52 protein-coding genes and 1 pseudogene (1 of these 53 running past the window's edge) are annotated in these 57,671 nt (G+C 48.1%); 37 read left to right on the plus strand and 16 right to left on the minus strand.

Annotated features, from left to right (window positions below; translation table 11 throughout):
- Positions 1-24 precede the first annotated feature (24 nt).
- The 3 genes from LKD70_RS12625 to LKD70_RS12635 all read right to left on the minus strand — a co-directional run bounded on the left by LKD70_RS12625 (position 25) and on the right by LKD70_RS12635 (position 2,484).
- Positions 25-357 (minus strand): hypothetical protein, encoded by a 333-nt coding sequence (locus tag LKD70_RS12625; protein ID WP_227708333.1) that lies wholly within the window; start codon positions 355-357, stop codon positions 25-27.
- A 24-nt stretch (positions 358-381) separates the two neighbouring features.
- Positions 382-1,356, minus strand: coding sequence for an ORF6N domain-containing protein (locus LKD70_RS12630; RefSeq protein WP_227708334.1), 975 nt, complete (start codon positions 1,354-1,356; stop codon positions 382-384).
- 222 nt (positions 1,357-1,578) lie between these two features.
- Positions 1,579-2,484, minus strand: coding sequence for a site-specific integrase (locus tag LKD70_RS12635; protein WP_456115016.1), 906 nt, complete (start codon positions 2,482-2,484; stop codon positions 1,579-1,581).
- A 182-nt stretch (positions 2,485-2,666) separates the two neighbouring features.
- Here LKD70_RS12635 and LKD70_RS12640 point away from each other — a divergent pair, with 182 nt between their 5' ends.
- The 11 genes and pseudogenes from LKD70_RS12640 to LKD70_RS12690 all read left to right on the plus strand — a co-directional run bounded on the left by LKD70_RS12640 (position 2,667) and on the right by LKD70_RS12690 (position 12,013).
- Entirely contained in the window at positions 2,667-3,062 is a 396-nt protein-coding gene (locus LKD70_RS12640; RefSeq protein WP_204713337.1) for an ATP-binding cassette domain-containing protein, read from the plus strand.
- A complete protein-coding gene (locus tag LKD70_RS12645; RefSeq protein ID WP_392391215.1) occupies positions 3,056-3,949 on the plus strand; it encodes an MSCRAMM family protein in 894 nt (297 codons plus the stop codon). Before LKD70_RS12640 ends, LKD70_RS12645 begins: the two co-directional genes overlap by 7 nt.
- Positions 3,940-4,641, plus strand: a pseudogene (locus LKD70_RS12650) (type IV secretory system conjugative DNA transfer family protein); the annotation flags it as partial. The gene LKD70_RS12645 and the pseudogene LKD70_RS12650, both read left to right, overlap by 10 nt.
- Positions 4,628-4,840, plus strand: coding sequence for a helix-turn-helix domain-containing protein (locus tag LKD70_RS12655; protein WP_227708335.1), 213 nt, complete (start codon positions 4,628-4,630; stop codon positions 4,838-4,840). The pseudogene LKD70_RS12650 and the gene LKD70_RS12655, both read left to right, overlap by 14 nt.
- A gap of 178 nt (positions 4,841-5,018) precedes the next feature.
- Positions 5,019-5,246 carry a helix-turn-helix domain-containing protein gene (locus LKD70_RS12660; RefSeq protein ID WP_176792557.1) on the plus strand — a complete coding sequence of 76 codons (228 nt, stop codon included), beginning with the start codon at positions 5,019-5,021 and terminating at the stop codon, positions 5,244-5,246.
- The gene (locus LKD70_RS12665; protein WP_227708336.1) at positions 5,243-6,658 is read left to right on the plus strand and encodes a helix-turn-helix domain-containing protein; all 1,416 of its coding nucleotides are present in this window, start codon (positions 5,243-5,245) and stop codon (positions 6,656-6,658) included. Before LKD70_RS12660 ends, LKD70_RS12665 begins: the two co-directional genes overlap by 4 nt.
- Positions 6,659-6,698: 40 nt before the next feature.
- A complete protein-coding gene (locus LKD70_RS12670) occupies positions 6,699-7,250 on the plus strand; it encodes a hypothetical protein (protein ID WP_227708337.1) in 552 nt (183 codons plus the stop codon).
- 80 nt (positions 7,251-7,330) lie between these two features.
- Positions 7,331-7,675: a hypothetical protein gene (locus tag LKD70_RS12675; RefSeq protein WP_089705390.1), complete on the plus strand. Its 345-nt coding sequence runs from the start codon at positions 7,331-7,333 to the stop codon at positions 7,673-7,675.
- On the plus strand, positions 7,665-7,850 hold the full coding sequence (locus tag LKD70_RS12680) for a hypothetical protein (RefSeq protein WP_087163023.1): 186 nt from the start codon (positions 7,665-7,667) through the stop codon (positions 7,848-7,850). The genes LKD70_RS12675 and LKD70_RS12680 overlap by 11 nt, the downstream gene beginning before the upstream one ends.
- A gap of 162 nt (positions 7,851-8,012) precedes the next feature.
- Positions 8,013-9,995, plus strand: a complete 1,983-nt coding sequence (locus LKD70_RS12685; RefSeq protein ID WP_227708338.1) for an InlB B-repeat-containing protein — start codon at positions 8,013-8,015, stop codon at positions 9,993-9,995.
- A gap of 158 nt (positions 9,996-10,153) precedes the next feature.
- On the plus strand, positions 10,154-12,013 hold the full coding sequence (locus tag LKD70_RS12690; RefSeq protein WP_227708339.1) for an LPXTG cell wall anchor domain-containing protein: 1,860 nt from the start codon (positions 10,154-10,156) through the stop codon (positions 12,011-12,013).
- 514 nt (positions 12,014-12,527) lie between these two features.
- On the opposite strand, the gene LKD70_RS12695 is transcribed toward LKD70_RS12690, so the two are convergent.
- Both LKD70_RS12695 and LKD70_RS12700 read right to left on the minus strand, forming a co-directional pair.
- On the minus strand, positions 12,528-12,827 hold the full coding sequence (locus LKD70_RS12695) for a DUF6262 family protein (protein ID WP_311136023.1): 300 nt from the start codon (positions 12,825-12,827) through the stop codon (positions 12,528-12,530).
- On the minus strand, positions 12,790-13,944 hold the full coding sequence (locus LKD70_RS12700; protein ID WP_227708340.1) for a tyrosine-type recombinase/integrase: 1,155 nt from the start codon (positions 13,942-13,944) through the stop codon (positions 12,790-12,792). Before LKD70_RS12700 ends, LKD70_RS12695 begins: the two co-directional genes overlap by 38 nt.
- 16 nt (positions 13,945-13,960) lie before the next feature.
- On the opposite strand from LKD70_RS12700, the gene LKD70_RS12705 reads away from it, so the two are divergent.
- On the plus strand, positions 13,961-14,275 hold the full coding sequence (locus LKD70_RS12705) for a biosynthetic peptidoglycan transglycosylase (protein ID WP_407690968.1): 315 nt from the start codon (positions 13,961-13,963) through the stop codon (positions 14,273-14,275).
- A gap of 151 nt (positions 14,276-14,426) precedes the next feature.
- Here LKD70_RS12705 and LKD70_RS12710 read toward each other — a convergent pair whose 3' ends face one another.
- The 4 genes from LKD70_RS12710 to LKD70_RS12725 form a co-directional block, all read right to left on the minus strand.
- A complete protein-coding gene (locus LKD70_RS12710) occupies positions 14,427-15,941 on the minus strand; it encodes a PucR family transcriptional regulator (protein ID WP_227708341.1) in 1,515 nt (504 codons plus the stop codon).
- Positions 15,942-15,996: 55 nt separating this feature from the next.
- Positions 15,997-17,958: an NAD(P)/FAD-dependent oxidoreductase gene (locus LKD70_RS12715; RefSeq protein ID WP_227708342.1), complete on the minus strand. Its 1,962-nt coding sequence runs from the start codon at positions 17,956-17,958 to the stop codon at positions 15,997-15,999.
- 482 nt (positions 17,959-18,440) lie between these two features.
- Positions 18,441-19,355, minus strand: coding sequence for an SDR family NAD(P)-dependent oxidoreductase (locus LKD70_RS12720; RefSeq protein WP_227708343.1), 915 nt, complete (start codon positions 19,353-19,355; stop codon positions 18,441-18,443).
- A 29-nt stretch (positions 19,356-19,384) separates the two neighbouring features.
- Complete coding sequence (locus tag LKD70_RS12725) at positions 19,385-20,209, minus strand: aminomethyltransferase family protein (protein ID WP_265104842.1); 825 nt, start codon at positions 20,207-20,209, stop codon at positions 19,385-19,387.
- 37 nt (positions 20,210-20,246) lie between these two features.
- On the opposite strand from LKD70_RS12725, the gene LKD70_RS12730 reads away from it, so the two are divergent.
- Positions 20,247-20,432, plus strand: a complete 186-nt coding sequence (locus tag LKD70_RS12730; RefSeq protein ID WP_407690969.1) for a hypothetical protein — start codon at positions 20,247-20,249, stop codon at positions 20,430-20,432.
- A gap of 304 nt (positions 20,433-20,736) precedes the next feature.
- Here the strand turns inward: LKD70_RS12730 and LKD70_RS12735 are convergent, their stop codons facing one another.
- Positions 20,737-22,464, minus strand: coding sequence for an IS1634 family transposase (locus LKD70_RS12735; RefSeq protein ID WP_227708344.1), 1,728 nt, complete (start codon positions 22,462-22,464; stop codon positions 20,737-20,739).
- A 240-nt stretch (positions 22,465-22,704) separates the two neighbouring features.
- Here LKD70_RS12735 and LKD70_RS12740 point away from each other — a divergent pair, with 240 nt between their 5' ends.
- From LKD70_RS12740 to LKD70_RS12800, 13 genes are all read left to right on the plus strand, one after another.
- Positions 22,705-23,535 (plus strand): TrmH family RNA methyltransferase, encoded by an 831-nt coding sequence (locus LKD70_RS12740; RefSeq protein ID WP_227708345.1) that lies wholly within the window; start codon positions 22,705-22,707, stop codon positions 23,533-23,535.
- A gap of 341 nt (positions 23,536-23,876) precedes the next feature.
- Complete coding sequence (locus LKD70_RS12745; protein WP_227708346.1) at positions 23,877-24,590, plus strand: sce7726 family protein; 714 nt, start codon at positions 23,877-23,879, stop codon at positions 24,588-24,590.
- A 1-nt stretch (position 24,591) separates the two neighbouring features.
- On the plus strand, positions 24,592-25,608 hold the full coding sequence (locus tag LKD70_RS12750) for a helix-turn-helix transcriptional regulator (RefSeq protein ID WP_227708347.1): 1,017 nt from the start codon (positions 24,592-24,594) through the stop codon (positions 25,606-25,608).
- 80 nt (positions 25,609-25,688) lie between these two features.
- Complete coding sequence (locus tag LKD70_RS12755) at positions 25,689-26,105, plus strand: cupin domain-containing protein (protein ID WP_227708348.1); 417 nt, start codon at positions 25,689-25,691, stop codon at positions 26,103-26,105.
- 443 nt (positions 26,106-26,548) lie between these two features.
- Positions 26,549-27,034, plus strand: coding sequence for an RNA 2',3'-cyclic phosphodiesterase (gene thpR / locus LKD70_RS12760; RefSeq protein ID WP_227708349.1), 486 nt, complete (start codon positions 26,549-26,551; stop codon positions 27,032-27,034).
- A gap of 105 nt (positions 27,035-27,139) precedes the next feature.
- Entirely contained in the window at positions 27,140-28,822 is a 1,683-nt protein-coding gene (locus LKD70_RS12765; RefSeq protein ID WP_227708350.1) for a phospho-sugar mutase, read from the plus strand.
- Between the two features lie 150 nt (positions 28,823-28,972).
- Positions 28,973-29,656, plus strand: coding sequence for a D-lyxose/D-mannose family sugar isomerase (locus tag LKD70_RS12770; protein ID WP_227708351.1), 684 nt, complete (start codon positions 28,973-28,975; stop codon positions 29,654-29,656).
- Between the two features lie 73 nt (positions 29,657-29,729).
- Positions 29,730-31,118: a glutamate synthase-related protein gene (locus LKD70_RS12775; RefSeq protein WP_227708352.1), complete on the plus strand. Its 1,389-nt coding sequence runs from the start codon at positions 29,730-29,732 to the stop codon at positions 31,116-31,118.
- A gap of 86 nt (positions 31,119-31,204) precedes the next feature.
- The gene (locus LKD70_RS12780) at positions 31,205-32,272 is read left to right on the plus strand and encodes a LacI family DNA-binding transcriptional regulator (protein ID WP_227708353.1); all 1,068 of its coding nucleotides are present in this window, start codon (positions 31,205-31,207) and stop codon (positions 32,270-32,272) included.
- Positions 32,273-32,357: 85 nt separating this feature from the next.
- Complete coding sequence (locus tag LKD70_RS12785; protein ID WP_227708386.1) at positions 32,358-32,930, plus strand: FAD-dependent oxidoreductase; 573 nt, start codon at positions 32,358-32,360, stop codon at positions 32,928-32,930.
- 147 nt (positions 32,931-33,077) lie between these two features.
- Complete coding sequence (locus LKD70_RS12790) at positions 33,078-35,000, plus strand: PTS beta-glucoside transporter subunit IIBCA (protein ID WP_227708354.1); 1,923 nt, start codon at positions 33,078-33,080, stop codon at positions 34,998-35,000.
- 74 nt (positions 35,001-35,074) lie between these two features.
- Positions 35,075-36,499, plus strand: a complete 1,425-nt coding sequence (locus tag LKD70_RS12795) for a glycoside hydrolase family 32 protein (protein WP_227708355.1) — start codon at positions 35,075-35,077, stop codon at positions 36,497-36,499.
- 143 nt (positions 36,500-36,642) lie between these two features.
- Positions 36,643-38,163 (plus strand): D-alanyl-D-alanine carboxypeptidase family protein, encoded by a 1,521-nt coding sequence (locus tag LKD70_RS12800; RefSeq protein WP_227708356.1) that lies wholly within the window; start codon positions 36,643-36,645, stop codon positions 38,161-38,163.
- 3 nt (positions 38,164-38,166) lie between these two features.
- On the opposite strand, the gene LKD70_RS12805 is transcribed toward LKD70_RS12800, so the two are convergent.
- Together LKD70_RS12805 and LKD70_RS12810 are read right to left on the minus strand one after the other, a co-directional pair.
- Positions 38,167-39,174 (minus strand): helix-turn-helix domain-containing protein, encoded by a 1,008-nt coding sequence (locus LKD70_RS12805; protein WP_227708357.1) that lies wholly within the window; start codon positions 39,172-39,174, stop codon positions 38,167-38,169.
- 26 nt (positions 39,175-39,200) lie between these two features.
- Entirely contained in the window at positions 39,201-39,578 is a 378-nt protein-coding gene (locus LKD70_RS12810; RefSeq protein WP_227708358.1) for an ArsR/SmtB family transcription factor, read from the minus strand.
- Positions 39,579-39,725: 147 nt separating this feature from the next.
- On the opposite strand from LKD70_RS12810, the gene LKD70_RS12815 reads away from it, so the two are divergent.
- From LKD70_RS12815 to LKD70_RS12855, 9 genes are all read left to right on the plus strand, one after another.
- The gene (locus tag LKD70_RS12815) at positions 39,726-39,944 is read left to right on the plus strand and encodes a cation transporter (RefSeq protein ID WP_227708359.1); all 219 of its coding nucleotides are present in this window, start codon (positions 39,726-39,728) and stop codon (positions 39,942-39,944) included.
- A 210-nt stretch (positions 39,945-40,154) separates the two neighbouring features.
- Entirely contained in the window at positions 40,155-42,038 is a 1,884-nt protein-coding gene (locus LKD70_RS12820) for a heavy metal translocating P-type ATPase (protein WP_227708360.1), read from the plus strand.
- A gap of 403 nt (positions 42,039-42,441) precedes the next feature.
- The gene (locus LKD70_RS12825) at positions 42,442-43,293 is read left to right on the plus strand and encodes a 3-isopropylmalate dehydrogenase (RefSeq protein WP_227708361.1); all 852 of its coding nucleotides are present in this window, start codon (positions 42,442-42,444) and stop codon (positions 43,291-43,293) included.
- Between the two features lie 844 nt (positions 43,294-44,137).
- Complete coding sequence (ileS, locus tag LKD70_RS12830; protein ID WP_227708362.1) at positions 44,138-47,293, plus strand: isoleucine--tRNA ligase; 3,156 nt, start codon at positions 44,138-44,140, stop codon at positions 47,291-47,293.
- A 3-nt stretch (positions 47,294-47,296) separates the two neighbouring features.
- Entirely contained in the window at positions 47,297-49,771 is a 2,475-nt protein-coding gene (locus LKD70_RS12835; protein ID WP_227708363.1) for a glycogen/starch/alpha-glucan phosphorylase, read from the plus strand.
- A gap of 13 nt (positions 49,772-49,784) precedes the next feature.
- Positions 49,785-50,591, plus strand: coding sequence for a hypothetical protein (locus LKD70_RS12840; RefSeq protein WP_227708364.1), 807 nt, complete (start codon positions 49,785-49,787; stop codon positions 50,589-50,591).
- A gap of 62 nt (positions 50,592-50,653) precedes the next feature.
- Entirely contained in the window at positions 50,654-51,652 is a 999-nt protein-coding gene (locus tag LKD70_RS12845; RefSeq protein WP_227708365.1) for a SpoIID/LytB domain-containing protein, read from the plus strand.
- Between the two features lie 69 nt (positions 51,653-51,721).
- Positions 51,722-52,525, plus strand: coding sequence for a M23 family metallopeptidase (locus LKD70_RS12850; RefSeq protein ID WP_227708366.1), 804 nt, complete (start codon positions 51,722-51,724; stop codon positions 52,523-52,525).
- A 193-nt stretch (positions 52,526-52,718) separates the two neighbouring features.
- Positions 52,719-52,997: a GIY-YIG nuclease family protein gene (locus LKD70_RS12855; RefSeq protein ID WP_227708367.1), complete on the plus strand. Its 279-nt coding sequence runs from the start codon at positions 52,719-52,721 to the stop codon at positions 52,995-52,997.
- 82 nt (positions 52,998-53,079) lie between these two features.
- Here the strand turns inward: LKD70_RS12855 and rbr are convergent, their stop codons facing one another.
- From rbr to LKD70_RS12870, 3 genes are all read right to left on the minus strand, one after another.
- Positions 53,080-53,616 (minus strand): rubrerythrin, encoded by a 537-nt coding sequence (rbr, locus tag LKD70_RS12860; RefSeq protein WP_227708368.1) that lies wholly within the window; start codon positions 53,614-53,616, stop codon positions 53,080-53,082.
- Between the two features lie 117 nt (positions 53,617-53,733).
- Positions 53,734-54,276 carry an NADH peroxidase gene (locus LKD70_RS12865; RefSeq protein ID WP_227708369.1) on the minus strand — a complete coding sequence of 181 codons (543 nt, stop codon included), beginning with the start codon at positions 54,274-54,276 and terminating at the stop codon, positions 53,734-53,736.
- 31 nt (positions 54,277-54,307) lie between these two features.
- Positions 54,308-54,703 (minus strand): Fur family transcriptional regulator, encoded by a 396-nt coding sequence (locus tag LKD70_RS12870; RefSeq protein ID WP_227708370.1) that lies wholly within the window; start codon positions 54,701-54,703, stop codon positions 54,308-54,310.
- A 368-nt stretch (positions 54,704-55,071) separates the two neighbouring features.
- Here LKD70_RS12870 and LKD70_RS12875 point away from each other — a divergent pair, with 368 nt between their 5' ends.
- Together LKD70_RS12875 and LKD70_RS12880 are read left to right on the plus strand one after the other, a co-directional pair.
- Positions 55,072-56,190 (plus strand): C40 family peptidase, encoded by a 1,119-nt coding sequence (locus LKD70_RS12875; RefSeq protein ID WP_227708371.1) that lies wholly within the window; start codon positions 55,072-55,074, stop codon positions 56,188-56,190.
- A gap of 507 nt (positions 56,191-56,697) precedes the next feature.
- A complete protein-coding gene (locus tag LKD70_RS12880; protein ID WP_227708372.1) occupies positions 56,698-56,907 on the plus strand; it encodes a DUF1858 domain-containing protein in 210 nt (69 codons plus the stop codon).
- Positions 56,908-56,992: 85 nt separating this feature from the next.
- Here LKD70_RS12880 and LKD70_RS12885 read toward each other — a convergent pair whose 3' ends face one another.
- Positions 56,993-57,671, minus strand: the 3' portion of a protein-coding gene (locus tag LKD70_RS12885; RefSeq protein WP_227708373.1) for an adaptor protein MecA. 38 nt of this gene lie beyond the right edge of the window; the window shows 679 of its 717 coding nt (coding positions 39-717); its start codon lies off the right edge, out of view; it ends in the stop codon at positions 56,993-56,995.

The following is a 57,671-nucleotide window of genomic DNA, read 5'->3' on the forward strand; positions in this document are numbered from 1 at the left end:
AGCGAGTAAACTCGCAAGTAGTAGTCACTTAAGTGCGGTATCCCTGCTCCGGACTCGCAGTATCATAGTCCCGGACTTACGGTATCCGTTCCTCCGGAACAGGGGTACATTTTCATCGTAATATACAGTCATTAAACATGGAATACTCGAAAAGAATTCCAAGAAATCTTCAAAAATATCTTCATAAGGCATTAGTTCAAGTGCATTATAAATAGAAAAACATGGTGCGTACTTATCTTTGCCACTAAAAAATTTTTGTAAAAATCCTTTTCCCGCTAAATTAGTATTTCTTACTATTTCCCTTAATACGTTTGTATCTAAAAGTATCAGTTTATATGTGTTTTGTCCAATCTCCATTTTACTACCATCCAATTCTAAACATTATTCCTCTGTTTCCAACTCTAAGCGCTGCAATATATCCTTAATTATCCCCGCATCTTGAATAAGGTTAATACCAAAACATTTTTTGCCTGCGTCTTTCAAGGATGCCCCCACATGATAGGCTGTTTCTCGGTCAAGAATTAAGAAACGGTCATGGAATACCTTCGTATATTTCACTTCTAAGGTCGGATACTGTGCATTGAAATTTTCTGTATCCGTTTTCGTGAGCCTTGTCCGTTTCTGCGTGTAGATTGTCACAGACACATTTTCATTTTTCTTGGAAAGTAAATTCAATGTTCCCACATCCACATATCCGTCTATCAGTGTGATTTCCTTTTCTGCCTTTTGTATCAGGCTGACAATCAGGCTAAATGCATCATAAATCTGACCGTCAAAAAATACCTTTTGACTTGCTTCTTCATGCTCGGATATGTACTCAAATATTTGCTCCAGTTTCTCATCGGTCTGTTTCTGGTATTCCAACTGCTTCAACTCCACATTGCTGATACGCTCAAAGAGCAGAGCATTATTGGCGATAAAACGCCGCATCTCTACAAAGGCTCTCATAATACCGATACTTACATTTACGGCAACTTCACTGTGGAGGACACTTGCAAGCATGGATATTCCCTGTTCGGTAAAAACATAAGGTAAAGTACGTCGTCCACCACGCCCATCTGTTCTTTCCGCATCTAATATTTTTGAAGTACCAATCTGGCACTTCAAAATTTTATCTTCCTCTTTTGTAAGCTGAAAGCAAAAATCTTCTGGAAAGCGGTTTATATTTCTTTTTACAGCACGGTTTAACGCCTTTGTTTCAACCTGATATAGCATAGCCAAATCACTATCTATCATAACTTGCTGATTACGCACGACATAAATCATGCCTTTTAGATCATATCCTGTACTCTCAATATTCGATACAGATAAATCATTTTTTGCATCTGCCAAATCTGTCTTTTCTACTTCTGCCATAGTCATTCTCCTTTATTTTTTGAGGTGCCAATTTGGCACCTCAAAATAATGACAAACTTGAAATCATCAACTGCGATACTAAGTTCTATGTACTATCTGCTTTGAGGTAACAACCTTTGACCTCAAACGCCTTTTCCCGATAGATCCATTATACCATGTAGCAGGGTTTTTACCACACAAATCCGTAAGGAAGAAGGGCAATCTTTTGACTGCCCTTCTCAATTATAAATTCTTTGCTAGTGATTTTAATAACGCCGCCATCTCTGGATTGGCAAGCAGCTTTAAAAGCATCTCTTTGTCGGATTGTGACGCTTCGGGTACGGTTTCCGCCTGCACTTTCTCTGTCGGCGTCTGACCTTTGCCCTGATAAAACTGTTCCTCAAAACGCTGTGCATTGAGTCGTCTGTCATCGTCTATGATATGCGAATATACATCTGCCACCATCTTGACCTGTGCATGTCCAGAGTCGCCCTGCACAGATTTCATATCACCGCCATTCAATTTCAACTTATAGGTAATACTGGAATGGCGGAAGCTGTGGAACACAACGGGCGGCAGGTCATTATCGTCAATCAGTTTTTTTAATGCCCGATTGATAACCTGTCCTTCTATCGGTCTGCCGCAGGAAGAAGCAAATACCAGATTATAGTCTGTATATTCCTCTCCAAACAGTTCTTTGAGATTTTCAATTTCCTCAAATCGTTTCTGAAGCATCTCTGCAACCGTTTTCGGCAGGAACACCTTCCTCACGCTCGTCTTGGTTTTCGGTTCTTTCAGTACCAATGCGGTGTGGGTGCTTGATAAAGCAGGCGGAAATTTGAACACTACGCCTTTCCCGTTCAGTTTTTCCAAAGCGTCACGGTTTACTCTCTGGAGTTCTTTATTAACGAAAATATTAGCTTTTCCATTCTTAATGCTGTTCTCCGATATATCAATACAATCCCAAGTCAAGCCAAGCATTTCTCCCATACGAAGTGAGCAGGAGAATGCAAGGTTTAACGCCAACGCAAGCATATCATCATCGCATAGCTCCAACGCCTTAAAAAGCGTTTCAACCGTCCAAATATCACGTTGCTTGTGTTCCTCTTTAGGAAGTGTCGCATGGTTGTTTTTAACATCATCAATCACTCGCATACTGCCGCAATTATTACAGCTGTTCAAATTATCAGGAGAAGTTGTTCAAGATGGTTCTTTAACTCCTTATTGGCCTAGCAGAATATTGTATGCTGTGGTTGCTATTGGACTTTTGTTTCTGAACTTATATCTGGTAAATAAGCAGCCAGATTACAACAAGAAAGGATGGTGTAAACATGGGAATAAAGGTAAGTAATTTAGTAATGGAATATAAGAAAGGTGTAAAAAGCCTGGATCATGTAAATTTGAATATTGATCACGGGATATATGGTCTTTTAGGAGAAAATGGGGCCGGAAAAACTACATTGATGAAAATTTTAGTAACACTGCTTACTCCCACTTCTGGAACAGCAGAAATAAACGGACTTACTGTTGAACCGAAAAACTTTGAAACCATCAAAAAACAAATTGGATATTTACCGCAAGAGTTTGGTCTGTACCCGAACCTTACAGTCCGTGAGTCTTTGGAATATGTCGGAATTATGTCCGGCGTGCAGTTTATGAAATCACTGCAATCGAAGATGTTTATACTTTGGACGGAACGCTCCGCTACTCTGCCGGAGAGGTGGTAGCGACAATCACCACAGGTACAGACGGCACTGCTACAGGCGAACCGTTGTACCTCGGCAAATTTGAAATCAAAGAAACCAAAGCGCCGCACGGCATGGCGCTCAATCCCGAACCGCAGACCGTGGAACTTGTCTACGCCGGACAGGAAGTGGAAATCACATCCGTCTCCTCCGCATTCTATAACGAGCGCCAGCGTGTGCAGATTGACCTTTCCAAAGTATTGGAACAGGACGAGAAGTTCGGTATCGGACAGAACGGCGAAATCCTCTCGGTACAGTTCGGCTTGTATGCAGCCGAGGATATCACAGCGGCAGACGGCATGGCTATCCCGAAGGACGGTCTCATTGAAATTGCTTCCTGCGATGAAAACGGAAAAGCTGTTTTTGCAACAGATCTCCCGGTGGGTGCAAAGCTCTATGTGAAGGAATACAGCACAGACGAGCATTACCTCATCAGCGATGAAATCTATCCTGTGGAATTTGCCTATGCAGGACAGGAAACGGCAGTCGTGAATATCTCCGTAAATGACGGTCAGCCGATGGAGAACAAGCTTATCAGAGGCTCAGTCATCGGCAAGAAGATTGACGAGGACGGCTTTGCCATCTGCGGCGCCATCTTCGGATTGTTTAAGGCAGACGAAACGGAATTTACTGAGGATACCGCTATTCTTACCGCCGAGTCCAATGAAATCGGCGTGTTCGGATTTGAAAATGTACCGTTTGGAAATTGGATAATCCGTGAACTAAAAGCTGCCCCGGCATTTGTATTGAACGAAACGACCTACCCGGTGACCATCTCTGAAAACGAAGAAATCGTAGAGATTGAGATTGAAAACCGCTTTATTGTGGGCAGCGTACAGACCACAAAGGTGGATGCCCAGCAGAAATGATGTTCTCCGCCTCCCGTTCAAGGCGATTGCAGATCGTGCCGATCATCCAGTCCTTTTCTCAGCTTGAAAAGAACTACGGCAAGGAAGGTGCGGAAATTATCATAGACAATACCCAGCTCACCATCTTCGGCGGCTTTGCTCCTCAAAGCACTTCTGCGGAAACCCTGTCCAAAGCCTTGGGCAGCCGAACTGTCATGTCCGGTTCGGTATCAAGAAGCAAGAACGATCCGTCCGAATCGCTGCAGATGATAGAACGGCCGCTGATGACGCCGGATGAATTAAAGAGTATGCCCAAAGGGCAGTTTGTGGTGATGAAAACAGGCTTCTACCCGATGAAGGTAAAGCTGAAACTGTTCTTCAAATGGGGCATTCAGTTTGATGAGAAGAATCCCTACGCCGTTGCCGATCAGGGAAACCGCAAGGTGGAGTATGCCTCGAAGAAGGACATTATGGACGGCATCGTGAAGAAATACCGTCTTGACCTGTTAGCGCCGCCCGAACCTGCAGACGAAGGCAATGCATCCGGCGGTCAGGATCAGGCGAAGGACGAAAGCAGCCAACCACAGACGAAAAAACAGCAGACAAGGGATAAGAAGAAAACAGGCGGATCAAATCTGCAGACTTCCCCAAGAGCTCGCAGGACTCCGCCTCAAGAACCAAAGCCGGAGGTGAGTGCCAATGGGCAGACTTGATAAGCTATACAAAACCGATGTGCCGCATCGGGCAAAGCTCGTGTATATCTATCTCCATGACCGCATGGATAAGGAGCGAAAGGCGTGGCCGGGGCTAAACACTATCGCCTCCCACCTCTCACTCTCCCGTTCCACTGTTAAACGAGCCGTCAAGGGAGAACTATGCCTAAACAGTGGACTGAGGGGCGGTTCATTTTGACCCGCCTTGAAGTACCCACTTTAAGAGAGAATACAGCAGAAAGAGAAAACACAGACTATTTGCTGTTACTCCTCTGTTAATGTTTTTCTCATAAAATATTTTGACAAGTCAAATTAAAGCTCGACTTATCAAATTGTTTCTGCTATAATAAATATATTCTGTTTATGAGGTGAACAAAATGGCGGTTCAGTACAATAAGCTTTGGAAGCTGCTGATAGATAAAAAGATAAAGCCTTCTGCTTTGTCGAAAATGACAGGGATTGCCCCCTCTACTATGGCGAAGATGGACAGGGGTGAATATGTGGCTCTTTCCGTACTGGAACGGATCTGCCTGACTCTGGATTGCGACATCGGCGATGTGGTTGAGATCGTAAAAGAACCCGAGGACGGGGGTGAAAACATATGAAACATCATTTTGTTTTTAACAAGCCGGCGATTCACTTTATCCTTTTGGTCGGCATTTTCACTTTTGTCTTTTTAGGTGCGGAATATCTGTTTGTCAATATGATCTCCCTGTCGGTGACGGAAGGGAAAACCGTCATTGCCCAGAACTATGCGCTGGGCGCCAGCGCCGTCGGCTTTTTCCTGTATCCGGCCATGGAACGCTGGGTTGGAAGGCGCTATAAAAGCGGACTGACCTTTATCCTGGCGCTGGGTGCGATTATCTGTACCTTCATTGTCCAGCAGCATATCTCCTATGCGGCGACTATGACAGCAGGGATGGTGCTGTTTCTGCTGCTGGGCGTTTTCGGCAGCGCCGTCCACTATCTGGCTTCCGTCACCATAGACGGCGACAATGCATTGGCACGGCTGGCGGGGATCGCCTACGCTCTGGGAATTCTGCTCCAGTATGCAAACAACAACCTTGTCAACCTGGAGGTTGCGGAGGCGGCGTTTCTTTCGGTATTCCTGGCGGCTCTGAGCCTGCTGGTCATCCGAACGAGACAGGCCGGCCAAAGCCGCATCGAAATGACGGAGACTGCGGCTTTGTCCTCAAAATCAGAAACAGACATTTCCCTCACCCGGAAAAAACGGACGGCGGGCATTATGCTGGCGCTGCTGGTAGTGCTGATGGCCTGCGTGTTCAGCACACTGGACAATGCCGTGACCCTCCGCCATGCGGGCGGGACGGATATCGGGCAGTGGCCCCGCCTGCTGCTGGCATTCAGCGGCCTCGCCGCAGGCTTTGTCTTCGATATCCGTAAGCGGAAGTATATGGGGCTTATTATGTACTGCGTGATGATGATGTCGGTTCTGTCCATTGTGGTACTGAACCTGGGCGCTCCGTTCCTGATTGGACTGGTGGTCTTTTACCTGTCCTCGGGCTTTTTCGTTGTCTTTTTCACAGCGGGCTTTATGGAGCTTTCCCGGCATATGCGCCTGCCGTCGCTGTGGGCGGGCATGGGCCGCGCCATGAATAACGTGAGCGCCGCCCTGATCGCCAGCGGATCGGTGGCGCTGCTGTCCACCGGCAACAGCCTGGCCGCCATTGCCATCGCCCTGGTGCTGTTCGTGGCGGTCAGCGTTGTTATGGCTGTGTATACCGCCCGCATGAACGCCGTCAAAGAACCCAAGGAGCCGCCTGCTTCCCAAAAGTCGGACGAAGAGCGCAGGGAGGCGTTCATCGCAAAATACGGGCTGACCGAACGGGAATGGGATGTATTTTCCCAGATGATTTCCTCGGACAGCAGCGCCCAGGAGATAGCCGACTGCCTGTTCCTTTCCAAGCGGACGGTGGAACGGCATATCTCCGCCCTGTACGAAAAGACAGGCGCAAAATCCCGCATCACTATGTACCTGCTTTACCGCAACGATTAACATACTGGCTGACACCCTGCTTTCTCTCCGGAGAGGCAGGGTGTTTTTGTGTGCGGTAACGAATTGTCCTGATGAAAAATATCGTTTTCCCCATCTGAAAAATGAAATTTACGCCATTCGGCATCCGCGAAAGGAAAAATCAGGAAAGAAAAGCACACCTCATCCCCTACTTGGAACGATTAGAAGTTATGCATATATAAAGCCTCAAAATAGTTGCTTTGATTTATATAATATGCACAAGTGGCGGTTGACCGCCATCGGTTTTTTGAAAAATGGCGGTTCACCGCCACCTGTTTTGATACGATTGGCGGGGTTTACGCATAGACAATCCGGCCTCTTTTCACCTAAAATGAGGACTTGGGAATCTACTTCTTCCCGGCGTCCGCCACGATTCCCCAAAGAAGGGATTGCTTTTGGGGAGGAAGCGCCGGGAAAGATTATTGCCGAATGCAGAGCAGACGGAACAGACGTCTCCCTTTCCATAACGGCGGAGGAAAAAGCGTTTGGAACTGAACTGACGATTTCACTGCGCCGCCCCTGCGATGGAATGCCAAAGCAAAATGATACTGCTTTTCGGAATCTTGCCGTGTGACTGATGGGTCGGCACTGCGGTGATGTGCAGGAGAAGTTCTCCGCTCTGTATGGCGATTAAAACGAAAGGAGGGAAACGGAATGCGTCAGGTGAAAAGGCTCCTTCCCTATGTCCGGCGGTATGTGCAGATGGCTGTTTACGATGTGCTGGACGCGGAGGGGGCGGAATACTGGAAGAATGAAAGCGGCGCGGTGGTCGCCCGGCTTTCGGTTTACGGGAACGTCAGCACCTTCAGCCTTTCGGCGGAGATATGCGACACGGGAACCGGACTGACGGTTTCCGTAAGTGATCCCTGTCCCGGCCTGTCGGCCAAGGGAGAGGAACGGGCGGTGACCGCCGTAGCCGATATGGTCGCCCAGTACCTTGAGAACGAGCTGATGATCAACCGCCGCTGTTTCGTGCAGGATCGGCATTATGCTGTGTAAGGAACAGCGGCCGGCCCCAAGCGTGAAATTCTGTCCGAAATGCAGGGCGCCGCTCTCCCGCAGAGCGCTCCAGTGCGATAAAGGGCAAAACGCCGTCTATATCGTTCTGCTGGTCTCCTGCGGCGTACTGGGAATACTGGACTGCAGGCGGAAAAAGGTGGTGGTCGAGGAATAAGGCTGAGAGATAAAACAAAACCGGCAAAAGCGCCTGCAGGCGGGGCTTCATGCAAAACCTGTCCCAGGCAGCCGGCAGGAAAAATTTTTAGAAGGGGCGCCCCTTCTATCCTTTGCTTACACCAAAGGATAAACAATCTTATTTGACAAGGAGGAAACAATCATGAAGCGAAAAATACTTGCAGGTTTGCTGACGCTTTGCATGGCGGCGGGAATGGCCGTACCGGCAGCCGCAGCCACTACGCCTGCTGAACAGGAGCAGGGCGCGGAGGGACCGCAATACACACACGTAGACCACGTTTTGAATGAGGATACGCCTAGTACCAACATGGATATACTGGTTATGCCCGGCGAGAGTTTCACCGCACAGCCCAACATTGACATTCACAAGGGCAATTGCGCGTGTATCACGGCGGACTATCAGTATTGGAAGTATGTAACTACGGTTCAATTCATGAATGCAGACCTGTATTTGGGATATGTTAATATTCCTAATTACAGTGCTCATGAACCGAGGTATGTAAGTGATGGCTATTTAACAACCAGCACGCCGGATTTGTCAAAGCTGGAACCCATAACAAAATATTATGACAATGCGATAAAGATTGCCTATGAAAACAAGTTATTAGAGATCGACCCATCAGCCTATGGGGAAGAAGAATATAGTAATTTACAGTCCGCTTTGGAAGCGGCATGCGAACTTCCGGGGCATACTTTCAATGCAGGATATGTTAACAATACTGGTTTACCCATGCTTTTAAGAGCTTGTTATGCCGGCGGTAAAAAACCCGAAGGCGAGGAAGTGGGCACAGAAGGCTGCGGACACGTCGGTCATGGGGCTGTACGATCGATGTATGGCGGAGGTTTCTCTCAGTTCTATGTTACCTTTTATGAGCCTTATTACAATATAAACTATGAAGGCGTGGAAAACTATTTTACCGAGGAAGAATTGGCGGATTTGCCTGACCGCTATTATACCCAGCGGGAAGAGCAGCAGATTGTTCTGCCAAATCCTGTTCGGCCCGGCTATCATTTTAAAAACTGGAGAGAATCAGGGTATGATATAATTATTGGTTATGGTGAAACAATAACGGTAAAAGACGGTAAAACCTTTATAACCTTTGATTTTGAAAACGGTTTAAAAAACGGGGCAGGGGACAAAAACTTGGCGCCAATCTTTACAAGTGGCTGTACGGTTACTTTCAATCCCAACGGCGGAGCATTGAAGGACGGGGAAAAAGCTATCCGTGAAATTGACCTCAAGAGCGTGGAAAACGGACAGTTTTTCGACATCGGAGGGGTTATCCCCGTGCGTGAGGGTTACACCTTTGCAGGCTGGTCTTTCTCGCCGTCTGGCGAACGTAACAGCATAATTGCAAACACCGCAAATTCTGACTGGTTTGCCGATTGGGAAAGCTATTACCGCAGCTTACAATACGGTGAAAACCCCGCTTCCACCAGTATCTATGACATACAGCTTTATGCTGTGTGGGAGAAAAATGTTACCGAACTGACCAACTCCGACACCAACGTTTCCATCTCCCTGACCGACGGTGTGCCGGAGGACGCGACCCTTTCCGCTGATACTATCGCGCAGGAAAGCGTACTGGAAAGCCGTCCGGAGCTGAAAGAGGAGCTGCCGGGCCTGCTGTCCATTTACGACATCAGCGTCCGCCAGAATGGGGAAACCCTTGAAATCAAGGACAATCCCATGACGGTGAAAATCCCGCTGAACGACCACCTGAAAGGCTACAAATACTATCAGGCGGTGTATCTGGGCGACCCATTGGAACGCTTTGACGCGGTGGTGGAAGGAGACTTCCTCGTGTTTGAAACCGACCATTTGAGCCAGTACGCAATCCTTGGTTCTAACCCCACCGACCCAACTGACCCCACTACTCCAACAGATCCCACCGATCCGGCTGGGCCGACTGACCCGACCACCCCGACAGACCCCGCTGACCCGGCTGACCCAACCGACCCAGCCAAACCCGAACAGCAGGGCAAGCCTTCTGGGCAAACAGAAAGCCCACAGACCGGGGACAGCAGCGATATGGCGCTGTGGATCAGCCTGATGCTGGCCTCCTGCGGCGGCGTGCTGGGAATGCTGTTCTACAAACGGAAAAAAACAGCGGCCGGGAAATAAGGCTTAAAGAAGGTTATTCGTTCCGCCCTGGCTGCCTGAACCGGCGCGCCGGGGAACGGATGGCATAGAAATACAGAAAAAAAGGCGGTGATACCCCAAAGAGAATTATCAAACCGTTTATTCACATGAATGTTATCTTGAAAGGAGAAAAATCAGTTATGAAACTAAAGCGCAAACTTCTTGCAGGACTGCTGACGCTTTGTATGGCTGTTGGAATGGCTGTGCCGGCGTTTGCGGCGAACGGCCCCTCGTCCGGGGACATGAGCGCTGCATGGGTGCAGCTGTATGATAGCAGTGTAGAAGAACCCGATGGCTATGTACTTTATAGCAACGGCGGCGAGGCTGACACGGTGGAGGGCGCTGTCTATGACAAGGCTACCAACACCATCACCCTGACAAACTACAACCACCCGGAAATGACCCTTGCCACCAACGAGATGGGCGACGATTTGAAGCTTCATCTGGTGGGTGACAATCATATCGCCGAACTGATTGTATGGGGCTTCGGCTGGGGCGGCAATCTGGAAATTACCGGAGACGGCTCCCTGACCATCAATGAAAACAAAACGTCTCAGACTGCGGCGATCCGCTTTATGGCCGAGGGAACACAGGGTCTGCTCAAGGTCGGCTCAAACGCTTCTGTGACAGCGTATAAGAGCGCAGGTGAAAACACTTATTCTGCGGCCTTTGTATCGACAACATCCTCAACCCTTCCCTTCACAGGTAATCTGGAAACAGAGCTTGCCCTGACCGCCAATTCCGGCATCGAGGGGGAGACCACCGAATGGGAAAATGTCATATATGAAAGTAATTATGTTGCTCAAGACTGGAAGGTTCTCACCAAGGGCGAGGACGGAAAGAAATACGGCGTTAGTTACGGAACAATCTACACCGGCAGCGATTTAACAAACGGCAAGCCTGTGGGCTATATCCACGAGCTGGTGAAGGTGGAAGGACTTCCTAGCCAAAAAGAATATCTTGCCGTTCAAATTGCTACCGTTGACGGACTTGAAAAGGACGCTCTGCCTGAGGGATATACCGACTCAGGGGAAACCATCAGCGCCAAAATAGGCGATATCAGCTCTATGACAGTGCTGATCAAGGACGGGCAGAGATTTTATTGGGGAGCAGACCCGAATCAATCCCAGTGGTTGGTCTATCAGACCGCCGTTGATGACGTAACTGCGGAGGATTGGGGTCAGACAATCCTGACAAAAATTGTAGTGCCTGTGGCTGGAGAAGGCGTCAGCGGTGCGACCGAAGAAGATATTCCGGCAGGCTATACCACCAACGTGGTAAAGACCGGCATGTATAGCTACTACTGCACCAATGATGTGATCAAAGTATCCCCGTCCGGGACTTCTACCGATCCGGGCACTGATCCTGGAACAAAACCTGGTGAGGATACTGGCGTCAAAGATCTGACTGCTTCCGAAACCGGCGTTTCCATCTCCCTGACCGACGGCGTGCCAGAGGGTGCGGAGCTTTATGCCGACACCATTGCGCAGGAAAGCGTGCTGGGAAGCCGTCCGGAACTGAAAGAGGAACTGCCGGGCCTGCTGTCCATTTACGAGATCAGCGTTAGAAAAGACGGTAAAGCTCTGGAAATCAAGGATAACCCCATGACGGTCAAAATCCCGATGAACGACCACCTGAAGGGCTACAAATACTACCAGGCGGTATATCTGGGTGACCCGCTGGAACGCTTTGATGCAGTGGTGGAAGGTGACTTCCTGGTGTTTGAGACTACCCATCTGAGCCAGTATGCTATCCTTGGCTCCAACACACCGTTTGAAACCAGCGAAAAGCCCACCGACCCCACTACTCCTACAGACCCTACAGACCCGACTGACCCAGCCAAGCCCGAACAGCCTGACAAGCCTTCTGAGAAAACAGAAAGCCCCCAGACCGGAGACAGCAGCAATATGATGCTGTGGATTGGTCTAATGTTGGCCTCCTGCGGCGGTGTTATAGGTATGGCGGTTTACAGCAAAAGAAAAAAACTGCATGCTAAATAACAGATGATTGAGATTTCATCTCATTGACAACATCAGTTACAGGCGGTGACGGCTTAAAAACCGCCACCGTCTTTTTTGTGCTAATTTAAGCGATGGAACTATTAACAATGAAAAAAATTATAATTGTGGCGGTATGCCTGATAATTGCGGCTTTATCTATTTATAAAATTTCAGGGTATTTGCTGGAAATGCTGGAAAGCCAAAATTTGAACGATTCACTTACGAAGGAAGCAGTAATGAAACTTCCACAGGACGCTGAAAGCAACCAGTCGGAACAAGAATCTGTACAGGAAACTGCGCCGATCATAGTAGATTTTGAGGTTTTACAGACAGAAAACAAGGACATCATCGCATGGCTGCACTGCCCCGATACCAAGATAAACTATCCGGTGGCGCAGAGCGAGGATAACAGCTACTACCTTCGTCGCCTGCTGGACGGCTCTTGGAACACGGCAGGGACCATTTTTATGGACTACCGCAACAGCGCAGATTTTTCAGACCGGCATACTGTGATTTACGGACATAATATGAAGAATGATACAACGATTTCGTTGTCCATCGCCATATCGAGAATGTTCTTTCGGGGATCAGTCATTCCGACCTGCTGTTCAAGTGCCTTGTCCAGTGTGCTTCGTACAATGGGGTTCTTGTAAAAAAATCCTCTCGACAATCCTGTCTTAGCAATCAGCTTCGGAATCGTTATTTTTTCTCCCTCATCCAGCATTTTAAAGATTGTCTTTTTAGCAAGTTCAATCTTGTCCGCACTGCTCTTTCGGTTACAGGCGACCATCTTTTCGTATTTGCTCATATTCATCCTCCCATCCGTCTAAGTTGTTTAATATTATCGCCGAGAGCTTCTGCCGTGCCTTTCGGGTTTCATCGGCAAGTAGTTGATTGCTCATCTTGCGATAGTATTTTACATTCCGGACACTGCTGTGTCCCAGCAACTTGGCGATAGTCCAATCATCCAGATGCATTTCTGTCAGCTTTACGCCGTAATAATGCCGGTAGATATGTGTGCTGAATCCGAAGAGCTCACCGTTGTCATCCCTTAAGTCCTTGTCGTAAATCATCGCCGTGACTCGATATTGCACTTTGGTATATGGCATAGCGTGTGCTGTATCTTTATCATCCACGAAGATGTAAGGGGTATCCCCGTATTTTTCTTTGGTATAATCAATTGCCATTTGGATTAAAGCTGCAAGCTCTGCACTGATTGGTTTTTCATAAGGCTTTGTTTTCATTTGCCGGATTCGGATAATGATTTCACCGTTTTTTTCCGACAGGCAGTCGGGAGCGAGCGTCAGTGTATCAGAGATTCGTGTGCCGAGCATTTGATGGATAATCATCAGCCTTGCAGTCTGCTCATCCAGCTTGACAATCTCCCGGTTGAGGCGCTTGAGTTCTTCGTCCGAATAAGTTTTGAAGGCTGCTTTCGGCGTCTGCGGAATATCTCTTGTAAGAAACAGCCCGATTAAATTCGGATAATCACACATCTGACCGATGCTTTCCAGCAGGCAGCGCAGGCGGTTTAGGTCTGCATGGAAATGTTTGGTTTCCGTTGCCTCTGTTTTGAGGTAGGTAAGATATTCTTCAACCACCTTGCGGCTGATGTCCTTGCAGGACTGGATGTCTGGCTGCCGTTCTTCAAGATACCGTGACAACCTCCGCACTGCTGTCAGTTCTTTTATCACGCAGGCGATGGCTTCGCTTTGCAGGTTGAGGTAGATGCCTTTTTTCACTTCCTGCCGGATACCGTCCTGCGATATCTTTGTGAAGTTTAAGGTTCGGACTCTCTTGATCGGATTGGCTCTGAACTCGATGCCGAGCTTATCAAGCTCCCAGATATCCTTTTCTTCTTCCTGGCGGTTATCCGTTGAGAGGAATTTCAACATGCGTTCAAGGTAGGATATTTCCCGAGCCTTTACCATTAAGGTGTTTCCGTTGATGGCGGTCTGTCTTTTATATAAAGGCATATATCCCTTATATTTGGATGCTGTTGTAGCTGTGGAGGATCATCGCTTTGAACAGCATTGGGGGATTGACCTGATTGCAATAGGACGAGCTGCATGGAATAATCTGATTTCATGGAGCTTGAGAGAGGGTGGAAGTACAATCACCCAGCAGCTTGCCAAAAATATGTATTTCACGCAGGAAAAGAGCTTCATCCGAAAAATTGCAGAGATGTTCATGGCGTTCCGTTTGGAAAATGCTGTCTCTTGGTCATACGATGGCCTATGTTATTCTAATGGAGAGAATTGATATGATCGTAATGATCGCAGGGATTGGGAAAAAGGTTACCATTGAGGGCAAAATAATGCAAAACGGTATGAGTCAAAGAGTGGAAACGGTTGAAAGTAATCTTCGTTTTCACTCTTTTTTTGTCCTTCTTTGGTCAGCTGTTTGTTCCAGATTATGGGTTTTCTATCAGCCAAATGGCCAAAAGAATATTTTCTATCTGGGATATAGATAAATTATCCAGAGAACAGCTCATAATATTCTCAATTTTTTTTATTCGGTAAATAAGCGTATTTCGATGCATATATAGGAGTTCCCCGGCCTTTTTGGAATTGGATCCGCATATAAGATAGGTTTTTAATAACCGGACATAATCTGTATGATTCAGGATATCAAATTGGAGGAGATTTCTGACGGAGGATGGGATAAACTGATTTATGTTGATATTCTCCGACAGAGCATTTCTTAAATGGACAGCATAGTAATCCTCATATGAAAAGACAGATGTTTCCTGACTTGCTTTCCTTGCGTATTCTGTAGCCAGCAGTGCCTGGTTGTATCCATCGTAAATGTTCGAAAGGTCCTGCTGGAGAAAACTGACGCCACAAATGGCGTCGAGTTTTCTAGCGCAGACTGCCAGTGCTTCCATATCGATTTTGCGGGATAAAAGCACAACATGATGAAAGTATATAAATATAATATCACGAGGCATATTTTTAGCGAGCCTTGCGAGGGCATGCTCTGCCTGCCCCTTTTGTGGTTCTTGAATTCTGGGAAAGCTGAAACAACACACATAGTAAGAAGCGTTTTGCGTCCATCCTATCCTGGATAAATGATATTTTAAAGACTCCCTATTTACTTCCTGCCCTTCTAGCAGAAGGTTCATATAATACTGAATCGCAGTATCATTCCCAGTGGCACTAAAGGTAGAAGTAAAGTATTGTTCCAGATAATTTCTAGCCAGCACCATAATCGCATATTCTCCAGATGTAAAGGAGTCGTTTAAAGTTGTGTTAGCAAGTATTGCAAATAAGCTGTCATGGACATAAATGTTGAGAAATATTTCATCATTGCCGTAGGGAGAGCCTATAGGTTTATAAATTTCCCGTTCGTGTTTTGTAAAAAAATAGATATCATTTTGAGGAATATCAAAGGTTTCCACAGGACTTTCCCGGTGTTTCAGTAAATCTGTCCATTCACTTGGAAGAGGCCGGTCACTGGGAAGCTCTCCCACAATGCTTCTCAGATGAAAAGACAGATCCAGAACACAAGCGGGATTCTTTAATTTCCCGCCGATGAGTTTTGATAGGCGTTCTAGTTTGGTTTTGGAAACAATAGAAGTCCATATTTCCTGATTCCACTGTTCAAAAGAGAGAAAAATGGATACAGTCTCCTGAAATAACTCTATCATATCAATGGGATCGTCGATCAAAATGGCATTTCTTACCGGTTTTTGTTTAACCATCCCGATTAGTATGACAGAACTATCCTGAAACCGTTTTGGATCCCGGTCATATTCTTTCCCGCTCAGGATATAGACAAACTCATGTGATAAGGCCAGACGGCTGTTATAAAGACAGACCATCTGAAGAGGAAAATCATAAAAATTGCAGTCGGTTAAAAAGAAGGCGTAGCGGTCTGCATATTTTTTATACAATTGATCATAAAGGATTGGAAGATTTATTTTCATAGGATCATTATATCAAAAAAATATCCTGACGCATAGAAGCGTCAGGATAAAAAATTTAAAGAATATCCATAGCTGCGAAATAGCCCTGATGGATTGCTTTTTTAACAATACCGGCTCCCGTACAGTCACCTACTGCGCGGAAGGATTCCCAATACGGCCATGAACGAAGCTCTTCTACCACTTTGTTGTTTCCAATGCTTCCAATGGCATAGAGCACGGTGTCGGCGGGCAGTATGTGCTCAACGCATTCGGTATCTTCATAGGTGACTGCATCTGCGGAAATGGATTTTGTGGATGCGTTTTTCACGACATGTACGGAGGAAGCATATTTCCTGAAGATCTCTTCTATTGTGGGTTTGATAAACATATTAGCATCCCGGAGAATAATATCCGTTAATTCCAGAATGGTAATATCCTTTCCTTCTTCCGCAAATTTTACTGCCAGTTCGCAGTTAATCAGACCTCCTCCGATTAAAACGACTTTCTGACCAATGGTGTCCGCTTGATAGTAACCGGCTGTAGCATGTTTTGCGTATTCGATTCCCGGAATATCAGGAATTCTCGGTGAAGAACCGGAAGCTACGATAATGTCTGTAGGACGGAGCCGATCCAACAAGGTAAGATTTGCCTCTGTATCATATAAAACGTGAATTCCACGTTTGTTTACCTGGCGGATATAATAATCCTTCAGTTGCTTAAGATCGTCTTTATGTCCGTAATCCGTAAACAATAGTGTTCCTCCAAGACAATCGTTTTTCTCAACCAGAGTAACCTGATGCCCACGGTCACAGGCTGTAATGGCTGCCTGCATACCACCTACGCCGCCTCCTACAATCAGTACACGTTTAGAAGACTGCGGACTGGGGGTGTTTAGCAGGTAAGCTTCCTGACCTACGGTCGGATTGATATTGCACTGATAGAACCCGTTGTATAATCCGGCCATACAATCGGAACAACGAATGCATGGTTTTACGTCTTCTTCTTTTCCGGTCAGCCATTTTTTTGGCAGATCCGAATCAGCCAGAATGCCTCTTCCGATGGAGAAAAAGTCAATGACTCCTTCCCGAATCAAGTCATCCATCTTTTTCGGATCGTTATGTCCTCCCACTGCCGAGATATAGGAGGTTACACCTCTTTTTTTCAGCTCTCTTGCAATAGGGATATTGATAAAATGATCCATCAGGGGATTGACCCAGCAGTAATGTTCAGAATTATGGTAGTCGCCGCTGGATATTTCTATGATGTCTACATATTTATCTATCATTTTACAGAAAGCAACACAGTCATCTAAAGACCATCCGTTGTTCTGGTGTTCGTCCCCGCTGATTCTTGTCTGGATCACAACCTTTGGGCCCACTTTTTCCCGAACTGCCTTAAAGACCTGCAGAGGAAATTTTGCACGGTTTTCAATGGAACCGCCAAATTCATCTGTACGTGTATTCCAGGCAGGAGACAGGAACTGTGCCAGGAGCCAGCCGTGACAGCATTGGATCATAATCTGATTAAAGCCTGCCTGTACAGCACAGAAAGCAGCTTCTGCAAAATCGTTTGCGATACGGTCCATGTCTGCCTGGTCCATTGCCTTGACATGGGTTCCTGATTCCTTGCTCATGTCCACCGGACCTACAACGGTACCGTTGGAATCTCTGTTGAAAAAGGGTTCGGCAAACAGACCGGCATGAGCCAGCTGGATACATGGATTGGCCCCGTGTCTTGTGATGGCATCCGTGTATTTAATCCAGTCCTTGGCAGGAAGAACCATTCGTTTGAAATCGGGACGGATTTCGTCTACATTTGGTCTGCGAACAGCGTCCACAGCATTGACGGGTGTTTCACCATAATTGACGCTGGCAGCTCCGCCTCTTGCTTTTTTTTCATAAAGCATTACAGTTCTGAAATCCGGAGCTCCGCTGTATTCATCCGGCCAGGTCAGCCCTGTAGGGGTGGAAAAAATCCGGTTTCGGTAATAAATGCCCCGGATCGTAAGAGGGCTACCAAGATAAGGATATTTGTTCATTGTTATTTCTCCCTTCTGTATATTTTTGTTACTATTATTGTAAAAATATTAACAATTTGTCAGAGGATAAGATATGGCATTCTTTTATAAAAAGAAGAAGAATTTTCATCATTAATGACGAAATAAAACGAGGATTCTCCTCTCAGACAGAGGAGAAACTGAAATAGAAATGGATATAACCGTACTCTTGATCTGGTCCTATAAAGATAGTCAATTAACAGTATTTTTATCAGGACACCGGAATCAATAAATTTTCTGCCGACATGGGAATAATAGAATCTATATCAAGATGGACTATTTGGAGTTATCTGCGTTGTTTTCCCATCATAAAAAATGACCTTCTGCAATTGATATAATCAGTATATCTTACAGAAAGTCATTTCTCGTTAGTTTGTCAACAACTCCACAATTTTACGCTACCCGATAACCTACTTTTTCAAACTTTTATATGATCACCTTGTTCTTTCATAATTATTATTGTCTTATTTATTTGTTTTGGGAGGGTACTGCTGGCACGGAGCCTGAAAAGACACAATGTTTCTCATCATACCGCTGTCAGCAACTATACATTCCCCGGTAACACCATCTGCCATCTTTGTGCACATGCCGTATACCACAATTGCAACACTGTCTGCAGTAGGTACTCCATCAATTGGTGCAACTTTCAGTTCCTGAACGATTTCCATCTGTTTTTCCGGTGGAAGAGTGTGAACCGGACCGGTGGAAACAGCGCCTGGCGTTTTCATTCCCCCTGGGGCAACTGTGTTTACCATGATTCCAAAACGTTTTAATTCTTTTGCAAGTTCCTGTGTCATTGCTACGATACCACCTTTGGATGCTACATAATGAGCATAGCCGCCAAAAATTGGCTGCGACAGGAAGGCAGAATTAGAAGAAACAAGTACCATTTTCCCTTTTATATCATGTTCAATCATGTATTTGCTGACGTATTTCGCACAGCGATATGCTCCAGTAAGATTAACATCAATTACACGCTGAAATTCTTCTTCCGGAAGATCATAGATATGCGCAAAACTCCATGAGCCGCCTGATGTAACAAGAATGTCAACGGAGCCATAAGTATCTGCTGTAAATGCCACCAGATTTTTTACATCCTCTTCACTTCTGACGTCTGTTCTGCAGTAAGAAACTTCATAACCTTTTGATTTCAGAAGTGCGAGTGCATCGCCCCCTCTTTCTTCATTTGAACTTGCAATGACAACTTTTGCGCCGCCCTGACAAAGTCTTTGGGCTACGCAAAAACCAAGTCCTGAAGTACCGCCAGTGACAATTGTAACCTGGCCTTTCACGTAAAGCATATCTTCAAGGGGAAGTGTGTCTGTGATGTAACTGTTCATAATAGCCTTTCCAACGGCTTTTGGATCAAAATTATTCATAAGAAAACTCCTTTCAGATAAAAAATAAATCAAATAAATGGTAATGTATGAATTTCTGCCTCATATCCATGAAGAAGGACTTTGTCACCAGGCTTTACACAGCCTTTTTTTACAAGCAGATAGCCGATATTTTTATCCAGCACATAGCTGTATACCAATTTAGATACCCGGCCGATTTCTTCTCCATTAACAATGACGGGTTCCCCAGGCCCCCCAAGGTGTTTGCTTCTGATGAAAACATCCGGCTCATCCACAGTAAATCCGATTAATTCTCTGGATGCACCGTTTTCCCGGATATGAAGTAGGGCGTCTTTTCCGATAAACTCTTTTTCATAATTAATTCCACGGTCCAGGCCCACTTCAAGGGGATTGGTATGACGCAGATCTCTCATATACATAAAGCCTGCTTCGCAGGGCAATGTCCATGCCATAATCTGGAATTCCGTTACTTCTACAGCATGAAAGGTTTTTCCTGTTTCCCGGATTTTTTCTTCCAGCAGATCAGAATTTTCAGCGGAACAATAGATTTCATAGCCTAATTTTTCACCGGTATATCCTGCACGATTAACCATTACCGGTATTCCCTCAATTTCATTTTGGGCAAAGCTGAAGAATTTCATAGCATCTACGGGTTCCTTAACAAGAGCATTGACCATGTCTTTGGATTTTGGCCCTTGTACCGCATACATACTGAGGGTGGAAGTAATATCCTGATACGTTACATGATAGGAACCTTTGTGCTGGTCAAACCAATTTTTCAGATAATGGACGAAAAGAGTGGAAACCCAAAATCTATTTTCATCCATACGGAATATAACAACATCGTCGATAATTTCTCCATTCTCATTTAGCATGGTTGTATATCTTTCACGGCCCGGTTTCAGATTGCTGATGTTAGAAGTGAAATATACGAAGGTATTCCATGACCGTTTCTTAATTCTTGACCGAGAAACAGCCTACCATGTGGGGGCATCCCTGAAAGACGCAGGAAAGAAATGTTTTGGAATCAACCTTATCCAAGATGCAGGGATAATTAAGGATATATTGCAGAGATTGGAACTGGAAATGGAGGAATAAATTTGACACCTTACCATTTCCCTGATAATGGGCTGATTGCTAATCATCTGCAAAACAAAGGTGTTAAAATCATATAAAATCAGCGATAATACACAGGTACAAGATAACATCTGTAATCAGTGAAAAGCCAGTAAATACGGGGATTAGATAACACTACGAGGGAGCAGCGTGATAGCAAACCACACTTCTCCTAAGCGAAAGGCCGCGCGTTCGAATCGCACCAGGGACGCCAGCGCACAATGCCTGAAACCCTTATATTTACTGGGCTGCAGCGATTTTTATCGTTGTTTCGAACTATAGTAATTTATTCCTTCCCTTTGCTTTTTTTCTGGATTGTTCGCATTTTACTCTTGGTTATGAATTGATAGTCCGTCCGGAAACCGCAGGTTTCGTGAAGAGCATCCGTAATCTTTTCCCGCTTGTATAGTGGGATGAATCCCTGCTCGTGTATCCCGGCGAAATTCATTGCTTTCAATGTATCCAGCAATTCCTCACAGGTATATTTTGAATCCAGTTTTTTCTCAAGGTAACGGTAGATGGTCAATGCAAGGAAACAGATCAGGAAATGTGCCTTGATCCGGTTCTCTTCCCGTAAATAAACCGGCCTTGCAGAAAAATCTGTCTTCATGATTCGGAAGTATTCCTCGATCTGCCATCTGCCTTCACTTACTTTTAAAATATCACCGACCTCATCATCCAAAAGATCCGTGCATACTGCATAAAGCCCGTCATACTGCACCTCTTCTGCAATCTTATCCTCATCCAGATACTGTTTGATATCCGCGGTTTCTCCCTCTTTTGTAACAGCCATCTTTCCAATGAAACGTGCCGGGGCATTTGGGCTCTTCCGGTTCTTTTTTGTCTTCCCTGAATCCAGCATCTTTTGTGCCCGCTCCACCTGTTTGTCACGGGTGGATTTCTGATACAGGGCATACTTTGGGGAATAAGTTATGATCAGGCGTTGGTGCAGTTTTTTTGTGGTATACGGTTCGTCCTTGTAATAAAGCCCTTTGTCATCTTCCGGCAGTTTCGTGATGTCGACAAGCTTGTCATCAGAGACCCGTTTAAATTCCTGCGGGTTCAGCGCCCACTCTTTTTCTTCTTTCTTCAGCTTTTTGATCGACTGGGTTACGATATAAGCCCGCTCTCCCATGTGGTTGTATTCACGGATGGATTCCGAACCCAGACCGGCGTCACTGCAGTAAATAAATTTCTGGCATCCGAAATCCCCAAGGACTTTCTTTTCCAGCGGCTTCAGCGATGTCTGCTCGTTTGCGTTTCCCGGGAAGAGGGAGAAGGCAAGGGGAATCCCGTCTCCATCCATGAACAGCCCCATTTGAATAATTGGGTTTGGCCTGTGCTCTTTACTCTTCCCGTATTTTTTACTGCCGTCTTCCTGTTCGATCTCAAAGTAATAATTGGAACAGTCATAATAGAGGATCTTATCATTCCTTTGACCCATGAAATGGCTGTTTTTATAGACTTCTGCCTGGATCAGGTCGCATTCAGCGCCGAGAACATCCAATGCACGGTATACATCATGGAGTTCATAGGAAGGTTTTTCCAGAAACTCCGATGCAGCCTTATAGGAAGAACGCTTGCTGCAGGGCTCCAGTATCCTTGCATAGATCAAGTCGGAAAGGATCGCGTTGATGTCATATTTAAATTTATATCTTTGTTTCAATTTCCGACAGATCTTATTCATCTGCATCTGATAATAGATCGATTGAAGGAAAAGGTAGCCTCCCCGGTAAAAAAACTGCTTATCATAATCTAACTGCCTGTCTGCGTGGAATGGGATCAAAACGGTTTTGGTTTCTTTTTCTTTTTTATATTTTTCGGTTTCTATTTTCACTTCATTTTTTGCCCATGCAAGGACATCATCTCTTGTCGGACCATGCTCAACTAAAAGCTGTTCTAAAGTTCCCAGCTTGCGGACGATCATGGAAGAAGTGCTGCCATTAGCTTTTACATAAGATCTACAGATATAAAATGACTCTGCATTTTTGGATTTTGATATGTGAAGATTCACAGATAATCCCTCCTTCCCCTTATTATACAATACAATAACATAAAATAACATATATAAAAACTAAAAAATTGACACAAAAAAAGCAGGTTTTATGCGGCCTGCAAGTATTTTTTTAATTATTCAACTGTCAAACTTCCGTGTATAACTTTATCAGCAGAAAGATAATTCTGGAGGACTGAATAGATTTCAATATGATATAATGAGGAAAATAATTCAGAAGCGGTGAGGAAAGAATCGGGAATGGGAAATATAATTGAAATCAGAGACTTTGACGCGAAAGAGCTGGATATCTATGCCAGACTGACAGAGGCACAGCTTCTGAACAAAGACAGACCGGAAGATGGTCTTTTTATCGCGGAGAGCCCGAAAGTGATTCTGCGGGCGCTGGATGCGGGATACGAGCCGGTCTCAGTGCTCGCTGAGGACAGATGCGCAGAGAGAGAAGCGGAGGAGATTATAAGGAGATATCCGGATATCCCTGTCTATACCGCACCGTTTGATGTGCTGACGCAGCTTACCGGATATAAGCTGACAAGAGGTCTGCTCTGCGTCATGCGCCGGAAAAGACTTCCGAAAGTGAGCGGGCTGTGCAGAGGAGCCCGCCGCATTGCTGTTCTGGAGAATGTGATGAATCCGACAAATGTTGGGGCGATCATCCGCTCTGCGGCGGCTCTGAACATGGATGCGGTTCTTTTCACCCCGGGCTGCAGCAATCCGCTGTACCGGAGGGCGATCCGGGTCAGTATGGGTACTGTATTTCAGATACCGTGGACGTTCCTTGCGGAGGAGGAAGCGGGAGTGTGGCCGGAAAAGGGGATGGAATATCTGAAGTCTCTTGGATACCGCACGGCGGCAATGGCCCTTCACGATGAGTCGGTGGATATTGACGACCGAAGGCTCAGGGAAGAAGAGAAGCTGGCTGTGATTCTCGGGACGGAAGGAGACGGCCTCTCGGACAAAACGATACATATGGCTGACTATACGATCAAGATTCCCATGTCTCACGGTGTTGATTCTCTGAATGTGGCTGCCGCCTCAGCGGTGGCATTCTGGGAGCTGAGACGGCGATGAATATTTAACTTCGGTCTGAGAGATCAAAAAAAGCAGCGAATGCATTGGTTCCTCCGATGCTTTCGCTGCTTTTTCGTTACAGGTGGTATTTATATAGGACAGCTTAAAGTCTATTCTCTGTATATCAAATGAAATGCAGAGGAGAGATGAGCTGTGAAAGGATACAATACGGAGAACGGTTATATGGGATATGTTGACGGCGAGTACAGACTCTTCGCAAGCGAGGCCGATTATATGGAGTGGCTGGAAGATTAAGAAAAAGATGTACGATAAGAATCTCATCTGTGATATACTGGCTGTACGGACTTTTGTCCGCTTAACCGGAGACATGAGGTGAGGATATGGTACTGCGGGATAAGGATATCCGTGAACCGCTGTTTGATTTTCTTGAGGAAACATACGGGAAGATAAGAATTCTGGAAGAAAAAAATATGGGAAAATCCCGCGCGGATCTTGTCATGGTGCTGCCGGACGCACTCTGCGGAATCGAGATCAAAAGCGACGCGGACACGTATGCGAGACTGGCGGGACAGGTCAGGGATTACGACCGGTATTATGATTTTAATATCGCGGTGGCCGGCGCGACTCACGGAATGCATATATGTGAACATGTTCCGGATTACTGGGGAGTCATCACGGCAGAGCTTGTGGAGGGTGAAGTGGATTTTTATTTTCTGCGGAAGCCCCGGTACAATCCGAAGATGAGCTGGGAGAAGAAGCTGGAGATCCTCTGGCGTCCGGAACTTGCTCAGATTCAGGAATGGAACGGCATGCCGAAATACAAGGACAAAAGCAAACATTTTGTGAGTGGGAAGATTGCGGAGAGAATACCGGAAAAGATACCGGAAGACGTTCTGAGAAGACAGATAAGCGGGCTTCTGTTCGAGAGAGATTACAATGAAGCTCCCCGGATACTTGCCGAGTACCGGAAGGGGGAGATTCAGAAGAAACTGGATCTGGAATCCGATCCGGCGAGGCAGGCGGAGCTGATGATGGAACAGGCGGAGAAGAGAAACTTTTTCCAAAGAAAGAGGAGAAGGGGCAGAAGGAGATAATATGCCAAAGGGAACGAATCAGAAATTCAAACTGTACCGTCTCGCGCAGATCATGCTTGAGCGAACGGATGACGACCACTATATTACAATGCCGGAGATTATGTCTGCTCTCGGAGAGTATGAGATTACGGCGGAGCGCAAGAGCATTTACAATGATCTGCACGATCTGGAGGTGCTTGGGATCGAGGTGGAGGGCGAGCCTGTGGGAAACCGGTATCACTATCATGTGGTGAACCGTCCTTTTGAGCTGCCCGAGCTGAAACTTCTCGTGGATGCGATACAGTCGTCAAAGTTCATCACCGAGAGAAAATCAAACGCACTGATTAAAAAGCTTGAAAAACTGGTGAGCAGGTACGACGCGATGAAGCTGCAGCGCCAGGTCTATGTGTCGGGCAGAATCAAGACGATGAACGAGAGTATCTACTATACTGTGGATGCGATTCACAATGCGATCTCGGAGAACAGAAAGATCCGATTCCAGTATTTCCAGTGGAATGTAAAAAAGGAGATGGAGCTTCGCCGCGGCGGGGCTTATTATCATATCAGCCCGTGGGGGCTTTCCTGGGATGCGGAAAATTATTATCTGATCGGGTATGATTCAGATGCGGGACAGGTCAGGCATTACCGCGTCGATAAGATGCTCCACATTCAGATGTCAGATGACAGCCGGGAGGGGCGGGAGTATTTTAAAAAGCTGGATATGGCGGACTATACGAGGAAGAGTTTCGGTATGTTCGGCGGAAAAGAGCAGAAGGTGAAGCTGCTTGTGGAAGACAGGTTTGCGGGAGTGATTATTGACCGGTTCGGAAAAGACGTGATGTTTATTCCATCAGATGAGGACCACTTTACGGTCAATGTGGATGTGCGCGTCAGCAGCCAGTTTTTCGGATGGGTGTTCTCTCTTGGGGGAGGGGTGAAGATTCTCTCACCGGATGAGGTGACAGAGCAGATGAGGGAGGAGATCAGAAAGATAGCCGGACAGTATGAACGGCCGGGAATTGACAAATCTGATTTTTGAAATGATAATAGGGGAAGAGGAAAATTCAGTCAAGTACATCGAAGTGCAGCAGGGGCAGAAGAATCTGCCGGACGATGTACATGGGAAAGGAGACAGAAATGTACTACGAGTATAAGAAAGAAAATTCCATCCATATCCCGGCTCCCTACAAGAGAGACATCACGCCGGTTTTTATGGGGGATGATGACAAGATTGCGGAGACGAACTTCTCGATCCATTTAACGGAATGGGCGCCGGGATGTACGATCGACGAGCATTCCCACCCGGATGGAATGGAAGCAATGTATCTTATGTCGGGAAAGGGGATTGCGATTGTAAACGGTGAGGAGCATGAGTTCAGACCTGACACAATGATCGTTGCCCCGCCGGGAATCACACATAAGATTATTAACACAGGAGATGAGGTTCTCCGTGTTCTGTGTGTGTTTTCACCGCCGGTTACCGGAAAGTCTTTAAGAGAACGCGCAATGAACGCGGTAGATGAAGCAGAGAAATAAAAGGGAAGTGCAAATCCAAAGCCGATGAATCTGTGAGCGTGTAAGTCTGCAGATTCACCGGCTTTTATAAAAAAGTCATGTTGTTTGTTTAGGGAGGTGGATTATGAATACAGTATTCCGTAAATTTCCAAAAGAACAAAGAGCGTTTATAAATCCCGCCGATACGACAGAGAGAAGACCGGATTTTCCGAAAGTGTGTGTATCGACATTTTCGGAAAACATTATAAATAAATTTGCTTCTATGAAACAGGCGGAGGAAATAGGGCTCCAATCGCATTGTATATGTCCAGAGTCGGCGCCCCGGCCTGTGTGTCGGGACTCGAAGAAGTGATAGCCATGGGCGCGGAGAAATATATGGCGCTGGCATTTGAATGTGCGGTCAGGATGAGCAGAATTTAAAACAGATGTGAAAGCATGAATAAAAAATGAAAAGGAGGTCCGGCATGAGATTATTTATAGCGGTAAATCTCTCAGAAGAAATGAAGAAAAGCCTTATCGGTTTTATGCATGATCTGAAAAAACAGGGTGTGGAAGGAAGTTTTGTACCAGCGCAGAATCTTCATATGACACTTGCGTTTATCGGGGAATACGATGATCCCACCAGGGTAAGGGAAATAATCGGAAAAGTGCCGTTCCCGGAATTTCGCCTGAGCCTGTCTGAGACGGGGAATTTCGGAAACATTTTCTGGGTGGGAGTGAAAGGAAACCAGAAACTTAAGACGTATGTGAAGGACTTAAGAGCTGCTCTCGATGAAAACGGGATTCCCTTCGATCACGGGAAGTTTGTCCCACACATTACTCTGATCCGGAAAATGTCGGCAAAGAAGCCGTACCAGATTCGTTTGCCGAAAGCAGATATGACAGTGAAAAAAGCAGCGCTTATGAAGTCGGATTTAAAAGGAGGACGGGCCGTATATAAGGAGCTGTGATGCTGTTTTAGTGATTGCCGTCCGCTCTCAAACATGGTATATTATTAATAAGTGTTGTAACATTTACACAAAAAAATTAATAAAAATGTAGTAGGAGAGAGAAAAATGTATCAGGAAGATTACAAGCGTTGGATGGAAGCTGATCTGGAAGACCCGGATCTGAACCCTGAACTGGCAAAGATCGAGGGAAATGACGATGAAATCAAAGAGCGTTTTGCAGTTGCGCTCAAATTCGGTACAGCAGGGCTCAGAGGCGTGCTCGGCGCGGGAACCAACCGCATGAATATCTATGTGGTACGTCAGGCGACGCAGGGACTTGCAAACTGGGTTAAGACGCAGGGCGGAACTCAGACAGTTGCAATCAGTTATGACAGCCGTATCAAGAGTGATATCTTCGCGAAGAATGCGGCGGGCGTACTGGCGGCAAACGGAATCAATGTCCGCATTTACGACGCGCTGATGCCGGTGCCGGCACTTTCTTTTGCGACACGATACTATAACTGCAACGCGGGAGTCATGGTGACGGCTTCCCACAATCCGGCAAAATATAACGGATATAAGGCATATGGACCGGACGGATGCCAGATGACAGATGACGCCGCGGCAATCGTTTATGATGAGATTCAGAAGACGGACGTTCTTACTGGAGCAAAATATATGTCTTTTGCGGAGGGCGTTGAGAAAGGTCTGATCCGCTTCGTGGGAGACGACTGCAAGAGAGCGCTCTATGACGCGATCGAGTCCAGGCAGGTTCGTCCGGGTCTGTGCAGGACAGCAGGACTGAAACTGGTGTACAGCCCGCTGAACGGCTCAGGACTGATCCCTGTGACACAGGTGTTAAAAGATATCGGAATCACAGACATTACAATCGTTCCGGATCAGGAATATCCGAACGGATATTTTACAACATGCAGCTACCCGAACCCGGAGATTTTCGCTGCTCTGGAGCAGGGGCTTAAACTTGCGGAGGAGACAGGCGCTGACCTGATGCTTGCGACAGATCCGGATGCGGACCGTGTCGGCATTGCCATGAAGTGCCCGGACGGTTCTTATGAACTTGTAAGCGGAAATGAAGTGGGAGTTCTTCTCCTTGACTACATCTGCGCAGGTCGAATCGAGAAAGGAACCATGCCGGAGAAAGCGGTGGCAGTGAAATCCATCGTTTCCACACCGTTGGCTGACGCTGTGGCAGAGCACTATGGCGTGGAACTCAGAAGCGTACTTACAGGATTCAAATGGATCGGAGATCAGATCGCTCAGCTTGAAGAGGCGGGCGAGGTTGACCGTTTTATTTTCGGATTTGAGGAGAGCTACGGATACCTTGCAGGACCGTATGTGCGTGACAAAGACGCTGTCATCGGCTCCATGCTGATCTGCGAGATGGCTGCCTACTACAGAAGCATCGGAAGCTCCTTAAAACAGAGAATGGAAGAAATCTATGCGCAGTACGGACGCTACCTCAACAAGGTGGACAGCTTCGAGTTCCCGGGACTCAGCGGAATGGACAAGATGGCAGGAATCATGCAGAACCTGCGTGAGAACCCGCTGACAGAGGTTGCCGGATACAAAGTTGTGAGCGTGACAGACTACACGAAACCGGAGGAGACAGGCCTTCCGTCGGCAAATGTACTGATCTACAGGCTGGATAACGGCGCGACTGTGATCGTGCGTCCGTCCGGAACAGAGCCGAAGATCAAGATCTATTACACAACGCTTGGAAAGGATCTGGCAGAAGCTCAGGCTGAGAAAGATAAACTGGCAGAGGCACTTGCACCGATTATGGCGTAAGGGCGGAACGTCCGGTGACGTCCCCTCTGAAATTCTGTGTCAAAGAAAGATTTCCTCTCTTTTATTTGCCGCGGCCATGGAGTATAATTCAGATATAGCGCCGGTAATTTCCGATGCGCCGAAAGAGCTCACGAAGGGAGAAACACAATTATGAAACGATCAGAAATTAATGAGATTATCCGCTACATGGAGAGGCTTGCAAAGGAGAACGGTTTTCATCTTCCGCCGTTCTGTAACTGGACTCCGGAAGAGTGGAAAACAAAAGGACATGAATATGATGAGATACGCGACAATATGCTCGGATGGGATATCACAGATTACGGTCAGGGAAACTGGGAAAAAGTAGGATTCGCGCTTGTGACGATCCGAAACGGCAACCAGAACAATCCGAAATATAAGAAAGTTTACGCAGAGAAGCTCCTGATGCTCAAGGAAGGGCAGCATTCACCCATGCATTTCCACTGGAAGAAATCCGAGGATATTATTAACCGGGGCGGCGGAACAATGATTATTCATATGTACAATGACCGGGACGGAGAGCTGGATGATACGGATGTACTTGTCAATTCGGACGGGCGGTCCTACTATGTTCCGGCGGGAACCGGCGTGCGTCTTGAACCGGGGGAGAGTATTACGATCTGGCCGCACCAGTACCATGATTTTGACGTGCTGGAAGGGACAGGAGACGTGCTGATCGGAGAAGTGTCCATGTGCAACGACGACAACACGGACAACAGATTTTATGAGAATGTGGGACGTTTCCCGGAGATCGAGGAAGACGAGGAGCCGTACCGTCTGCTTTGTTTCGAATATCCGGCGGCACCGGAAGAATAAGAAATGAGATTTCAGATCCGCAGAGAAACCTTTTAACCTGCCCGGGGCTCTCAGAGCCGAAAAGGAGGAAACAATGGCAAAATACAGATGCAGTGTATGCGGTTATATTTATGATGAAGAGCAGGAAGGCGCTCCGTTTTCCAGCCTGAAGGAATGTCCGGTATGCCATCAGCCGACAGACCGGTTTACAGTATATGAAGAGGAACACAGCGTACAGACGCCGGCAAAAAAGGAACTTAAACTGGACTATCCGAAGGAATTTGTGCGTCGTGATGATTCCTGCAGATACATGAAAGAGATACACGAGATGGCTGTGTCCGGAAAAAGTATCTCCGCGGCAATGGGGACAGAGCTTCCGATGCCGTCATGGGATGATATTTTGATTCTGGGTGCCCAGCTTGATCCGATGCCGCTTGATGAACACGCAGATGTTGATACGACAACAGTAATCGGGAAACACGCGGCAAAACCGCTTGTGCTGGATAATCCGGTATATATTTCCCACATGTCTTTCGGAGCGCTTTCAGAGGAAGCTAAGGTGTCGCTTGCGCGGGGGTCTGCGATGGCGCACAGCGCCATGTGTTCCGGAGAGGGAGGGATTCTTCCCCAGGAGATGGAAGCCGCGGATAAATACATATTTGAGTATGTGGGAAATCTGTACAGTGTTACGCCTGAAAATCTGCGGAATGCAGATGCTATTGAGATTAAGATCGGCCAGGGAACAAAACCGGGCATGGGCGGACATCTTCCGGGAGAGAAGGTTACGAAAAAAATCAGTGAGATCAGAAATAAGCCAATGGGAAAAGATGTGATCGCGCCGTCCAGATTCCCGGGAATTGAGACAAAAGAAGACTTGAAAAATCTGATTACCCAGCTCAGATATGCGTCTGAGGGACGCCCCATCGGAGTGAAGATTGCAGCGGGAAGGATTGAAAGAGATCTGGCTTTCTGTGTTTTTGCCGAACCGGACTTTATCACAATAGACGGAAGGGGAGGGGCGACCGGATCATCTCCGAAGCTTTTAAGAGATTCGGCCAGCGTACCGACGATCTACGCGCTTTACCGGGCAAGAAAATATCTGGACAGTGTGGGATCGGACATCAGCCTTGTTATTACAGGAGGACTGAGAGTTTCTTCAGATTTTGCAAAGGCAATCGCGATGGGGGCAGACGCGGTTGCGGTGGCATCGGGCGCTCTGATTGCCATGGCCTGCCAGCAGTATAAAATATGCGGAACAGGGATGTGCCCTATGGGGATTGCCACTCAGGATGAGGATTTAAGGCAGAGGCTTCACGGCGACGCCGCGGCCGCGAGAGTGGCAAACTATCTGAATGTTTCTCTGCAGGAGCTGAAGATGTTCGCGAGGATCACAGGACATAAGAATCTTCACGATCTTTCGGTAGATGATCTCTGTACAGTAAGCAGGGAAATCAGTGAATACACGGATATTCCACACGCGTAATATGATATGACCGCGGTACTGCGGCGGACAGCGGATGAACGGCGCGGTCAGAAAAACAGGCAGCTTCTTCAGGAGGAAATTCGTACATGACAATCAAGGAAATTGCACAGCTGGCAGGCGTATCGAGCGCAGCCGTATCAAGATATTTAAACGGCGGTTATATCAGCGATGAGAAAAAGGAGCAGATCAGGAAGGTGATCGAAGAGACCGGTTACCAGCCCTCCGCACAGGCAAGGATGCTCCGGACGAAACGCGCCTGCCTTGTGGGCGTGGTCGTTCCGAAGATCAACTCGGAATCCATCAGCCGCGTAACCGCGGGAATCGAAGAGGTTCTTTCAAGACGCGGCTATCAGATGCTTCTTGCCAGTACGGACAATGAACCGGAAAAGGAAATTACTTATCTGAAGCTGTTTGAAAACTACCCGGTGGATGGAATCGTGCTGATCGGTACGGTTATTACGGCCGAACACAGGAAATTTCTCAAAAATTCAAAAGTCCCGGTTGTTGTGGTCGGGCAGTACACAAAGTACGCGAACTGCATCTATCACGATGATTACGGGGCAGGAAAGGCGATGGGAAAATATGTGGCCGCTGAGCTGGCCCGGGGCGGCGGCAGTGATGAGAGCGGAAACAGGGCCGGGCACAGAGCAGGGAAAGCCGCTTATATCGGTGTGACAAAGGAAGATAAGGCGGTCGGTGTATCCAGGGAGGACGGCTTCCGCGCCGGACTAAAGTCCGGCGGAGCCGAACTTGAGGAAGGATACATAAGACAGGCGGAATTTACCATGGAATCCGGGTATCAGGCCGCGCTGGACCTGCTCGGGGAAAAGCAGGACATTGCGGTGATCTCCTGTGCCACGGATACGATCGCGGCGGGGGCGATCGAGGCGCTTCTGGCGTACAGCAAAAACAGGGTGCCGCAGGCGGCGAAGGATTCGGGGACAAGGATGCAGTATATTCTGGACAGCTCCGCGGTACGGGTGACCGGATTCGGAGACAACCAGTTTTTAAAGGCAGTGACGGGAGGAATCCCCACGGTGCATTTCGGCTATAAGACAAGCGGAATACGGGGAGCAGAGCTCCTTCTGGATGTGATTGAGCGGGGAGAAAAAATTCCCGTTGAGATGAAGCTCGGTTTCAGAATGGTATGTTAAAATAAAATCAGTGTTATGCCAAAACGGTGCCGGGGTTTGTTTTTGTTTCGGTACAATTCCGGATTTTTATGTCGAAACGGTGCGGATGCGGCAGGACGGCTATGACGCGGTGTTTATCGGGACGGGAACATGGAGACCGTACCGTCTGAATATTCCGGGAGAGACTCTGGGCAATGTTCAGTACGGCATCAACTATCTGAACAATCCGGATGTGTATGATCTTGGAGACCGGGTGATTGTAATCGGCGCTGGCAATGCGGCGATGGATGTGGCGAGAACCGCGGTGAGGAAAGGCTCCAGGTATGTGACGGTGTATTCGATCACGGAGGTTCCCGCCGCTTCGCCGAAGGAGGTGGAGTACGCGAAGATCGACGGCGTTCAGTTTGAAGTGCTTCAGACGGCGATTGAGATTACGGACGAGGGAGCTGTGATCTGCGATGTGGAGTGGACGGAAGACGGGAAACTGATCCGTCATGAGGAGACGGCGCATCTTGTTCCGGCGGACAGCATTATCATATCAATCTCTCAGGGACCTCAGGACCGGCTTGTAAACCGGGATAAAGAGCTCAAAGTGAACGAGAGAGGGCTTCTGAAGACTGACGAAAAGGGCGAGACAACCATGGACGAGTATGTGAAGAACAAAAAGAAAGAAAAATAAGATATCGATTACATATATATTTTGCAATATATACAAAAAAGAAATTGAAATATCGGTAAAACTGCCATATTTACAAACGACGGTTTTACCGATATTATTTATATAAAGATATGAAATCGATTACAGGTTTTAGGAAGGAGAGTTACTATGGATTACAGAAAGACCGCACAGGAAATTCTTGATCATGTCGGCGGCAGCAAGAATATCGTCTCCGCGGCACACTGTGCTACGAGGCTTCGTCTTGTCATTGCGGACAACAGCAGGGCAGACAAGACAGCCATCGAAAATGTGGATGGGGTAAAGGGAGTGTTTGAGGCTTCGGGACAGCTTCAGATTATTCTCGGAACAGGAACAGTGAACAAAGTGTTCGATGAGTTTATCTCCATCGCGGGGATTACCGCGAGCTCAAAGGCTGAGGCGAAAGAGGCTGCGGCGCAGAAGCAGAATGTGTTTATGAGGGCGATCAAGCTTCTTGGAGATATCTTCGTTCCGATTATTCCCGCTATCGTGGCGAGTGGTTTCCTTATGGGAATTATGAACTCGCTTGATTTTATGATCAGCAACGGGTTCATCAACATGGACACAGGAAGTTCCATCTATGTATTTGCGAACCTGTTCAGCAACACGGCGTACACGTTTCTGCAGATTCTGATCGCGTTTTCCGCGGCAAAGGCGTTTGGCGCCAATCCGTATCTGGGGGCGGTTATCGGCATGATTATGATTAACCCGTCTCTGCAGAATGCGTATGACGTGGCTACAAACGGTGTGCTTCAGACGCAGCCTGTGTTCTTCGGACTCTATGAGATCGATATGGTCGGCTATCAGGGGCATGTAATTCCTGTTGTCATCGCTGTATGGCTGCTCTCGGTGATTGAGAAACGGCTTCACAAAATCGTGCCGGAGGTGCTTGATCTCTTTGTAACTCCTCTGGTCAGCGTATTTGTGACAGGGTATCTTACCCTTGCTGTTATAGGGCCTGTCTTCGTCTGGGCGGAGAACGCGGTTCTGGGTGCGATCCAGTGGCTTCTCACACTTCCGCTGGGACTTGGAAGCCTTGTCATGGGTGCGCTGTACGCGCCGACGGTTGTGACCGGTATTCATCAGATGTATACGGCGATCGATATCGGGCAGATCGCTCAGTACGGCGTCACATACTGGCTGCCTCTGGCGAGCGCGGCTAACGTGGCGCAGGGAGCGGCAGCTCTGGCAGTGGCACTGAAGTCAAAGGACAGAAAAATCAAATCGCTGGCGCTTCCGTCCTCTCTGAGTGCATTCATGGGAATTACAGAACCGGCGATTTTCGGTGTGAACTTAAGATTCTTCAAACCGTTTATCGCAGGGTGTATCGGCGGCGGATGCGGAGCTCTGTACGCTTCCATCGTCCACCTCGGCGCAAAGGGAACCGGCGTGACAGGAATCTTCGGCATCCTTCTGTGTCTGGAACAGCCGGTACAGTACCTGATCGAGATGGTGATCGCGGTCGGCGTTGCGTTCGCAGTATCATTTGTACTCTATAAAGATGCGAAGCCGGAGGCTGCGGCAGCAGGCAGCGCGGCGCTCGCGGACCAGTCCGGAAACGGGGCGGCGCAGAATGCGGCAGACGGCAGTGGAAAAACCGGGGAAATTCTCGTAAGTCCGGTAAAAGGCAGGATTCTTCCGCTTTCAGAAGTAAAAGATGAGACGTTTGCCTCCGAGATGCTTGGAACAACCGTCGCGGTAGAACCTTCAGAAGGTGTGATCAAGGCGCCGTGCGGCGGCGAAGTCATCAATGTGTTTGACACAGGACACGCCGTATGCCTTGCGACAGAGACCGGCGGAGAGATCCTGATCCATATCGGAATCGATACAGTGAAACTTGACGGCAAGGGATTTACAAAGAGAGTTGCCGACGGGGATAAAATCCATGCGGGAGACGTGCTTATTGAGGCGGATCTGGACGTGATCCGCGGGGAGGGCTGCCCGGCTACGACGATGATCATTCTGACAAATGCGGATGATTATGCGCGCGTCGAGAAGGCGGAACCCGGAACAGCAGATGCGGATACTGAGATTATGAAACTGGAAAAATAGTGACAGATATAACAGAGACAGGTATGCTGAAAAAGTTTATTGTGAAAACCATTTAGAAAACAGGGGGACGGATTATGAATGCTCTGACACGAGATCTGAAGAAACTGACGGAGGAGAAGGAGAGATGTGCCGGCGGAAATGACCGCTACCGGCAGAAAATCCATCTCATGCCGCCTGTGGGCTGGCTCAATGATCCGAACGGACTCTGCCAGTTTCAGGGAGTCTTCCACTCGTTCTTTCAGTACTCGCCTTTTAATCCCGAGGGCGGTGTGAAGATGTGGGGGCACTGCACGAGTTCTGATATGATCCGCTGGGAGTACAGAGGAGTTACGCTCTATCCGGATCAACCGTTCGACTGCAGCGGTGTGTACTCGGGATGCGCACTGATCGAAGACGGGGAGATGCATTTGTTTTATACCGGAAATGTGAAGCTGGAAGACAGAGACGACTATGACTATGTGAACAGCGGCAGGGAGGCGAACACAGTGCTCGTCTCAAGCCGCGACGGGGAGCACTTTGGAAACAAGCGGCTCCTCATGAAAAATACGGATTATCCCGCGGATCTGACGCTTCATGTGAGAGATCCGAAAGTGTGGAAACAGGGCGGAGTCTGGTATATGATTCAGGGCGCCAGAAGAAAAGACGATGTAGGGGAAGCGATTCTCTTCAGGTCAGATGATCTTGTCTCATGGAACTATCACAGTACAGTCCGTACAGAAGAACCGTTCGGGTATATGTGGGAGTGCCCGGATTACTATGAGACGGACGGCGTGAAGATCCTCTCAGCATCCGTTCAGGGGCTTACGGGGGAAGCGTGGAAGGACAGAAATGTCTATCAGTCCGGATATTTTACTTTGGAAGGAGATATCACCGGCGAATACAGCCTGTCAGACTATCATCTGTGGGATTACGGATTTGACTATTATGCGCCTCAGAGCTTTGAGACGGAGGAAGGCAGAAGGATCCAGATTGCCTGGATGGGAATGCCGGACTGTGAGGAGTATACAAATCTGACGATCGAGGACGGCTGGCAGCACTGTTTTACATTTCCGAGAGAGGTGTATGCCGCGGACGGAGTCGTAAAACAGTGGCCTATAAGAGAGCTGAATGAGTACAGAGGCGCGGCAGTCAGAGGAAAGGGGACTCTCGCGGCAAAAGAGGTTTCCGTATATGATGCGGAGATCACCGGAATCAGGGACAGCCGGTTCAGGGCAGTGCTTGGAGATGAGCTGGTTCTTGAATACAGGGATGGCAGATTTGTGATGAAGTTCTCTGACCGGGACAGAGCATCTGCGTCGGCAGGGCGCGGTATCCGGTATGCGGAAGTGGAGAAGGTTGATTCCGTAAGAATCCTGGCAGATGTATCGTCGGTTGAAGTCTTCGTAAACGGCGGGCAGTATGTGTTCAGCACGAGATATTATCCGAAGCGCGCCGGAATCCGGATCGAGGCAGATGGCGCTGACGCAGTGATTTATGAGATAACAGAGAATATAAAATAGACATCACGGCAAATGCAATGGACGGCACGGCTGTGCGCCGGGGACTCTGGAATGGGGAACCGGCGCTTTTTTCTTGCATCCGATGCACTGATCTACTATAATAAAGTAAGTTTAGAGCAGTCTTTATCAGGTGGAGGATTGAGATGAATAAGTTTGGATCGCGTGTGACTGCGGCTGTGGCAGCGGCCGTACTTGCTTTTGTGCCTGTATGCAGCGCGCATGCGGAAGGTGAAAATGCCGGGGAGGCACAGGCAGATACAGAAGAGCTCACGTTCGAGGAACAGCGTCAGGCGTCCTACGACGTGATTCCGGATACAAATGAGATAGAAGGCTGGCCGCAGGGACCGCAGATATATGGTCACTCGGGAATTGTCATGGACATGGACAGCGGAGCCGTGCTGTATGAAAAGGCGGCGGATGACCAGCATTATCCCGCAAGCATCACAAAGATTATGACAGCCCTTGTGGCTCTGGAAAATGCAGAACTGGATGCGGAAATAAACTTTTCACAGGCCAGTGTGGACTTTCTGGAATACGGGGACGCCAGCATAGGAATGACGCCGGGGGAGATCCTGAGTCTGAATGACGCCATGTACGGGATGCTGCTTGCCTCCGCAAACGAAGTATCCTACGCTATTGCAGAGAGTGTCGGAACGCTTATGGGAGGCGGATATGATACGTTTATCCAGGAGATGAACGACCGCTCGGCAGAACTCGGATGCACGGGATCCCACTGGGTGAACCCGAACGGGCTTCATGATGAACAGCATTATACGACGGCGCGGGACATGGCGCTGATCACATCGGCGCTTTACGAGTATGAAGAATATAAAACAGTCACCCAGACATTAAACTATACAATCGGGCCGACAAATCTTGTAAATGAATCCAGAACATTTCAGCAGAATCACAAGATGCTCTGGCCGGACAACTATTATTACTACGAATATTGCACCGGAGGAAAAACCGGATATACAGACCAGTCCAGGACAACCCTTGTCACGACCGCAGAAAACAATGGGCTCCGGCTCGTCGCGGTGATCCTTCAGGATGACGGGGATGTTTACGTGGACACGAGATCCATGTTTGACTACGCATTCGGTAACTTTTCAAAGACACTTTTAAGTGACCAGGAAAAACCGGAGGGAGTGAAATCCTACGCGTCGGAAGATGCTTACGTTCTCCTTCCTTCCGGAGTGGAATTTTCCTCTCTGGATCAGGAGATTACGATCAGTAATGAGAAGAGCGCAGCAGGCACAGTCACGTATTACTATGAGGGACAGAATGTGGGAAGTGCGGATGTGACGCTCACAGCCGGGTATGTGGAGGAGATGACCGGATACAGCGCGGACCCGAAGATCTCAGGTGAAGGAGGCAGCGGGGAAGCTGAGGCCAGTGTCGCTTCCTTCCCGGTCGGACTGCTTCTCGGAACAGCAGCGGTGATCGCAGTCCTCTTTGCGGCAGCGCTGATACTGATCCGCTATCAGGCGGTCAAACGCAGAAGAAGACGCAGACAGGCTGCAAGGAGAAGAGCCGCCGCCTCCCGCGCGAACGTCCATCCGTCCAGACCGTATATGCAGGAGGGAAGGAGGCCGTCGCCGGAGAGGACAAGGCCGCGTCAGTACAGGTCAGAACACAGAGACCGGGACGGAAGGTACCGCTAAGCCTTAATACTGCCGTCGGTAATCCGTCGGCAGTATTTTCATGACATCTTTAAAAGCCGCCGTAAATTTGCTCTGGCTTTCATAGCCGACCGAGCGTGCCACATCCGCAATGCTCGCGTCGCCTGTCCGGAGCATCTGGGCGGCTTTTTTGATGCGGAACTGTTTCATATAAGCGGCCACGGGCATTCCGTACACATCCTTGAAGACCCGTTTGAGCGCGGCAGTGTTGATCAGATACTGCCGGGAGAGCTCCTCGATGGTGATCCGCTGTTCCGGGTGAGCGGTCAGCGTGTCGTGCACGTTCCGGATAATCTCTGTCTGGCGGGAGTAGTGGGGATCCGGACTGTGGAGGCAGGACGGTTCCGCCCGGTCGAGTGCGAGGAGAAGCTCCTGACATTTCAGCTTCAGAAGAGGAAGATTTGCGGCCGCCTGATTTTCCTCTTCTGCCAGATCATAGATATCGGAAAAGATCTGCTCTGACCATCTGTCTGCGGGCATGGATACAGACTCTCTCTCTTTGCAGAATTTGTCGCAGAGAGTATGGATATTTACTCCGGCTTCGCATGCGGGAGAGGGCAGAGAACGGCATAACAGCGCCGTGTTGAGGGAGAGGGTGCTTCCCTCATAATAGCCGAGGGGCAGGGCAATCTCAGATTCGGAGCATTTGTCCGTATAGTGAAACGACAGATCGCCGCTCCCGAAGTACAGGCTCAGCCCGCCTTTCATTTCCCAGCCGATCCGTCCCCTGCGGCAGTGGTCCACAGAGAGCACCGACGCGCCGTGGGCGTGGCGGCACGGAAATCTGTCACCGATATAACAGTGGAAGGAAAGTGAGATGCCGGGATAGAGCTCGTAAGTTACTGTTTTCAGTTTTGTGCTGCAGTCATAATGAAGATCCGAAAATTCCCTGCGCTCCTCAGAACATCCGAGAGGACGGCAAATAGTCAGATATTTGCCGGCAGGGACGTCGCTAAGCCGGTCTAAAAGTCCGGCGTCGAATTCTTTTTCCATAGATTTTCTCCCAGTCTGTCCCGGAATCAGCGGTCGTTTTCCGCTTCCTGCGGACATGTGATTTTACCCAGTTTTTCTATCATATGGTGAAGCACCTGAGCAAGCTCGGTGTCCGCCGTCCGGTAATACATCTCTTTTCCTTCCCGGCGGCTTACAATCAGGCCGCTGCTCTTCAGAAGCCGGAGGTGATGGGAGACAGCGGGACTTGTCATGTTTACAATCGCGGCGATATTAAGCACGCACTCCTCGCAGTGGCAGAGAAGCCAGAAAATGCGCAGGCGGCTTGGATCTCCGAGCTGCTTCATCGCTTCGGATACCCCTGCAATCTCACTCTCGCCGGGGAGATACTCCCGGATTCTGTCTTCGTCGTGACCATGGTCGTGCGGTAAATGATTCTCGTTCATAGTCAATTGCTCCAATCGGAAATATTTTTCGCCCAAACGGGAATACATTCCGTCCGGCTCTTGACTTATTATACAATTGGAAGTACATTATAGTCAACGATTAAATAATTGTTTAATTATAATGATTTAATAAAGGAGACAATTGCGATGAAAAAGACTTATAAGATCGATGTTGACTGTGCAAACTGTGCGAACAAGATGGAGCAGGCCGCGAAAGCGACAGCAGGAGTGAAAGATGCGGTTGTCAATTTCATGACTCTTAAGATGAATGTGGAGTTTGAGGAAGGACATGACGCAAAAGCTGTGATGCAGGAAGTGAGAAAGAACTGTAAAAAGGTGGAGGATGACTGCGAGATCTTTCTGTAGGACGAGACAGATTGAGAAGACGGTTTTCGACGGAAAACAGCATATGTCAGGAGATGCATTCCGTTGAAGCGGTGTCTGAAATCAGTCTCCCGGCATCCGGTAAGTATTCCGATCCGGATGCCGGGGAAAAAAATGACATTCATATAAACAATTAAGCATATATTTAATTATAAAACAACTGAGAAAAAGGAACTGGAGGAAGGGGTTTTTATGACAAAAAAACAGAAAAAGATGCTGGCAAGGATTCTGATTGCGGCAGCTTTGATGATCGGGTTTCATTTTCTGCCTTTTTCCGGATATGTGAGATTTGTGCTCTATCTGATTCCGTATCTGGTTATCGGCTATGACATCCTGATCAAGGCCGCAAAGGGAATCAAAAACCGGCAGCCGTTTGACGAATGTCTTCTGATGGCGGTCGCGACGATCGGAGCAATGGCTATCGCCGTATATGAGGACGGAGACTATACAGAGGCGATCGCAGTAATGCTTTTTTATCAGGTGGGCGAGTGGTTCCAGAGTTATGCGGTCGGAAAGAGCAGGAGAAATATCAGCGACCTGATGGATATCCGCCCGGATTATGCCAATGTGGAAATTGACGGAAAACTGGAGCAGGTTGATCCGGATGAGGTGGAGATCGGAACAGAGATCGTTGTACAGCCGGGAGAGAAGGTGCCGATCGACGGCATTATCACGGAGGGAAGCTCCACACTGAATACAAGTGCCCTGACCGGCGAGAGTCTTCCGAGAGACGCGGCGGAAGGCGACGAGATTATAAGCGGATGCATCAATATGACCGGAGTGCTGAAAATCCGTACAACGAAAGAGTTCGGCGAATCGACCGTTTCAAAAATACTGGATCTGGTGGAAAACGCAAGCTCCAGAAAATCAAAATCAGAAGAGTTTATCACAAAGTTCGCAAGGATTTATACTCCCGCGGTTGTATACAGCGCCATTGCACTGGCGGTTCTGCCGCCGCTTGTGCGCATGATAGGAATGGGCGCGGCTGCGGAGTGGGGAACATGGATTTACCGTGCGCTTACCTTCCTTGTCATCAGCTGTCCGTGCGCCCTTGTCATCAGCATTCCGCTGAGCTTCTTTGCAGGTCTCGGCGGGGCAAGCAATGCGGGCGTGCTTGTGAAAGGCTCCAACTATATGGAAACACTGTCACAGACGAAATGTGTCGTATTTGACAAGACCGGAACGCTGACGCAGGGTGTCTTTGAGGTGAACGCGGTCCATCACAATAAAATGGATCAGAAAAAGCTTCTCGAGTATGCGGCTCTGGCGGAGAGCGCGTCCTCCCATCCGATCAGCAGAAGTATTCAGAAGGCGTACGGACAGGAAATCGACAGAAGCCGGGTGAGCGATATACAGGAGATCAGCGGAAACGGCGTGACTGCCCTTGTGGACGGAATTGCCGTGGCAGCGGGAAACTCCAAACTGATGGACAGACTGGGGATTCCGTGGATTGACTGCCACCACGCGGGGACAATCATCCATATGGCAGTGGACGGAGAGTACGCCGGACACATCGTGATCTCTGATATCGAGAAGCCCCACGCGAAGGAGGCGGTGAAGGCGCTTCGGGCAGCAGGCATCGAGAAACTTGTCATGCTCACAGGAGACTCCCGGAAGGTGGCAGAGCATGTGGCAGCCGACCTGGGAATCGACGAGGTTCATGCAGAACTTCTCCCCGCTGACAAGGTGGAGGAGGTGGAAAAGCTGCTCGCAAAGAAGCCTCAGAAAGCAAAGCTTGCCTTTGTGGGTGACGGCATCAATGACGCGCCGGTGCTTTCCCGGGCGGACATCGGCATCGCCATGGGAGCCATGGGATCGGACGCCGCCATCGAGGCAGCGGACATTGTACTCATGGACGATGACCCGCTGAAGATCGCCAAGGCGATCCGGATTTCAAAAAAATGCATCCGCATCGTGTATGAGAACATCTGGTTTGCGATCGGTATCAAGCTCATCTGCCTTGTGCTCGGCGCGGTCGGTATTGCAAATATGTGGCTTGCCATCTTCGCGGATGTGGGAGTGATGATTATTGCGGTGCTCAACGCGATACGGGCGCTGTTTGTGAAGAATCTGTAAGAAGCATATAAACCTGAAAATCAATACAGGAATAAATATAAAAAATCTCCCGGGTGCAGCCGGTGTCATTTGATCAGACACTGGGGCATGTTGGGAGATTTTTTACGAAAGAAAAACAGAGTTTATTTTTCGGGGCAGATATGCTAAAGTAACTCATATCAAGAGAACATTTCTTTTGAAATATGGTTTTCAGCCGGACCATATGAGGGATATTTCATTTTTGTTCTTGCCCGGTTTCCGGGCGAATTTCACAGGGATGCAAAAAAGACAGCCGGAGGTGATGCCATTGACAGGAATGCGTTAAGGGGGCTGATACGGATCAGAAAACAGCGTAATTTCCCCTTGTACACGGACGTTAAAGTTGCGACGGATAAACAGAATGTATTATACTAAAGGAGATAAGATGGAGAAAACCAAATTACAGTGGCATTCGGGTTTTGGCGCTGCATTCCGGATTACTCTTCAGGATGAAATGCCGTATCTGGAAATGCACGAGGAATATCTGCTGAACAAAAAACCTCTGCAGGTCGATGTCCTTATTGTCAGGAAGAAGGCAGATATCAGAATAGAAAAGGCAGTCGGGAAAATATTCCGGCAGCACAATATTATCGAGTATAAATCGCCGGAAGATTATTTAAGTATCAATGATTTTTACAAAGTATACGGCTATGCCTGTATCTATCAGTCGAATACGGACAGGGTGAAAGAGATTGATCCGGAACAGATAACGCTTACATTTGTCTGTAGTCATTATCCGCGGCAGATGCTGGATCATCTGAAAAAAGTCCGGGGGATCCACGTGGAACGGCATGGGGAAGGAATATATTATCTGAAGGGAGATCCGATTCCCATGCAGCTGATGATTACTCCGGAACTGTCGAAAAAAGAAAACTACTGGCTTCAGAATCTGAGAACCGACCTGAAAGCAGGGGGAGAAATAAGGAATCTGATGGCCAATTACGAGAAACACAGAAAATCGAAAGACCACGCAGCGGTGATGAATCTGATTGCGAGGGCGAACTGGGAACAGATGGAGGTGGAAAAGAAAATGTGTGATGCATTAAATGAATTATTTGCGGAAGAGCTTAAAGAGGCGGACAAGAATGGAAGAGCTATAGGCCGGGAACAGCTTCTGAAAGAGCAGATAGAAAAGAAGCTGAACAAAGGCAGAACGATTGAGGAGATTGCGGAGGCGCTGGAGACGGATGAGGCCACGGTACGCAGGATCGCAGAAGGGCTGGCGTCGCGGAAATAAAATCTTGACGAATCCCGGTATTCTCTATTATAATTACCATTGTATGAATTTCAAAAGCAAAGGCCATGACGGAGACAGTAGAGACTTTCAAACGTCACAGCGAGCCGGGGAGGGTGTAAGCCCGGTACAAGTAGCAGGTCATCGAATATCACTCCAGAGCCTCAGCCCCCAACATAAGAGTGATCTTCTTAAGTTATTTATGTCTACACAGTAAGGGCTGACGCGGATCCCGCGTTAAAGGATACCATATGCGAACTGATTGACTCTGTGGCAGGATAATACAGCGTATATACGGGAAGAGAAGTTCAAGTATGTTGTAACAGGTGGTTAAAACGGGAGAGCAGGCTTTCGTCCTATTGCAGGACGGAAGCCTTTTTATCTTTGAAGAAATGAAAACTGGAGAGTCTTGCCAGGTTCGGAGGCCGTCATATCCCTTGCGGACACGCTTTCGCTCGGGACACAGCGCAGCGGACACGTAAGGCTGCAAAATACGCAGCCCAAGTGCCGGCGCTGTTTTACGGTCCTTAATGGACATGCCGGTCTCCGAACCCGACAAACCCGCTGCGTTTCCCCTTCGGAAGATAAAAAGGCTGCCTTAAAGCTGATGACAGAAAAGAAAACCTCTTTTCCGCCGGCACCCCACCCCTGCTCCTACCGTTTTGAATTTGAGTTCCGTTCCGGACAGGCCCGACGCAGCCATGTGTCGATTAAGGGCCGTAAAGGAACGCCGGCACTTGGGCCGCGTATTTTGCGGCCTTATGTGACCGCTGCGTTCCGTCCCGAGCGAGAGCGTGCCCGCAATCGATATATGGCTGCGCCGGGCATTCGAGAAAGGAAGAAAGAAATGTACAAGAAAGTCCCCACCGACATGAATTTTGTCGGCAGAGAAAAAGAAGTTGAAAAGTTCTGGGAAGAGAACCACATCTTTGAGAAGAGTATCGAAGAGCGTGAGGGATGCCCGGACTACATTTTTTATGACGGGCCTCCGACTGCAAACGGAAAGCCCCACATCGGCCATGTGCTGACCCGTGTTATCAAGGACATGATCCCGAGATACCGCACAATGAAAGGCTATATGGTGCCGAGAAAAGCGGGATGGGATACCCACGGCCTTCCGGTCGAACTGGAAGTAGAAAAGTCGTTAGGACTTGACGGAAAAGACCAGATCGAGGAGTACGGACTGGAGCCGTTCATTGACAAATGTAAGGAAAGCGTCTGGAAATATAAGGGCATGTGGGAGGATTTCTCATCCACAGTCGGTTTCTGGGCGGATATGGAGCACCCCTATGTTACTTATCACAATACATTTATCGAGTCTGAGTGGTGGGCGTTAAAGCAGATCTGGGACAAGGGACTGCTCTATAAAGGGTTCAAGATTGTTCCCTACTGCCCGCGCTGCGGTACGCCGCTTTCAGCTCAGGAAGTGGCGCAGGGATACAAAGACGTCAAAGAGCGCTCCGCGGTAGTGCGTTTTAAAGTAAAGGACGAGGACGCATATATTCTCGCATGGACAACGACGCCCTGGACGCTGCCGTCCAACCTGGCGCTCTGTGTGAACCCCAATGAGGATTACGCAAAGGTAAAAGCAGCAGACGGCTTCACCTACTACATGGCATGCGCGCTGCTCGACACCGTGCTCGGAAAACTTGCGGAGGACGGAAAACCGGCTTACGAAGTGCTTGAAACGTACAAGGGAACCGACCTGGAAGGAAAAGAGTACGAGCCGCTTTATCAGTGCGCGGCGGACGCTGCGGCAAAGCAGAACAAGAAGGCGTTCTATGTGACATGCGATACCTATGTCACGCTGACAGACGGTACCGGAGTCGTACACATCGCTCCGGCGTTCGGTGAGGACGACGCCAACGTGGGAAGAAAGTATGAGCTTCCGTTCGTACAGCTTGTGGATGAAAAAGGAAATATGGCGGAGTCCACGCCGTTTGCGGGACTGTTTGTGAAGAAGGCTGACCCGGAAGTGTTAAAAGATCTGGACGCGAGAGGACTGCTTTTCGACGCGCCGAAATTCGAGCACAGCTATCCTCACTGCTGGAGATGTGACACGCCGCTGATCTACTATGCGCGCGAGTCCTGGTTTATCAAGATGACAGCAGTCAGAGATGACCTGATCGCGAACAACAATACAATCAACTGGATTCCCGAGAGCATCGGAAAAGGCCGTTTCGGAGACTGGATTGAGAATGTTCAGGACTGGGGTATCAGCCGTAACCGCTACTGGGGAACACCGCTCAACATCTGGGAGTGCGAGTGCGGACATATGCATTCCATCGGAAGCATTGCAGAGCTTAAGGAAATGTCGGAAAACTGTCCGGATGATATCGAGCTTCACCGTCCGTACATCGACGCGGTGACGATCAAATGCCCGAAGTGCGGCAGAGAGATGCACCGTGTGCCGGAAGTGATCGACTGCTGGTTTGACAGCGGTTCCATGCCGTTTGCACAGCATCATTATCCGTTTGAGAATCAGGACCTCTTTGAGAAGCAGTTTCCGGCAGACTTTATCTCCGAGGCGGTAGACCAGACAAGAGGATGGTTCTACTCCCTGCTGGCGATCTCCACACTTCTCTTTAACAAGGCTCCGTATAAGAACGTTATCGTTCTGGGGCATGTGCAGGATGAGAACGGCCAGAAGATGAGCAAGTCAAAGGGCAACGCGGTTGACCCGTTTGAGGCGCTTGAGAAATACGGCGCAGACGCGATCCGCTGGTACTTCTACATCAACAGCGCTCCGTGGCTTCCGAACCGTTTCCACGGCAAGGCAGTGACAGAAGGACAGAGAAAGTTCATGGGAACACTGTGGAATACCTATGCGTTCTTTGTGCTTTATGCGAATATCGATGACTTTGACGCGACAAAATATACACTGGAGTATGACAAGCTCACTGTAATGGATAAATGGCTCTTATCCAAGATGAACACGATGGTAAAAACGGTGGATGATAATCTGGCGAACTACCGTATTCCGGAGGCTGCGCGCGCACTCCAGGAGTTTGTTGACGATATGAGCAACTGGTACGTGAGAAGAAGCCGTGAACGTTTCTGGGCGAAAGGCATGGAGCAGGACAAGATCAATGCATACATGACACTGTATACGGCGCTTGTGACTGTGTCTAAAGCTGCCGCTCCGATGATTCCGTTTATGGCAGAGGAGATTTACCAGAATCTTGTGCGCAGCATTGACAGGGAAGCGCCGGAGAGTATCCATCTGTGCATGTTCCCGGAAGTGAACGGGGAGCAGATTGACGCGGAGCTTGAGAAAAACATGGACAGCGTGCTCAAGCTTGTCGTTATGGGACGTGCGTGCAGAAACGCGTCCAATATCAAGAACCGCCAGCCGATCGGACAGATGTTTGTGAAAGCGGGATTTGAACTTCCCGAGTTTTATCAGGAGATTGTCGCCGATGAGCTGAACGTGAAAAATGTTAAGTTTACGGATGATGTAAGAGACTTTACTTCATATACTTTTAAACCGCAGTTAAAGACAGTCGGCCCGAAATATGGTAAAATGTTAGGTGGGATTAAGGCGGCTCTTGACAGCGTGGACGGAAATTCGGCTATGGACGAAGTCAATGAGACAGGAGCTCTCAGGCTTGACGTAAACGGCCAGGAGATCACACTTTTCCGCGAGGATCTGCTGATCGAGACTGCCCAGATCGAAGGATATGTATCGGAGAATGACGGCGGTATCACAGTTGTTCTCGATACGAACCTTACGCCGGAGCTTCTGGATGAGGGATTTGTACGCGAGATTATCAGTAAAGTACAGACGATGAGAAAAGAGGCGGACTTTGAGGTTATGGACCGCATCAGAGTTACCTATACCGGAAGCGGAAAAGCGGAGGCGGTCTTTGAGAGATTTGGCGCTCAGATTGCCGGAGAAGTGCTTGCAGATGAAGTTGTAAAGGCAGAACCCGCCGGATACGTGAAAGAGTGGAAGATTAACGGGGAAGCTGTTACAATGGGTGTGGAAAAAGAAGGGAAGTAAGTTATGTTCAGCAAAAGATTTGAGAAAGAGACGTTTAAGCAGACAGTAAAGGACAATATCAGAAACCTGTACAGAAAGACGATCGAAGAGGCGAATCCTCAGCAGCTTTTTCAGGCAGTGTCCTACGCAGTGAAAGATGTTATTTTTGACGACTGGTTTGCAACACAGAAGGCGTATGACGAAGCGGACGCAAAGACAGTGTACTATATGTCAATGGAGTTTCTCATGGGCCGTGCTCTCGGAAACAACCTGATCAATATGACAGTATATAAAGACGTGAAGGAAGCCCTGGATGAGATGGGCATTGACCTGAACGTGATCGAAGACCAGGAGCCGGATGCGGCTCTTGGAAACGGCGGTCTGGGACGTCTGGCAGCATGTTTCCTCGATTCACTGGCTACGCTCAATTATCCGGCGTACGGATGCGGAATCCGCTACCGCTACGGAATGTTCAAGCAGGAGATCCGGGACGGCTATCAGGTTGAAGTGCCGGACAACTGGCTCAAAGAGGGCAACCCGTTTGAGCTTCGCAGGGAAGAGTACGCAAAGGAAGTGCGTTTCGGCGGAAATATCCGTTTTGAGAAAGATCCGGTGACGGGAAAAGACAAATTTATCCAGGAAAACTATGAGTCCGTTCTTGCGATTCCGTATGACATGCCGATCGTCGGCTATGGAAACCACGTGGTAAATACGCTGCGTGTATGGGATGCAAAGGCGATCACAGACTTTAAGCTGGATGAGTTCGACAGAGGAAACTACCACAAGGCAGTGGAGCAGGAAAACCTGGCGAAGCTGATCGTAGATGTGCTCTATCCGAATGACAACCACTATTCCGGAAAAGAACTCCGTCTGAAACAGCAGTATTTCTTCATTTCCGCAAGCCTTCAGGCACTGATCGCGAAGTATAAGAAGAAACACAGCGATGTGCGCAAGCTGTATGAAAAAGTTGTAATCCAGATGAACGATACGCACCCGACAGTTGCCGTGCCGGAGCTGATGCGTCTTCTTATCGATGAGGAAGGATTAAACTGGGAAGAGGCGTGGGATGTGACTACGAAGACATGTGCGTACACAAACCACACAATCATGGCGGAAGCACTTGAGAAATGGCCGATTGACCTGTTCTCCCGCCTCCTTCCGCGTATTTACCAGATCGTGCAGGAGATTGACAGAAGATTTGTCATCAAAGTACGTGAGATGTACCCGGGCAATGAGGAGAAAGTCAAGAAGATGGCGATCCTCATGGACGGCCAGGTGCGCATGGCGAACATGGCGATTATTGCCGGATTTTCCGTGAACGGCGTGGCGAAGCTCCATACAGAGATCCTGAAGCATCAGGAACTTAAGGATTTTTACGAGATGATGCCGGAGAAATTCAACAACAAGACAAACGGTATCACACAGAGAAGATTCCTCGCTCACGGCAACCCGCTCCTTGCAGACTGGATCACAGACAAGATCGGCGACGGGTGGATCACGGATCTTTCCCAGATTGCGAAGCTTAAACCCTTTGTGGAAGACGAGAACGCGCGCCGCGAGTTTATGGAGATCAAGTATAAAAACAAGGTCCGCCTTGCAAAATATATTAAAGAGCATAACGGAATCGATGTTGATCCGAGATCGATCTTTGATGTTCAGGTAAAACGTCTGCACGAGTACAAGCGTCAGTTCCTCAACATCCTGCATATCATGTATCTGTACAACCAGATCAAGGAACACCCGGAGATGACATTCTATCCGCGGACATTTATCTTCGGAGCAAAGGCGGCAGCAGGGTATCTCAGAGCAAAGGAGACGATCAAGCTGATCAACTCTGTGGCAGATGTGGTGAACAACGACAGAAGCATCAACGGCAAACTGAAAGTTGTCTTCATCGAGGATTACCGCGTGTCAAATGCGGAGATCATTTTCGCGGCCGCAGATGTCAGCGAGCAGATTTCCACAGCGTCCAAAGAGGCATCAGGCACGGGAAACATGAAGTTCATGTTAAACGGAGCTCCGACACTTGGAACAATGGACGGCGCGAACGTGGAGATCGTACAGGAAGTGGGCGCGGAGAACGCGTTTATCTTCGGACTGAGTTCAGAGGAAGTTATTAATTACGAAAAGAACGGAGGATACCATCCTCAGGATATCTACTTCAATGACTGGGAGTTAAAGCGCGTGGTTGACCAGCTTATGGACGGCACTTACTCGCATGGCGACCATAATATGTACAAAAACCTCTATAACTCCCTGCTTAACACGCAGAGTACGGACAGGGCGGATATGTATTTCATATTGAAAGATTTCCGTTCCTATGCGGACGCTCAGAAGAGAGTGGAGGAGGCATACAGAGACCAGCAGAGATGGTCGAGAATGGCGATGATGCAGACTGCGTGCAGCGGCAAGTTCTCTTCCGACAGAACGATCGAAGAATATGTAAATGATATATGGAAGCTTGAGAAAGTAGAGGTCCCGTCCGGAGAGGACGAATAGGAGGCAGTTTCTTATGGATTTTGTTTATAATTACAGTTACGAATATGACTATCCGTCATCCTACTATTATCATGATGACCCGGTTCTTGATGTGATTGTACCGATCTATCTGCTTGTGCTGACGATAGCAATTCTTTTTGCGCTGGTAAGCTACGCTGTTTCGTCAGTCGCTCTTTATACGATCGGAAAACGGATGGGAAAAGAACATCCGTGGCTTGCGTTCATTCCGTTTGCCCGGGACTATTTTCACGGCGAGCTTGCCGGAGTGATTGCATTAAAGAGCAAAAGAATCCGCCGCCCGGGGATCTGGAAGCTTGTTCTGCCGATTGTGTATGCTGCGGTTACGGGAATCTTTGCCGTAATTATGATTCTGGCGGTAAGTATCATGATTGCGGTTGGAAGAGTGGGAGGCGTGATTTCGGGAGTTATGATTTTAATTGTCCTGTGTATTGCTCTGACTCTGATAAGCATAATATACATGGCGGGATACACGGTGCTTCAGATTATGGTGGACATTCAGATTTTTGAACGGTTTACTACAAGAAATATGGCGATTGTGCATGCGGTGCTTTCCTCTGTTGTGCCTTTATATGAGGCGATCTGCCTGTTTGTGATGAGGAACAAGCCGTTTAATCCCGGGATGGAGCCTTGTATCACAGGCGCTCCGCCGGTTTCTCCGGTTCCTCCGGTATCACCGGTACATCCGGCAGCAGAGCGGGCTGAGGAGACACCGGTACAGGCGCCGGCAGAGCCGTCGCTCAGAGAAGCAGAACCTTCTGCGGAAACAACGGCACAGACCACGGAAGAGAATGAGTCCTGACAGCGCGCAGGTCTGACATACAGCAGCCCTTCATATACTGAAATATGGAGGGCTGTTTTTTTATGAACCGGTATGCAATTGAACAGAAATTAAAATCATTTTCAGCGTTTCTGATTATTCTGATTCTTCTTCCCTATATTGTGTCAGTATTTGTAAACGGAGTGGATCCCGCGGGAAAAGAGAGCGGGGATCCTTTTTATGTCAGGGTGAAAGTTCCGGAGGAAGAGGAAGCGGACGGAATCCGGGAGGTGGAATGGACGGAATATCTCGCCGGGATTCTTGCAAGGGAAATTCCACCGGATTATGAGCTGGAGGCGATGAAGGCCCAGGCAGTTCTTGTCCGTACTCAGATTTACAGGAGCGCAGCAGAGTCCGGAGATTCTGTTCTGACAGAAGATTACCTTTCCCAGTCTGAGCTTCAGGAACAGTGGAATTCGGACAGGTTTAAGGAAAACTATGAGAAATATATCCGGGCAGTGGAACAGACAGACGATACGGTTCTCATGTATCAGGATAGTTATGCATGGACGCCGTTTCACCAGTCAAGCTGCGGTATGACGAGAAGCGCGGCGGAAGTCATGGGGACGGAAGAATATCCGTATATTGCTGTCAGAGAGTGTCCGCTTGACAAGGAGGCGGAGAATGAGATTCAGGTATTCGAGTTTACCTGCAAAGAGATCCAAAAGCTGTGCAGGGATTTCCTTGTGGCGGAAGACAGCGGCGAGGAGGCGCAGCAGGGCTATACGCCGGATGATTTTGAGATTGTATCCTGCGACAGTGCAGGGTATGTAAGTGAATTGAAAATCGGAAATACGACATGTACGGGAGACCAGTTCCGGGATGCGCTTTCCCTCCCGTCCAGTGCGTTTTCTGTCAGTGCCGCTGCAGAAGACACAGGAACAGTGACAGTTACGACAACCGGAAACGGACATGGTCTCGGAATGAGTTTGTGGACTGCTGAAAAGATGGCAGAGGAGGGATCGGCATTTGAGGAAATTCTTGCCTTCTTTTTTGAGGGAACCGAAATGCGAACGGATATTCAGGAAACAGGTCTGTTTTGAAAGGAAATTTGAGTGCGCACAGAATAATACGGTCATTTCCTGGCAAAAATATAGCCAGAGGTGATGATAATGAATAAGGATGAAAGAACTTCCTCGCTGAAAAAGAAAGGTGCTGCAGTGGGAATCGTGATCTGTTTTGTGGCTGTAATCGCTCTGGCGGGTATATACACATTCAGCAATTATCAGGCAGATCTTGATGCACAGCTTGCAAAAGCCGATGAGCAGGAAGAAATGCTTACAGAGGATGAATCAGAAGAGACTACGACAGACGATATTCTCCTTCCGGAGTCCGAAGAAGGACTCAGCGGGGAGACCGCAGGGGATGAAGATACATCGGATGGGCAGCAGGACATGACGGCACAGAGTACAGAGGAGGAAACACAGGAGAATGCGTATGCAGGTGGGGAGGGGGCGGAAGACGGTTCCGCAGCCTCGGCAGAAGATACATCGGGTGTGTGGTTCAGCGAGGAAAGTACGCTCACATGGCCGGCCAGCGGGGCGGTTATTATGGGATACAGTATGGATGAGACCGTATTCTTCCAGACACTTGAGCAGTACAGCTATAATCCTGCCATGATTATCGCCGGGGAAGCCGGTGAGACAATCGGCGCGTCTGCTGCGGGAATCGTGACGAATATCGAGGAGACGGCGCAGACCGGAATGACGGTAACCCTCGATATGGGGAACGGATACAGCGCGGTTTACGGACAGCTTGCGGATGTTCCGGTGGCGGTCGGCGACTATGTCGGCGCCGGAGAGAGTCTTGGAACACTAAGTGAACCGACAAAGTATTACAGCGTCGAAGGGACCAACCTCTACTTCCAGGTGCTCAAAGACGGAGAGCCGGTTGATCCGATGAATTTTATGGAATAGTTTATGGAGTGGTTTATGGAGTAGCCAGCTTCAGACGACGGGAAAAGCCTTTTTGAACTGCGGGCGCCGGCTTGCAGGGCAAAGAGGCTTTTTAAAAAGGCTTTTTTGCGGTCTATGCGGCCCCGGACAGGCGGCTTTTGTTGAAAAAACGGACGGAATGGATTACAATACATGCAGATGAAAAGGAGTGCCCATGAATTATACATATATTCTCAGATGCAGCGACGGTTCCCTCTATACCGGCTGGACAAATGATCTGGAAAAGAGAGTCAGAGCCCACAACGAGGGAAGGGGAGCAAAATATACAAAATCACGCCGCCCGGTAGTTCTGGCATATTATGAAGAATTTCGCACAAAAGAGGAAGCCATGCGCCGGGAGTGGGAGATTAAACATATGAACCGTGCGGAGAAACTGAAAATAATCGGGGATGAACTCACAGGAAGTATCCGGGGGAACATTCCGGGACTGTAAGCGGCCGCCAAAGCCAATAAAAAGCTGCCTCGCAAAGAGACAGCTTTTCGTATACCTGATAATTCACGGTGATTTTCAGTTTTTAGTAATTCTCGGCTTTTCTCTCAAAGTAAGCCTTCGGATGCGCGCATACCGGGCATACTTCCGGCGCTTCTTCTCCTTCGTAGATGTATCCGCAGTTTCCGCATTTCCATCCGAGAGGAGCCTCGTCCTTGAAGGTCTTGCCCTCGCGGTAGTGATCGAGAAGTCTCTGGTAGCGTTTTTCGTGAGCGGCTTCAACTTTTCCTACGCCGCGGAATTTTGCCGCGAGCTCCGGGAATCCCTCAGCCTCGGCTTCCTCAGCCATGCGTTTGTACATATCGGTCCACTCGTAGTTTTCGCCTGCAGCTGCGTCTGCCAGGTTCTCTTCTACGGTTCCGATACCATGGAATTCTTTGAACCACATTTTCGCGTGCTCTTTCTCCTGATTTGCAGTTTCCTCAAAGATGTTGGCCATCTGTACAAATCCTGCCTTTCTTGCGGCAGATGCGTAGTATGTATATTTGTTGCGTGCCTGTGATTCGCCTGAAAATGCCTCGATCAGGTTCTGTTCTGTTTTTGTGCCTGCATATTTGGACATGATTCTTCCTCCGTATTTTTTATTTGAAAAATGTCGCCTTCGATGAATCTTATTAAATTCTTAAAGACGACATTTTGTTTCCTGGTCAATATTAAGATTTACACAAAGTGGATCTGATTAGCCGAAGTATCTCTTCAGAAGACCCTCGAAAGCTTTTCCGTGACGAGCCTCGTCTCTTGCCATCTCATGAACTGTATCGTGGATAGCGTCAAGGTTAGCTGCTTTCGCACGTTTTGCCAGATCGAACTTGCCTGCTGTAGCGCCGTTCTCAGCCTCTACACGCATCTCAAGGTTTTTCTTTGTGCTGTCTGTAACAACCTCGCCGAGCAGTTCAGCGAATTTTGCTGCGTGCTCTGCCTCTTCGTAAGCTGCTTTCTCCCAGTACAGGCCGATCTCCGGATATCCCTCTCTGTGAGCAACTCTTGCCATTGCAAGATACATACCAACCTCAGTGCACTCGCCTTCAAAGTTTGCTCTTAAGTCAGCAAGGATGTCCTCGCTTACGCCCTGAGCAACACCTACAACGTGCTCAGCAGCCCATGTTCTGTCGCCTGCCTGCTCCTGGAATTTCTCAGCCGGTGCATGGCATACCGGACATTCAGCCGGTGCAGCGTCTCCTTCATAAACATAACCACATACTGTACAAATCCATTTTTTCATAATGCCTGTCTCCTTTTTTTGAATAATATTGTTATGACTTTTTAATGCAGTCACTGCATTCACCATAAAACAGTGTAGAACTTGATGTGATGCGCCCGTCGAAGTTTTCCGCCGCGAGACGGTTGACTTCCTCGATGCTTTTCATATCCAGCTCCAGATCCAGTAATCGTCCGCACTTTGTGCAGAGAAAATGATTGTGCGGTTCGAGCCTTCCATCAAATCTGTCCCCTCCGTCGGGAGTGGAGATTTTAACCGCCTCTCCGATATCTGTGAGAAGATTCAGGTTTCTGTACACAGTGCCGAGACTGATATTGGGAAATTCCTGCTTCACATGCATATAAACTTGATCAGCGGTAGGGTGCTTATCGGTTGTCATCAGGTAATGTTTGATGGATTCTCGTTGCCGACTGTACTTTAAAGCTGTCAATGGGAATCTCCCCTTTCATTTCTAAATGAGAACCGTTATTAAAATAATAATAATAATGATTACTGTAATTAGAATATAATACATTATCCCGCGTTTGTCAACAGGTATTTAAAAAAACTGTTCATTTAATTATAACCTTTTTATAAACAATTAAATATGAAAGAATAATTCTTCTAAAATGTTACAAAATAATTAAAAATTCACGGTAAAAAGATATTGCATGTCGATGAGTGTCAATGAAAACAAGGGAAAATGAGTTGACACAGCATAGCTGTATTGATATAATATCAGCGTAACAAAATTAACAAATGTGTAACATTTAGAACTTCCTACAAAAGATAAACACAACAACAGCAGGGAGGTTTTATATGATTAAAACACACATAAGCCAAAAGATGATCATTTCTGCTGTGGCAGGATTGATCATAATCCCGGGGAGTGCGCTTCGCGCATCGGCTGCAGAGGAGGCAGAGGAACAGCCGTTTGTGCAGGCAGCAGGGATTGAGTCGGTACTGGAGCAGTGCTATGAGACAGATGTAAAAAGCAATATTAATCTCTATCTGGTGCCAACAGAAGAGGGAGAGTATTTGAATATGGCATTTTCTGATACGGGAGATTTTACTTATATCAGAAGTGCCCCGGATGAGAACAGCGGCTGGGTCGGGAAACTTTACGGAGATTCGGCGGCTCAGGTGCTGGAGTATCTGGATGGCTGGACAAAAATCCGGTCAGGATCAGCTGAGGGTTATGTTCCTGCCGATACACTGATTACAGGTGCGGAGGCGGAGGCCAGAGCGGAAGAATATGAGACGAACACAGTCACTGTTACGGCTGACGTGCTCAATGTAAGAGACGGCCAGGGGACCCAGTCTGATATACTGACGCAGGTTACCCAGGGCGGTCAGTATGAAGTTACAGGCGATCCGGTAAACGGGTGGTATCCGATTAAAGTCGGGGAGACGGACGGATGGGTATCCGGCAGTTATGTAACAGAAGAAACTTCCTACTCTTATGGGGAGACAAAAGAGGAGGAAGAGCAGAGAATTGCGGAAGAAAATGCACAGAAGGAGCAGAGTTCGCAGAATATGCCGGAGGGCGGCGGAACACAGGGAGAAGCGTCACAGACGTCTGCCGCCGGTACATCCTTAAGCGGACAGGCCGTGATTGATTATGCCTGCCAGTTTATCGGAAATCCTTACGTGTGGGGCGGTACAAGCCTGACAGACGGGGCTGACTGTTCCGGATTTGTCCAGTCAGTGTATGCGCATTTTGGGATCAGCCTTCCCAGAACTACCTATGATATGGTGAATTCGGGTTATGCCGTGAGCTATGAGGAGGCGGCCCCGGGGGATCTGATTCTTTACGATGGCCATGTAGGTTTGTACATGGGAGACGGCAATATAGTAAACGCCATGAACGAGGCTGACGGAATCGGAATTTGCAGTGCGACATACGCAAATATCATTGCAGTAAGACGAGTTTTATAACTGAAAAAGTCATTCATCAGAGAACGGGAAGAACGGATTTCAAAACGAAACCAGGATTCCCGTTCTTTCGACATAAAAATCATGAAAATAAGCAAAATGCACAAAAATGTTTAGATTTGTAAAAAAACGTCGAAAATGAAAATCAGGAAGTTTTCAACTTATCCACACTGAGATCAACGAAAAACGTGGAAAAAGTGAGCCTTTCTTCAGAGTTATCCACATTATCCACACGAAAACATATGTTTTTGGTGAATTACTCAGGAAGAAAAAAAGAACGGACGTTTTGGTGAGTTGTTATGAAAATGTAAAATTGTCGAAAAAAATCGGATTTGTTATTGACTTTTAAGTATTCAAAAAAGCATAAGAACGGCTATCCTGTGTCAGAAAATTCAGAAAAAACAGTTCCTTTCCAGCTGTATAAAATGAAAAACACGGTTGATAATTTAATTGCAAGGGATTATAATATAATCCACTGAGAAATATCAATATATTAAGGAGGAAATAGAAATGGCACAGGTTTCTAAAGATACAAAAATCGGCGAACTTCTGAACATCTTTCCGGAGTCAGCGCCTATTCTGATGGAAATCGGAATGCACTGCCTCGGATGCCCGGCTTCCCAGATGGAGACTCTTGAGGAAGCTGCTATGGTTCATGGGATCGACAGCGCGCTTCTTGTGGAGAAGATCAATGCTGCAATGAAGGCAGCAGGCAAATAGAACGAAAGCAGGTATGAAAAAGCAAAAACCCCGGGATCCCGGGGTTTTTTGCTGTCCTTTGGAATTTTTGCCGGACTTTTGCAGTTTACAGAGAGGATAACTTCTGCACTGCGTCCGCAGATATAATAATCTCACAGTGCTCTTCGAGGAATGCAAGTACAGAGGCATCTGCCTTTTCCGGTGATCCGTATTCGGAGAGCATGTTGCAGATCTTATTAAATTCATTATCAGAGTGCTCCGACGGGGCAAGAGCCAGCAGAAACATTCCGCCTGCACTGTCCTTGTAAAGCGTGTTGGCGCCGCTGTATATAACGGCTGCGAGACGGGATGCCCGGATCACATCGTCCAGCGTCTCAAATGAGAAAAGACGGACTGAAAACGGAACGGTCCCGCTGGTCGTCTCAGGCACTCTCGTGTCAGCTGCCGCTTCTTTTACCTTGTTCAGAAGATTCAGAAACTCGTCGGCGCCCTGGAGTTTTTCCAGCGCCTCCGTGCTGAACGGTTCCGGATCTGCGGACGGGGTAAACTTTGAGAAGCGCGTGTCAAGTTCTTCCGGATCTTCCACTTTTGTTATGATAAGAACAATGGAATCAGAAGAAGCGGGAATGGCCTCGATCATGAGAGGAATATTTTCCGCCTCAAAACCAAAGTCAAACGAAGCCTGCTGCATCATATCCCGGAACAGGGACTTTGCCTTTTCTGTGCCATATGCCAGTTCGCTGAGCTTTAGATGCCGCGCTGCCAGATCGGCGTGGGTCAGTGTA

The organism is Ruminococcus turbiniformis (assembly GCF_020687545.1).
Lineage (GTDB): Bacteria > Bacillota > Clostridia > Lachnospirales > Lachnospiraceae > Mediterraneibacter > Mediterraneibacter turbiniformis.

Excerpts from the sequence above, each read along its gene's own strand:
- LKD70_RS12815 (WP_227708359.1), top strand. The coding sequence starts at position 39,726 with ATGAAAAAGACTTATAAGATCGATGTTGACTGTGCAAACTGTGCGAAC.
- LKD70_RS12625 (WP_227708333.1), bottom strand. The coding sequence starts at position 357 with ATGGAGATTGGACAAAACACATATAAACTGATACTTTTAGATACAAAC.
- LKD70_RS12750 (WP_227708347.1), top strand. The coding sequence starts at position 24,592 with ATGCCAAAGGGAACGAATCAGAAATTCAAACTGTACCGTCTCGCGCAG.
- LKD70_RS12810 (WP_227708358.1), bottom strand. The coding sequence starts at position 39,578 with ATGAACGAGAATCATTTACCGCACGACCATGGTCACGACGAAGACAGA.
- LKD70_RS12690 (WP_227708339.1), top strand. The coding sequence starts at position 10,154 with ATGAAACTAAAGCGCAAACTTCTTGCAGGACTGCTGACGCTTTGTATG.
- ileS (WP_227708362.1), top strand. The coding sequence starts at position 44,138 with ATGTACAAGAAAGTCCCCACCGACATGAATTTTGTCGGCAGAGAAAAA.
- rbr (WP_227708368.1), bottom strand. The coding sequence starts at position 53,616 with ATGTCCAAATATGCAGGCACAAAAACAGAACAGAACCTGATCGAGGCA.
- LKD70_RS12880 (WP_227708372.1), top strand. The coding sequence starts at position 56,698 with ATGGCACAGGTTTCTAAAGATACAAAAATCGGCGAACTTCTGAACATC.
- LKD70_RS12795 (WP_227708355.1), top strand. The coding sequence starts at position 35,075 with ATGAATGCTCTGACACGAGATCTGAAGAAACTGACGGAGGAGAAGGAG.
- LKD70_RS12745 (WP_227708346.1), top strand. The coding sequence starts at position 23,877 with ATGGTACTGCGGGATAAGGATATCCGTGAACCGCTGTTTGATTTTCTT.
- LKD70_RS12730 (WP_407690969.1), top strand. The coding sequence starts at position 20,247 with ATGTTAGAAGTGAAATATACGAAGGTATTCCATGACCGTTTCTTAATT.
- LKD70_RS12875 (WP_227708371.1), top strand. The coding sequence starts at position 55,072 with ATGATTAAAACACACATAAGCCAAAAGATGATCATTTCTGCTGTGGCA.
- LKD70_RS12775 (WP_227708352.1), top strand. The coding sequence starts at position 29,730 with ATGGCAAAATACAGATGCAGTGTATGCGGTTATATTTATGATGAAGAG.
- LKD70_RS12720 (WP_227708343.1), bottom strand. The coding sequence starts at position 19,355 with ATGAATAATTTTGATCCAAAAGCCGTTGGAAAGGCTATTATGAACAGT.
- LKD70_RS12740 (WP_227708345.1), top strand. The coding sequence starts at position 22,705 with ATGGGAAATATAATTGAAATCAGAGACTTTGACGCGAAAGAGCTGGAT.
- LKD70_RS12630 (WP_227708334.1), bottom strand. The coding sequence starts at position 1,356 with ATGGCAGAAGTAGAAAAGACAGATTTGGCAGATGCAAAAAATGATTTA.
- LKD70_RS12660 (WP_176792557.1), top strand. The coding sequence starts at position 5,019 with ATGGCGGTTCAGTACAATAAGCTTTGGAAGCTGCTGATAGATAAAAAG.
- LKD70_RS12705 (WP_407690968.1), top strand. The coding sequence starts at position 13,961 with ATGGCGGTCTGTCTTTTATATAAAGGCATATATCCCTTATATTTGGAT.
- LKD70_RS12855 (WP_227708367.1), top strand. The coding sequence starts at position 52,719 with ATGAATTATACATATATTCTCAGATGCAGCGACGGTTCCCTCTATACC.
- LKD70_RS12675 (WP_089705390.1), top strand. The coding sequence starts at position 7,331 with ATGCGTCAGGTGAAAAGGCTCCTTCCCTATGTCCGGCGGTATGTGCAG.
- LKD70_RS12710 (WP_227708341.1), bottom strand. The coding sequence starts at position 15,941 with ATGAAAATAAATCTTCCAATCCTTTATGATCAATTGTATAAAAAATAT.
- LKD70_RS12840 (WP_227708364.1), top strand. The coding sequence starts at position 49,785 with ATGGATTTTGTTTATAATTACAGTTACGAATATGACTATCCGTCATCC.
- LKD70_RS12665 (WP_227708336.1), top strand. The coding sequence starts at position 5,243 with ATGAAACATCATTTTGTTTTTAACAAGCCGGCGATTCACTTTATCCTT.
- LKD70_RS12765 (WP_227708350.1), top strand. The coding sequence starts at position 27,140 with ATGTATCAGGAAGATTACAAGCGTTGGATGGAAGCTGATCTGGAAGAC.
- LKD70_RS12700 (WP_227708340.1), bottom strand. The coding sequence starts at position 13,944 with ATGGTAAAGGCTCGGGAAATATCCTACCTTGAACGCATGTTGAAATTC.
- LKD70_RS12695 (WP_311136023.1), bottom strand. The coding sequence starts at position 12,827 with ATGAATATGAGCAAATACGAAAAGATGGTCGCCTGTAACCGAAAGAGC.
- thpR (WP_227708349.1), top strand. The coding sequence starts at position 26,549 with ATGAGATTATTTATAGCGGTAAATCTCTCAGAAGAAATGAAGAAAAGC.
- LKD70_RS12825 (WP_227708361.1), top strand. The coding sequence starts at position 42,442 with ATGGAGAAAACCAAATTACAGTGGCATTCGGGTTTTGGCGCTGCATTC.
- LKD70_RS12715 (WP_227708342.1), bottom strand. The coding sequence starts at position 17,958 with ATGAACAAATATCCTTATCTTGGTAGCCCTCTTACGATCCGGGGCATT.
- LKD70_RS12785 (WP_227708386.1), top strand. The coding sequence starts at position 32,358 with ATGCGGCAGGACGGCTATGACGCGGTGTTTATCGGGACGGGAACATGG.
- LKD70_RS12805 (WP_227708357.1), bottom strand. The coding sequence starts at position 39,174 with ATGGAAAAAGAATTCGACGCCGGACTTTTAGACCGGCTTAGCGACGTC.
- LKD70_RS12780 (WP_227708353.1), top strand. The coding sequence starts at position 31,205 with ATGACAATCAAGGAAATTGCACAGCTGGCAGGCGTATCGAGCGCAGCC.
- LKD70_RS12770 (WP_227708351.1), top strand. The coding sequence starts at position 28,973 with ATGAAACGATCAGAAATTAATGAGATTATCCGCTACATGGAGAGGCTT.
- LKD70_RS12680 (WP_087163023.1), top strand. The coding sequence starts at position 7,665 with ATGCTGTGTAAGGAACAGCGGCCGGCCCCAAGCGTGAAATTCTGTCCG.
- LKD70_RS12835 (WP_227708363.1), top strand. The coding sequence starts at position 47,297 with ATGTTCAGCAAAAGATTTGAGAAAGAGACGTTTAAGCAGACAGTAAAG.
- LKD70_RS12725 (WP_265104842.1), bottom strand. The coding sequence starts at position 20,209 with ATGCTAAATGAGAATGGAGAAATTATCGACGATGTTGTTATATTCCGT.
- LKD70_RS12845 (WP_227708365.1), top strand. The coding sequence starts at position 50,654 with ATGAACCGGTATGCAATTGAACAGAAATTAAAATCATTTTCAGCGTTT.
- LKD70_RS12790 (WP_227708354.1), top strand. The coding sequence starts at position 33,078 with ATGGATTACAGAAAGACCGCACAGGAAATTCTTGATCATGTCGGCGGC.
- LKD70_RS12685 (WP_227708338.1), top strand. The coding sequence starts at position 8,013 with ATGAAGCGAAAAATACTTGCAGGTTTGCTGACGCTTTGCATGGCGGCG.
- LKD70_RS12800 (WP_227708356.1), top strand. The coding sequence starts at position 36,643 with ATGAATAAGTTTGGATCGCGTGTGACTGCGGCTGTGGCAGCGGCCGTA.
- LKD70_RS12850 (WP_227708366.1), top strand. The coding sequence starts at position 51,722 with ATGAATAAGGATGAAAGAACTTCCTCGCTGAAAAAGAAAGGTGCTGCA.
- LKD70_RS12865 (WP_227708369.1), bottom strand. The coding sequence starts at position 54,276 with ATGAAAAAATGGATTTGTACAGTATGTGGTTATGTTTATGAAGGAGAC.
- LKD70_RS12820 (WP_227708360.1), top strand. The coding sequence starts at position 40,155 with ATGACAAAAAAACAGAAAAAGATGCTGGCAAGGATTCTGATTGCGGCA.
- LKD70_RS12655 (WP_227708335.1), top strand. The coding sequence starts at position 4,628 with ATGGGCAGACTTGATAAGCTATACAAAACCGATGTGCCGCATCGGGCA.
- LKD70_RS12640 (WP_204713337.1), top strand. The coding sequence starts at position 2,667 with ATGGGAATAAAGGTAAGTAATTTAGTAATGGAATATAAGAAAGGTGTA.
- LKD70_RS12755 (WP_227708348.1), top strand. The coding sequence starts at position 25,689 with ATGGGAAAGGAGACAGAAATGTACTACGAGTATAAGAAAGAAAATTCC.